The following is a 42,844-nucleotide window of genomic DNA, read 5'->3' on the forward strand; positions in this document are numbered from 1 at the left end:
TGGCAAAGCCTGATGGTTTCATCTTCCCAATAGATGAATTCATCTTCCTTGTTGATTACTGTGTGTGTTCCCATTGTAAAGCAGGTCATGTGCCTTCCGGTACGTCCAACATTATCAACATCGTTGAGTCTGATTGAAGGCTGAGCCATTTCAATAGGATTTGCCGGAGGTTTGACAAGACCTGAAGTAATCCAAGGCTGGAAACAAAATATGGATGCTCCAACTAAGAACACATCATCTCTCCATCTTTTAGCGAGAACAGGATATCTGTGGACATGTGTATGCCCTTCACTTTCTAAAAATTCTCTAAAAACTTGTTGGATCTCATATAAATTGTATGGCTTATCAGTTGCAGGATTTGCAATAAACTCATACTCATCACATGGAGCATCTCCGCAAGTGTCCCTATCAACTTGGGAGTAAAACTCCTGCCCGCAAGTTTTACAAGTTTGTTTTTTATAACCGAGTTTATCAAAAATTTCTACCATATGAATCAGTCTTAATTATTCATTAGTATAAAATATGTTTTTTGTATAATAAATAACTTTCAAAAAATCTTGATAAAAATGAGTGTTTAGTAAAAATAGTTTTTAAAAATAGCGATTGTAATTAAAAAAAGTAAAATAAAAAAAAAGAAAGGTGATAGATTTAAAAAATCTATCCGAAGAGAGCTCCTAAACCAGCTGCTGCTTCTTCTTCAGCTGCTTCTTCTTCTTCCTCTTCTTCTTCCTCTTCTTCTTCAGCTTCAGCTGCTACAGGAGCTGCAGCTACAGGAGCTGCTGCTGCGACAGCTGCGGTTTCGATAGCTTCTTCGATGTCAACATCTTCTAAAGCTGCGATTAAAGCTTTTACTCTAGCTTCATCAGCGTCGATACCTGCTGCTTCAATAATACTTTTAACATTTTCTTCGTTAATATCTTTTTCTGCACTGTGCAAAATCATTGCCGCATATATATATTCCATGTTATCACCATTAGTTTTTTAACGTGTTAGTTTTATTAATAATAAAAATTTTAATTAATTAATTTAACCGAAGAGCGCTCCTAACCCAGCTGCTGCTTCTTCTTCACTGTTTTCTTCTTCTTCCTCTTCTTCCTCTTCTTCAACAACTTCTTCCTTTACTACTGGAGCTGCTGCTACAGCAACATTGGAAAGTTTTTCTGCTAATTCTTCGTCAATTGCGCCTTCAGTATCAGCAATTGCAGAAGCAATAGCTAACATTCTAGCATTTACAAGACCGAGAATTGGTTCTGAAGTTTTGGAAGTCAATATAGCTCCTTCTACACCAACGCTGACAGCTCTGGTATGTGCGAGAGATAATATTGCGGAAATAGTTTTATCAGTAGGTATAGCTGCATTAACAGATAAATTGAAAGCACCTGAGAATGCTTTTTGTAAATCAGCTATTGTTTTTTCTTCATCGATTGCAAGTACGTCTGAAGTGTAAACAGATCCTTCTTCGTATACTGCTTTTAAATCAATTCCTACTTCCATTGGATTAATATCCATTCTTGATAAGGTTGCTGCAACTTGTTTAGATACTTCTTCGCCTGCTGCAACTACAACAGTTTCTTTTTGAACGCAAATTTTACCTTTATCAATTTTTGCAGGAATTCCAACTTGTTGCAATTCACCTAAAAACGGACCTGGTGGGAATCCAGTGTCCCCTTCAGGAACAACAATATCTTCAGGAGCGATAGCACCAGCTTTTGCAGGAGCTGAAGTTTTGCTGTCTTCTAAGATTTTGTATAATCTGAAAGGGTTCATTTCAGTTGCAATAAGTGCAATCTGACCATCCATATGTTCAGATAAATCCACAATGTTGGTTTTTTCAGCATTACAATCTTCAAGAGCTAAATCAATAAGATTTTTCTTAGACATTCTGATAACAGCTTTGCCTTTGAGAGATTTTCTCATTTCTTGAAGCTGTTTTGCAGGAATGTTTAATAAGTCAACGACCCCGATTACATCGAATTCGTTAATAATCCCTGAAAGCTCTTTAACTTCTTCCTTTTTCCATTCAGCAACATGAGCCATTAGATCACCCTCACTACTGGTCCCATAGTTGTTTTTATAAACATGGACTTAATTTGACTTCTTCCTTTTTCTAAATTGCGGTCTAAGACTGTAAGAACAGTTTCTACATTTTCAGCAATGTCTTCGTCTGACATGTCTTGGCTTCCAACAACAATTTGAATACTTGCTTGTTGTTTTACACCAACTTTAACAGTACTTTGTAATCTGTCTAAAAGAGGGTCAAGTTTGATACTTGCAGGCACTGGTTTTGGCATTTTTCCACGAGGACCAAGAACTGGACCTAGGAATCTACCAACGAGTGGCATCATATCAGCTTGAGCTACAAAGAAATCAACAGAATTTGCCATTTTTTTAGCAGCTTTTCTGTCTTTTCCTAACTCTTCTAAATCAGGTTTGTTAATGACAACGTCAAGACCAGCATTTTTAGCTTGAACAATGAGTTCCCCATCAGCTATGACTCCGATTTTTACTTCTTTGCCACGGCCGTTAGGAAGAGTAACTTCCTCATTAAACCTATTTTCTGGCTTTCTGACATCTAAGTCGCGGATATTAATAATAATATCGACAGACTCAGTGAAGTTTCTCGGCTTAGATTGTTCTTTAGCCTCCTTCACCGCGTTTACTACATCTTGTGTCATATTCATCCCCCATGAACATTTGTTGTTCATTGGATTTTTTTGGTTTCATGAGTATCGATTACAAGAAAAAAATTCTTAAACGATTGCATGAATTAAAAACAGTATATCAATTATAACCGTAATTATAACATCATATACACTGTTGTTATTAACTTAAATTTGAATTGAATGATGATATCTATTCTTCAAAGAGATCATCATATACTCCAGCATCTACATCTTTTTGTGCTTCTCTTGGGTCTTTACCATCTACAGATAATCCCATACTTACACAGGTTCCCATAACTTCTTTAGTAGCTGCTTTATAATCGTTAGAAAGTAATGAATCAAATTTCATTCTAGCAATTTTTAAAGCGGTTTCAATAGGTAAGTCATTGATAATGTCTAAACCTGGTTCGTGAGAAGCTTTTTCGATGCCTAGTTCTTCCATAATAAGTGAAGTAGTTGGCGGAGTACCAATTTCGATTTCGAATTCTTTGGTATCTCTATCAATGGTAACTATAACAGGCACTTTCATTCCTGCAAAGTCAGCACTTTTTTTATTGATTTCGTCTACTACTTGCATCATATTAATACCGAAAGGTCCTAAAGCAGGGCCTAATGGTGGTCCAGGAGTAGCACTGCCACCTTCGATAAGAACTTCGACTGTATCTTTAGCCATCAGTCAGCCTCCTTTTGAATTATTCTAATTTGATCAGCTTTAACAGTAACTGGAATAGGTACTGCTGCCTCTATTAACTCTAGAACGACTTCTTCACGTGATTCATCTATACGAACCACTTTCGCTCTTTCACCTTTAAATGGTCCTGAAATAAGCTCAACAATACTTCCTTTTTGGATAGAGGAAATAATAGGTTCTGGTTTTAAGAATCTTTTTACTTCATCAAAAGTAATGCCAACGCTACCTTCAACAACCCCTCTTAAATGTTGTACTTTTAAGTCAGGGTTTCTAAGATCTATTTTTGTTGAAGATTCAACTAAAATATAACCTTTTAAAGATTCCGGAACAAGAATTGCAGAAATGCCTATGCCATCAATGGTTCTAGCCTTACGTGCTAAAAGTCTGGCAACATTTCTTTCCTGACCTGCAGAGGTTTTAAGAGCATATATGGAACTATTAGTATCTTCCATGAAAAATTCACCTATTTTCTATATTTACTGGTTAAAATCATACATTAAGTTAAAAGTTATTTGAAGCGGCGCAATTATTTAAATTGCGATTCTTAGGTAATTCACATGCGTGAAAATTGACTAAGCTATCCCCCAATCTTCCCTAGGTTCTAATAATATCATATTGTTGATTAAACGTTCTAAACTTTTAAAAAGTACAGAAATCTTAATCAAAAAGATACAAAATTATTACAAAATTTTATCATAATTGATGGGATTATAAATGTTAATAGTTTTATAAACCGATTAATGAACCAAGTAAAAAGATCACAAAACCGATAACACCAATTATGACAACACCAATTGATGTAACTTTGGCAAGTTCTAAATATTCTTCCTTGCCCGGTTTTCTAGCTACTTTTAATACTCTTTTACTGTCTTTAATAAATTTATCAACACGTTCTTGTACATTCATATTAAATACCCAAAATTAAAAAAACTATACGTCGCATAGTTTAATGAATTATAATAAAATAATAGTAATAAAATAATTTATATTTTAAACATTAATAAATGTTTGCATTATAAGAAAAAAATAAGAAGATAGAATTAGAAAATTCCATCAATAAAATCGTCTAATTGGTCACCAGTTGAATCGGATTCTGAATTACCTTCATCAAATTCAACATCTGGTTCAGTACTAGCTTCACCATCGTTTTTGATGCCTGAAACGACAACAGTGGTCCTAACAGTATTTTGAAGACTTTCATCAATTTGAGTACCCCAAATAATGTTGGCTTCAGGATCTAATTTGTCAGCAACAACTTGAACGATTTTTTCAGCTTCATGTAAAGTTAAGTCAGAACTACCTGCAATGTTAACTAATGCACCGGTAGCGTTTGAAATATCAATATCTAACAATGGGCTGCTTAAAGCTTCGTGAACAGATTCTAAAGCTCTGTCTCCAGAATCGGATTCTCCCATACCAATCATAGCCATACCGGAACCGCTCATGATACTTCTGATATCAGCGAAGTCTAAACTTACAAGACCTCTTTTAGTAATCAGTTCTGTGATTCCTTTAACAGCTCTTCCCAATATTTCATCTGAAACCATGAAAGCTTTGTTTAAAGGTAAGTTTGGTGCAACTTCTAATAATTTATCGTTAGGAATAATAATAACAGTATCAGCAGATTCTTGAAGTTTTTCTAAACCTTGTTCTGCGTTTTCTCTTCTCCTAATACCTTCAGCAGAAAATGGTAATGTTGCTACTGCAACAGTTAATGCGCCTAATTTTTTAGCTAATTTAGAGATGATTGGAGCTGAACCAGTACCTGTTCCTCCACCAAGACCGCAGGTGACGAATACCATGTCTGCACCCACTAATTCTTCTCTGATTTCATCTTCACTTTCTTCAGCACATTCTTCACCGACAGATGGTTCTCCACCTGCACCCAATCCTTTTGAAGTTTGCCTACCTAATAATATTTTTTTACTAGATTGACTGTAAAATAAATCTTGAGCATCAGTATTTACTGCAATTGTTGTTGCTCCTTCGATACCCATTTCGTTTAATCTTGAAATAGTGTTGTTTCCTGCTCCTCCGGCACCAACAACGAAAATTTTAGTTTTAACACCATCCATTATTGAAATAAGTTCTTCATCTATATCTGAAGATATTTTATCTGGTGTTTTTTCTTCCATTCTTTGTTCGGATTCTTTGATTGCATCATCTATAAATTTCACAAGTTAACCCCACATATCTGCTATTAATATAATTGTTAAATATTTCTATTTTATCTAATATTTAAATGCAACTACTTTTTAAAAAATATGAAATAAATATTATATATTTAATTATATATTAACTTAATCCCTTGGCATTGCAATGATTTCGTGAAATTTCATGTCAAACAAGTTTTTTGAGTTGACCGGAGTTAAAATAACGGCAGTATCAACGCCATGGCCTCTTCCTCCGATAGCTATGATTTCCTCTCCAACCGGAATCAAACCTGCATCGGCAGCCATTATTGAAATTTCACCAGCCACTTTTACACCATGAGAGAACATACGGAATGTGTCAGCAACAACATCCAAAGGAGAATAACCGCCGTACTTATTTGTAACGCCTCGTGCAGCACCGCTGAAGGCATGGAGTCCAAAGTATGTGACTATTCCTTCTTTTTCCAATGTTTCGATCATTTCTTCACTAATATCAGATTCGTTAGGTCCGCTGAACCCGTAATGGTGAGTGACATTGATTATAGTGACCTTATCGCCAACAGCCTGAGCGAGCTTTAATGCTGATGCTCCTGTTGATGAGGCGATTACTATATGCTTAATGTCTTCACACAAATCTAATTTATCTTTAACAGCCAAAATCAATTCATCAGTATAATCATTTCCTTCTTTGTCAAAATATGTTATGAATTTTCTTGCCATAATCACACCACCAAAGTATTAAATAATTAATATAATATTATATATTATACAACTACTTTTAAAAAGATTTTTATGATAGATGATGAATTGAAAAATGTAAAGCATGTCATTAATGGCGATTATATAGTAATTCCAATTGAAACGGGTTATATCAAACCAAATGAAAATTTGGATTCCATTATTAATCCTGCAAAGGAATTGATGAAAGATGGAGACTATCTGGTGATAGCAGAAACTCCAATATCCGTATCACAAAACAGATTGGTTGACGAATCACAATACACCCCTTCAATAACCGCCAAATTCTTAACAACAGTATGGAGCAAATACCTCTGGGGATATGTTTTAGGACCCCTTTTAGGAATTAAGGAGAGGACAATCAAGAACCTCAGAAGATTGCCTGAAGAAACAAAGGCACATAAGGAAGTAGTTCTCCAGTTATACGGCTTGAAACATGCATTGAAGCCCGCATCAGAGGCAGGTATAGATTTAAGCAATGCCCCTGGAACATGCGTTTCATTACTTCCGGAAAATCCTGAAAAGGTTGCAAAAGAAATCAAAGAGGAAATCGGAAAAGATGTGTGCGTGATGATTATCGACACCGACGCAACCTACATGAAAAACGGCAAATACTTTACAGGCCTTCCAATAGCCATTGAAGGAATTGAAGCGGATAAGGGATTTTTTGGATATCTTAAAGGACAACTGTCCGAAAATATGGGACCAACACCTCTCGGATGCAGTGAAAAAATCACTGTTGAAAAGGGATTGGAAATGGCAAACATTGCAGAAGATTATCAAAAATCACTTTCAACAGAAATGAAAACGATACACAGCGTGAAATCTGTTTTAGGCACAGAAATTGATGAAGTTACAATAGAAGCCCTTGATTCCATCACACATACGCCTGCAGTAATCATCCGCAGGAAATAAGTGGAAAAATAACATTTTTATAATCTTTTGATTGAATTTGAGAATAATTTACGAGTTTAAGAACTAAATAAACATTTTAAAACCAGTTTTTTTCATTAAAGAAAATTTTATATTTATGGTATTACAAAAATTTATTTACAAAAAAATTAGTTATAAGTTAGAATTTATAATAAATTTTGAATAATAAAAAACAGAAGGATTGGTCTTGATGAACATTGATTCGTTCGGTAAATACAGGAATATCATATTACCCATAATAGATTGTATTTCAGTCATTTTAGGGTATTATTTGGCATCTGTGTTAATTACAGATTCATTTTTAATGAATCCGACAAGCGCAGTGACCCAAAAGGAACTAATAATAAGTATAATATTGACAATTATTGTCTTGCAGATAGTATTTAGAATTAGTAACAGATATACCACCATTATCCGATATGAAAATAATCAGGACTACATAATTTACATTATTCTTTCAATTGTTTCAGCGCTTATCGTATCCTTAATAGAAGAGCTTATATTGAATATGAAAAATCCTTCAATCAAACTTAATCTGGCAATAGGCTTCCTGATAGGTATGATAATTGTCGCTTCACGTTTAATCATGAGATACATGCTACTGTCCGATATTGTCAATAAAGGAATAAACTACACTCCCGAAGACCAAAAGAAATTGTTGATTATTGGTGGAGGGTATTCAGCCAATGACATCATCAAAACATTGAATACAACCTTAAAGGGAACCTACGAGATTATTGGAATCATTGACGACAATAAAAAACGTATGGGATATTCCGTGGCAGGAGTAAAAATTATCGGAAACAGATATGACATAGAAAAAATTTGCGAGAAATATGATGTCGACTCCATCTTCTTTTCCATAGTGAACATCGACAACAAAAATAAAAAGGAAATACTTGAGATTTGTAATAAAACCCAAGCTGAAGTTAAAGTTTTGCCGGATTTAAGGGAATTGATTACAGAAGAAAACTTATACCACAGCTTAAGAAATGTCGAAATTGAAGATTTGCTTGGAAGGGAACCTGTTGAACTTGACAACAACAATATCAAAAGCCTAATTAATGATAAAATCGTTTTAGTGACAGGTGGAGGAGGATCTATCGGAGAAGAACTCTGCAGACAGATAATGCTCCACAATCCAAAGCAATTGTTAATGTTAGACATATATGAAAATAACCTGTACAGTATCGAATTGGAATTGAAATCAAAATATCCAAACAATGACATTAAAGCCATCATTGCAAACATAAGGGATGAAGAGAGAATGTTCGACATCTTTGAAGAATACTCTCCTGAAATCGTTTTCCATGCCGCAGCACACAAGCATGTGCCTTTAATGGAGAACAATCCAACTGAAGCGATTAAAAATAATGTATTCGGTACCTACAATCTGGTAAATGCATGTGACAAATATAAAACAAAACGTTTCATTTTAATTTCAACCGACAAAGCAGTCAACCCAACAAATATCATGGGCGCTACAAAAAGAATGTGCGAAATGCTTATTCAGGCAAAAGATAAAGAAAGCGAAACAGAATATGTTGCTGTTCGTTTCGGTAACGTTTTAGGAAGTAACGGTTCTGTCGTGCCTCTATTTAAAAAACAAATTGAGGAAGGAGGACCAATTACCGTAACACACAAAGAAATTACAAGATTCTTCATGACAATCCCTGAAGCAGTGGCTTTGGTCTTGCAATCCATCACATATGCAAAAGGTGGAGAAATCTTTGTATTGAATATGGGAGACCCTGTTAAAATTTATGATCTAGCTACAAGCCTCATCGAATTGTCCGGACTGGAATTAGGAAAAGACATCGATATTGAAATTACCGGCTTAAGGCCTGGAGAAAAATTATACGAAGAGCTGTTGATGGATGAAGAAAACCTTGAAAAGACAGAACATGAAAAAATATTCATTACAGAGCCAATGGACTTCACTATGAACGACATCGAAGAAAAGCTTGATGAATTCAGATACATACTGGATAATGACATTAACGATAAAGAAGTAATAAAAGAAACTATGAAAAAATGTGTTCCAACTTATAGAAATCCTCAAGAAGTTAACGGAGATGAATCATGAACATACCATTTTCCCCACCAGACATTAGCGAAAGAGAAATTGAAGAAGTGATTGCAGCATTGAAATCCGGATGGATTACCACCGGACCTAAAACAAAAGAATTGGAAAGTAAAATCAGTTCTTATTGCGGAACAGAAAAAACCGTTTGTTTAAGTGCTGCCACCACCGCCCTAGAAATGACTTTAAGGTTATTGGGCATTGGAAAGGGGGACGAAGTAATCGTGCCTGCCTACACTTATACAGCAACTTGCAGCGTAATTTGCCATGTTGGGGCAACACCGGTAATGGTGGACAGTCAAAAAGACAAAGAGGAAATGGATTACACATTAATGAGCGAAGCCATTAGTGATAAAACCAAAGTAATCATCCCAGTAGACATTGCGGGAATATTATGTGATTATGACAGGATATTTGAAATCATTGAAAGCAAAAAAGACCTGTTTAAAGCAAACAGCGAACTTCAGGAAGCATTCGGCAGAATTATTGTTCTTGCAGATTGTGCTCATGGTTTTGGAGCCGTTCAAAATGGCAAAACCGCCGGAAGTTTGGCTGACTTTACTTGTTTTTCATTCCATGCTGTTAAAAACTTAACAACAGCAGAGGGAGGTGCAGTTACCTGGAAAAACCATGAAGGATTGGACAATGAAAAAATATACAAGCAATATCAAATCCTTTCACTGCACGGACAAACAAAAGATGCTCTTGAAAAAACCCAAAAGGGATCATGGGAATATGACATCTTATTCCCTGCATACAAATGCAACATGACTGACATCCAGGCTGGAATCGGCCTTGGACAGATTGAAAGATATGACTCCATGCTAAAAAGAAGACATGAGATTATCGAAAGATATGAGAATGGTCTGAAAGGTTCCAAAGTAATCACACCAGTCCATAAAACTGACAGTTCAATGTCTTCAGGACATCTTTATCTTGCCAGAATCAAAGACATCAGCTTGGAAGACAGAAATGAAATTATAACTAAAATGGATGAAAAAGGAGTCAGTACCAATGTCCATTACAAACCGCTTCCGTTGCTGACAGCCTATAAAAATTTAGGATTCAAAATTGAAGACTATCCTAATGCATATAATCTATTTGAAAACGAAATAAGCTTGCCGATATACTCCACTTTAACTGATGAAGAAGTTGACTATGTCGTTGAAAGCCTATTGGACGTTTTAAAGGATTATTAAATTTCAAGAAAATCTGATTTTAATTAGTTATATTTTTATAATAAAAAGAATATAACTAAACATTAATTTTAATAAGTTATCATAATTTTTAATTTATTTTTTAAATTTTCAGTGCATGAAATATGATAATTAGATTTAGGGGAAATTACATGATAGATGATCCATTAGTAAAGACTTTATTAACCAATGTTGTTGAAGATGAAAGCAATTTACCTATTATCCAAGCATTAATCGATGGAATTGAAACCGATGAAGAAATAGCTAATGAAACTGGAATTAAATTAAATATCGTTAGGAAAATACTTTATAAACTTTATGATATGGGATTAGCCAGCTATAAAAGAAGTAAAGACCCTGAAACCCAATGGTTTACATATTCCTGGAAATTTGAAACCGATGAAGTAATCGCACGCATTGAAAAAGATTCCGAAAGATACTTGAAAATGCTTAATGATGAATTGGAACGTGAAGAGAACAACATGTTCTTCATTTGTCCATTAGGCCATGTGAGACTTGATTTTGATGAAGCTTCCGATTATGAATTCTTATGTCCTGCATGTGGTGAAGACTTAGTATTCCAAGACAATGCCGACACCATAAAACAGATTAAAGAAGACATAAAAATGGTTGAAAGCAATTTTAACTCATTTAATAAAAAAGTAAACAAATAGATGCGAATGGAAATTGAATTACTTAGAAAGGAGAATACTCCTGAAAATGTTATTGAACATTCCAAAGCAGTTTGCAGAAAAGCTATGAAAATAGCTGCTAATTTTGACGATGCAGATAAGGAACTTATTAAAAAGGGCGCATTACTGCATGATATCGGAAGATCCAGAACACACGGCATTACCCATGCTATTGAAGGGGTAAAAATTGCCGAAGGATATGGTTACAGCGAAGATGTTCTGAATATTATCGAAAGACATATAGGTGCTGGAATTACCGAAAGTGAAGCTGTAAAACTGGAACTTCCAAAAAAATCATATTTGCCTGTAACTTTAGAGGAAAAGATTGTTGCTCATGCAGACAATTTAATCAGCGGCAGTGAAGAAGTGGATGTCGATTACGTCATAAGAAAATGGAAGCGAAGAATTGAAGAGCCTGAAGACAATATTGAAAGATTAATCGAACTAGACAATGAATTAATAAAAGCTTTTGAGGAATAATATGAAGGTAATATGTTCAAGTGAAGAGTCCCTATACCGTCCGGAAGCCGTCAGATGGAGACAGAGAATGGAAATGATGAAACCTCTTGGAGATACTGTCGTTTTGTTGCCGTGCAGTATGAAAAAACCGTATTCCAATTCAAAATCACACCAAAAGTTTAGAAAGATTACCCGGTCATATCAGGAACTTATCGTTACATCCCCTTTCGGAATATGTCCTAGGGAACTTGAAAACACTTTTCCAATACAGTCATATGATGTCAGTACCACAGGCTCCTGGTCACAGGATGAAATTTACGAAACAGGAAGACTGATTGAAAAATACTGTGAAGGCAAAAATATAGTGGCTAACCTTAGCGGAGGTTATTTGGAAAGCTGTGAAGCATTTGTAGACGATTTCATTAATGTATGCAAAGATGAAAGACCAACTTCTCCGGATTCACTTTATAATTTGAGGATGGAACTTAAAAATCATCAAAGAGTCAATAGAAGAGAAAAAACATTGCATGAATTAAGGTCAATTGGAATGTACCAATTCGGTGAAAAGGCATATGAATTCATCCCAGATAATGTCAAAACAAAAGGGATGTACCATAAAAGGATTCTTTCAGATGGAAAACAATTGGCATTACTTAATAAAGATCATGGATTATTCAGATTAAATTTGCCTGGTGGAGAAATATTAAATGAATTGGATATCAATGTGGTCCACATAGATTTCAATTTAGAAACCAATACCGTATTTGCACCAGGAATAATCAAGGCTGACCACAACATCATCCCGAATGATGAGGTGGTTGTTGTTCGTGATGGCGAAGTTGTAGGTGTTGGAAAGGCCATTTTAACCGGCCGTGAAATGGAAGAATGCAACAACGGCATTGGTGTAAAAATCAAGCACAGAGTTAAATAATCATTTATTTCATTTCAAGAAATACAAACAAAACATATATATAAAGAGAGTGAATAATAGATAATAATACAAAATTATAGGAGACTAAATTATGTCAGAAGATTTAGCAAATGATATTAGAGATGCTGTTTCTGTAATCAATGACCCTCATATGGGAATTAGTATTGTGGAAATGGGTATTGTACAAGGTATTACCGTAGACGGAGATCAAGCTGAAATTATACTTAAACCTACCAACCCTGGATGTATGAGTATTACTCGTATTGCGGCTGATGCTAAAATTAGAGCTGAAAGCGTTGAAGGTATTGAAAAAGCAAAAATCATCGTTGAAGGACACGTTATGGCTGACTCCATTAACGAAATGATTAACAGATAAATTTTTTTTAAGCTTATTGAATTTCTATATATAATCTAGGTATGACCGAAAAGATTATATATAGTTATTAATATAAGTATAAGTGTTGACAGTTACCTGTTTAACTATTTTTTATAGGCTAGTGGCACAGCTTGGTTAGCGCGCTCGGCTGATAACCGGGAGGTCATGGGTTCGAATCCCATCTAGCCTACTTCAAACTATTTTTAAAGATATTTTAGATTTTACATGACAATTTTATCGTTGAATTTCTACTTTTTTTATTAATAATTAAATTTATATAACCTATTTTACATAAATTAACATGAATGTACAAATTAGTGGAGTAATGATAAAAATGTGGGAAAAAATAAACGAAAAGTTCAAAAAGTATCCTGCAAGAGTGAGAGTTGCAGAAAAAATGATTGAATTGGGATTATCCTTAAATGAAGAAGGTAAGATTTATTGTGGAAATTTAAAAATAAGCGACAAAGCATTGGCTACTGCCGCTGACGTCGACAGAAGAGTAATCAAATCAACAATAGAAATAATAAAAGAGGATGAAGAATTATACAACCTTTTCAGTAATATTGTCCCAGCCGGAACTCTCCTGAAAAACATTGCCAAAAACCTGAAACTTGGAGTTGTGGAAATAGAAGTAGGATCTGAAAGTGAAGGAATCCTTGCTGCAACAGCAAATCTAATATCAAAAAAAGGAATCGGAATAAGGCAGGCTTATGCCGAAGATACAGAGCTTCAAAAAACTCCATCTTTAATCATAATTACAGAAAAACCGATTAGCGGTGATTTAATAAACGAATTTTTAAAAATAAAAGGAGTGACAAGGGTTTCAATCTATTGATTGAAATGTTCCCTTCTTGCTTTTTCCATTTCCATATCCTCTTCTTCGAGAATATCTAAAAGTTCTTCCCAAGCTTCTAAAGATTCTTTAGCAGCTTCTTCAGTTAATTTTTCAATAGCATAACCAGCATGGATAAGAACATAATCGCCAATTTCTACATCAGGCAAAAGGTCCATTTTAGCTGATTGTCTTGCTCCACCAAAGTCAGCAAATAATACATTTTCTTCTTTATTGATTTCAACAACATGAGCAGGTGCTGCAATACACATAATTCTCTATCTCCAAAATTTAAATATATACATTATTTAATACATAATATTATATAAAATTATCTAAATGGGTGTTTAAATGAAGAATATTGTTATCGGATCCGGACCTGCCGGAAGATTAGGTTCTCTGGAACTTGGAAAACTTGGACAAAACGTTACTTTGATTGAAAAGAACCATATAGCTGGAACTTGCTTAAATGAAGGGTGCATGGTAATTTGTGCACTTACAGACATTACCAAATTCATCTCAACCAACAAAAAATTCAATAGCCACGGATTTCTAAAAAGCCAGCTTGAAATTTCCTATGAAAAAATAGTTGAAAAAATCGTTGAAACACAAGAAATGCTTAGAAAATTAAACCAAATGGAAAATGAAAGCTTTGGAAACAACATAATCTACGGTGAAGCAAGCATTGAAGAGAATGAAATTAAAGTAAACGGTGAAAGTTTTGAATATGATAACCTTATGATAGCTACAGGGGCACGCCCATTCATTCCAGACATTAAAGGCAGGGAATACGGCCTGACAAATAAGGACATTTTAAAAATCGATGAAATTCCCGAAAAGCTAAACATTATCGGTGGAGGAATAATTGCCTGTGAAATAGCTAATATCTATTCATGCCTCGGCAGTGAAGTCAATGTCCTTGCCAGAAGCACATTCCTAAAAGAGCTTGGAGAGAATGCCAAAAAATACGTTTTGGAAAAAATCATCCCCAATGTCAATATCTGTGAAAACACCTCCGTGATGGAAGCCTTTAAAGATAAGGTAGTATGTGAAAATGGGGAAGAGTTAGATGGAATTCCATTTTTCGCAACAGGCAGAACACCCAACAGTGAAATTGCCGAAGGTTTTGTTGAATTGAATCCTGACAGAACCATCAAAGTTAATGAAATGATGGAAACAAGTGTCAGTAATGTATACGCTGCAGGCGATGTTACTGGAGGATATCTATTAACACCAGTAGCTAGAATGGAAGGCATCACAGCTGCAAGGAATATGGCAAACTATCCAAATAAAGTAAGCTACGAATGCATTCCTCAATCCTTGAGTTTGAACATGGAAGTTAGTTTTGTAGAAAATGAAAAAATCAACTGCAGCGATGATGAAACCGCCACAATCGGAATACCTGGAATTGCAGGACCCGGCTCATTCTGGAATATATTGGATGGCGAGACAGGATACACTGAAGTGGAATTTGATAAAAATGAAAATAAAATCAAAAGAATAAATTCGATATCACCATCATCAGTAAGTGATGTCGCGTATTTATCATATCTGATGAGAGAAGGATACGATCTGGATGATTATGCAGACTTTTTAGAAATACACCCATCATCAGACTCAAATTATAAAATAATAAAAAATATGTGGTTATAATACCACTATTCTAATTTTTTTAAAATCCTATCAGCCAAATAGTCACCGGCTTCAGCACATAGCTTACCATAATACAATGCCCTTTCCTTTAGGGAATCATAGTTTTCAAATGCTTCTTCAATGCTTTGACAAACATCCTCAACTTCAGATTCGATAATGGTGCCTTTGAATACGCCAGCCATGTTCTGATATCTTCCCCATTTTACCTTGGTTAATGCAACGATAGGGGTTTCGGATGTCAATGCCTCTTCAAGGGATACGCCATCATCAGTCAGGATAGCCAAATCAGCTAATTTAAACAAATCGTTAATCCAATTGATGTAACCTGCGTATATGATTTTTTCGGCGCGGAGTTCCTCCAAATACTCCTCATGTAGAGGTAATCCGACTAGAACCAAATTATAGTCATCACAATTTTCAGAAGCCAAATTGATTGCATCGACCATACCCTTGAAAATTGAGGAACCTGAAGAGAATACGATGGTTTTCTTGTTTTCATCAAAATTGGAATATTTCTTCAGATTTGAAAGGGCAATTTCAACATCCCCATTTCCAACGTTTTCAGACAACGGATAAAAAGACTTGTCCATATTCTCAGGGAGGTTTTCCAACCTGAATTTATCCAATTCGGGCAAAATATAGCATTGATTAAATTTAGGACAGACCTTTGAGTCCAATGGTGTGGATATTAATGAAAAGGCTTTTTTGCCTGCAGCCTTAGCACCTAAAGATCCAACAATAGCTCCTCCGCCTAAAACGCCAATGACAAAATCAACATCCAATTTTTTAATAAGACTTCTTGCTTTTCTTGTTGCATTCGCTAATTTAATAGCTCCTTTTGCAGCTGATGCTTTGGTGGCGGAATGTCCTCCTGCTTGAGGAATTGAAATCTTATGCCAGGAATAACCATTTTTTTCGAATAAAGTACCATGAGCAGATTCGTCCAATGCTATTTCACATGTGACTCCTCTCTTTTCCAGTACTTTTATTAAATTGAGAGCAATAGCGGCATCCCCACCTAATCCTCTACCTGTAACTACAAACAACGCTTTCATTTTTTCCCCAACCTCGCAACGCTTTTATGTTCATTAGGATAAGGAATATTGAAATGAGTTGCATGAGGATTATAAAGCAATCTTCTAAAACCTAATGAAATTAACAAAGGATTTCTGACTTCGTACTGTTTATCCTTTAAAGTATATCTCCTAACTAAATCGCCCAATCCACCTCCAGTCAAAACATCCATGAAATAGTCTCCAAATGTTGGATTGAACAGACCTAGTTTTTGTCTGAAGAATATTCTAAGATTATTACGTCTTACAAATGCAATCAAAACTACTGTAATGATTAACAATAAAATCAACCACCAAAATCCACCGACGATGTAGAATGCAACTCCTAGTGCTACACCGAAAGTGTGGTTTCCAACTTCACCCATCATGATTTTTCCTGTAAAGTCAAGTGGGGAGTAACCGAGACATACTGCCAATATCAATAAAGGTGTGTAAATGGCCAATAGTTCGGAAGTCGGTGGAGAATTAATTAACAGCATGACTATAATTGTAACAATGGACATTATTATTGTCACTATACATGTTGATCCCGGCTGCATATCTGAAATATTGAGCGGCTGAACCATAAATGCAATTAAAAATGATGACAATCCCAAGCCTTCCAGGAGACCTATAACAATTACAAGAAGTATTCCTATCCCTCTTGAAAGCTGACCCCATTCAATGCCTAATTGAACACATTTCTTTCTTCCCACAACGTCATCAATAAATGCTGCTATTCCTATAATTAAAATAAGATTATTGAACTTTGGCAACATGAAAAATGACAAAATAATAAAAGGAATGATGCCTATGCCTCTAGGGATTCCTCCGCGGACATTAGGGAATAGATTTCCCAAATAACCCCTTTCACCAAAAAATCTGAAAATTATATTTAATACTGCAGTTCCTAATGCAGATAAAATAAAAACTTGGAGTAATGCAATGATTACCGAAGAATACATCATAAATATCACTATTTTTTTATTAAAAAATTATCTATTATTTAATGTATACTATTTTATCCTATATAAATGTTATATTAATTTTTAGTCAAAATTAAGCAATTTCGTACCTTAAAATTGCAGCCATACCGCCTAAGCTCTCCAATTGCTTGCCGCCTTCATGTTCACTGCTGATGACCATCACTTCACCCTTCATGTTTTCAACCATATCCATGGAATCGCCCATGTCATCACTGGCCACTTTGGTGTCCAAAACCAGCAATTGTTCAACTGCACCCAAATTAATAGCTTCAACAGTTTGTTTAGGTCCGTAAACAACCTTTGATGAATTTTTGCCTATTTCAGCCAACAGATTATCGACCGCACCCATTTCAATCGCGACCCTATTTTCTGCGGTCAACTTTTCAACAGTACCCTTCTTGAGGACTTCACTTATTCCGTTACGCCCGCCAGATCCTGTACCTTCAACGATTGAAATTTTCGCCAAGTCATCATGCTTTTCCTTAAGATAATCATAAAAGTCGTTTTTGACAAAACCCGGTCCTGCAATAATGATGTTTTGAATGGAATCGAACTTGGTTATTGATTCTATGACCTTTTCGTAAAATTGAACTATGTTCTTTTGCCTGTTTTTGTCGATTATTCTCTTTCCTGAGACGTGGCCCTTGATTGGACCATAATATTCTATGCCAAATTGCCTCATGAGACCTAAAGTTGCTGTGTCGTCTTCCAAAACCACGATTATTGCTGACAGCTTTTTGGAAGCATCGATTGCCTGGTTAAGTCGTTTTATTGCCCATTTTGGCCATCTTGCCTTTTTGATGGTTATCGGAGTGTTGAGCTTCACTTCTAAGGTGTGGTGAGATCCTAAAGGAATCAGGTCTTCAGGGCCCCTTGTAATGACTCCAGTCAACCTCAATTTTCCAGTGAACAGATGAAAACTAATATTTTCAATATCCAATCCCAGATAGAATGTTTTTTTAACACCCCTGTCGCTTCTAATCTTATCACCGGTGTTGTCCTGTATCCTACGGGTTGTCTTTGAGGAAGCGTTGTCTCCGACTTCTATGATGTGTGAGAGATGCCACAAGTCATCCAGAGTTTCAGGAACTATCTTAACTATCCCTTCCTTTTGGTCTTCTTCTATGATTTTCATGATTTCACAATTATTTTTTCTAATTAATAATTTATATATACGTTATAGATAAAAATTATAATGATTAAAATGAATGTTGGAATAATTGGTGGTAGTGACGGATTGGGAAAAACCTTAATCTACTACTTCAGAGATGACTTTAATGTATACATAACTGGAAGAGACCATAAAAAAGGCAATGCTGTTGCCAATGAGTTAAATGTCAATTATATTGAATCCAATGCAGGATTAGCAAATATCAGCGACATTGTTGTGATTTCAGTACCTATACAATACACAAATGACGTAATCCGTGAAGTGGCTCCCTTTATGAAGGAAGGGTCCTTGATGGTTGACGTTACATCAGTCAAAGAAGGGCCATCCAGGACCATGGCTGAAGTGCTGCCCGACACAATAGAATACATTCCAACACATCCTATTTTCGGTCCGAGAACAACAAGGCTGGACAATCAGGTAATCGTTCTAACCGCTGACAAAAAGGGAAAATGGTATGACAAAGTCTACAGGTACCTTGCCAGCAAAAACATGAGAATCATTGAAACCACCGCTGAAAAGCATGATTTTATGATGAGTATCGTGCAGGTTTTAACCCACTTCTCCTTTATTTCCACTGCATCCGCGATTGAAAAATTAAAAGTGGACATATCAGAAACTGAAGATTACGAAAGTCCTATTTATAATTTGATGATTGATTTGATTGCCCGTATTGTATCTCAAAATCCGTACCTGACATACAATATCCAATCCATGAATCCGAACGGTCCGAAAATCAGAAATACATTTGCAGAAGCAGTGCATGAGCTTAGAGATGCTATTAATAACCATGACGAAGAGGGATTCATAGAAATAGCCGTTAATGCGACCAAAAACATGGGCGATATTAAGAATGCTTTAGGTAGAAGTGATAAAGCAATCGGAGCACTGAATTATGAATATTCAATATTGTTCGATTCTATTGGAAGTGAAGTTGGCTTGAAGCACATTTATTCCGGGAAAGTTCATGTAGGAATTCTTGAAAGCGTTGATGGGAAAACTGCAGTCCTAAGAAATGGAAACAAAACCCAAAAATTGCGCATTGCAAATATCAGAATATTGCTTCCAGACGAACTCTACCAATGGAAAATTGATAACCTGAATACAAAAACCGAATCAATCAGTTGCGTATTTGCGAAAAATGTTCATGTCGAAACTATAGAAAATACTGTACTGAATATTGAAAATATCATTGACATAAAGCTAATAGACGCATATAATGGCCCGCAAATTGATGAAAATTCAATAAGCCTGACCTTTGAGGTTACAGCAATGACCAAAGAGGATATTGAAAAAGTGAAAAAACTGTTCACAGGCTTTGGTGGAGTCATCAGATAATAGTTTCAAATCATGCGAACAAATATTAAAATACCTAAAAGTAATTAAATTTTATTTTCAAATATTAAAAAACCAACACCATTATTTTTTATCAATCAAAATAAAAATAACATCAAATATAAAAATTAACATAAATTAACTATTTTTAAGTTAAATAAAGAAAAATAAGAAAGATAATTTTTCAATTTTTAACCGAAATCTTTATATAGTAAAACATACTATCTTATATTGTCAATTCATAATAAACTTACAAAAAGTTATAAAAAGATTTGACAAAATTACAATTATTTAATTACAGCCATTAAAGGAGATGATATCATGGCACAAAATGAAATCACATTAAAAGTTGCAGAAGCAATTTCTCAAAAAGATGTCGGCCAAGGTGTCGCAAGACTTGATCCGAATGTAATGGATGACTTAGGAATCCATGAAAGGGACTTGATTGAAATCAACGGAGAAAAAAGAACTGCAGCTATCGCTCTTCCTTCACAAACCGATATTGGTCTTGGAGTCATAAGAATAGATGGGTTAGTACGTAAAAACTCCGGGGCAACTATCGGCGGTGAAGTCACTGTTAAAAAAACCAAAGCGACCGAAGCTAAAAAAGTCGTTTTGGCACCTATTGAAAATAACATCCGCGTACAAGGAGATGTTCGCGGTTTATTTGCCGGAAAGGTAATGGTGCAAGGAGACATCATCGGATCTCAAATAAGGGCACCAAGGCCAAGCATGAATATGGGCTTCGGCAGCTTATTCGATGAACTGATGGACATTACACCTGCAATGAAAGAAATCAAATTTGCAGTAGTCTCAACCAATCCAAAAGATATCGTAATCGTTGGGCCAAACACCGAAGTTCAACTCCATGAATCCCCTGTCGACGTGAGCAAAATCGAAGGTGTCGGAAACCTTGTAGACGTAAGCTACGAAGACATTGGTGGTCTCAAAGAAGAGGTTAAAAAAGTAAGGGAAATGATTGAGATTCCTCTTAAAAGGCCGGAACTCTTTGAAAAATTAGGAATTGCGCCACCAAAAGGGGTATTGATGCACGGACCTCCTGGAACCGGTAAAACATTACTTGCAAAAGCCGTTGCAAGTGAAAGTGACGCTCACTTCATTGCAATCAACGGACCTGAAATCATGAGCAAATACGTTGGTGGATCTGAAGAAAACCTTAGGGAATACTTCGAAGAAGCTGAAGAGAACTCACCTTCAATCATATTCATAGATGAACTCGATGCAATCGCTCCAAAAAGGGAAGAAACCAACGGAGAAGTTGAAAGAAGAACCGTTGCTCAACTTTTAACTTTGATGGATGGTCTTAAATCACGTGGACAAGTGGTAGTTATCGGTGCAACCAACAGACCTGACTCCCTTGACCCTGCACTCAGAAGACCTGGAAGATTCGACCGTGAAATCGAAATCGGAGTTCCTGACTCAGATGAAAGAAAAGAGGTTCTTGAAATTCACACAAGGAACATGCCTCTTGCAGATGATGTTGATTTAGACAAAATTGCAAACACAACACACGGATTTGTGGGGGCTGATCTCGAATCACTATGTAAAGAAGCTGCAATGAGAGTAGTCAGAAGAATCCTGCCTGAAATAAAAAGCGATGACGAAGAGATTCCAAAAGAAGTTATGGAAAAGATTGTTGTAACCGGAGACGATTTCAAATCCGCACAAAAAGAAATCCAACCTTCAGCCTTAAGGGAAGTCCTTGTCCAAATCCCAGACATCAAATGGGATGACGTCGGAGGCCTTGAAGATGTAAAACAAGAGCTAAAAGAAGCAGTCGAATGGCCTTTAAAACATCCTGAAACCTTCCAACGCTTAGGAATAAGACCGCCTAAAGGAACATTGCTCTACGGAATTCCAGGAACAGGTAAAACCTTGCTTGCTAAAGCCGTTGCTAGTGAAAGTGAAGCCAACTTCATTTCTGTCAAAGGCCCTGAGCTTTTATCAAAATGGGTTGGCGAATCCGAAAAAGGAGTGAGGGAAGTGTTCAGAAAAGCAAAACAAGCTGCACCTACCGTGATCTTTTTCGATGAAATAGATGCTATAGCCAGCACACGTAGCGGAAACGACGGCGACAGCGGCGTTACCAAAAGGGTTGTCAATCAATTGTTAACCGAAATGGATGGTTTGGAAGAGCTTGAAGATGTTGCAATCATCGCTGCCACCAACAGACCGGACATCCTTGATGCAGGATTGATGAGACCTGGAAGGTTTGACAGACACATACAAGTCAAAGAACCTGACGAAGAAGCAAGACTTTCCATCTTTGAAGTGCATACCAAAGACATGCCTCTTGCAAATGATGTTGATCTCAAAAAACTGGCCAAAAACACAGACGGCTATGTTGGGGCTGACATTGAGGCTGTATGTCGTGAAGCAGCAATGCTCACCTTAAGAGATGACCTCGAATCAACTGAAATCCCATACAAATACTTCAAAGAAGCGATTGAAAAAGTCAAACCTGGAAACAAAGACCAGGACGAACAGCTAGTCCAATATATGTAAGGAAGAAGATAACTCTGCCATAATTTTCTTCCTTTTTCCTCCCTATTACTGAAAAACTTTCTAACCATATAGTGGGAAGAACAGACCCTTCCCACACAACCTCCAAATCAAACACTTTTTTTGAATTCAAACAATTAACTAAGAATGGAAATGAACATATAAATACTCTTTTTAACAATAGTTATAACCATGAGCGAACATATTATTGAAGCATTGGGGCTAAGTAAGATTACCATCAAGGATGGAAAAGTTGTTGACGTTACAGAACCTGAAGTGGAATATTGTCCTCTTTTTGATCACCACAGAGGAATTAAAAAACTCACAAAAGAAGTAATAGCTGAAAACATTCAATTCAGAATTGATGATTTTGGAATGTGCACTGCAAACAGGCAATTAAGAATGAAAGACTTCCTAAACTTTGGAATTTCTGAAATAATGTGCACATTACTTGATGAAAACGTGATAGATTCCGTCGTGATGGTTCTCGAAGGTTGCGGAACCGTCATCGTCACCGAACCTGAACTGGTTCAGGGTATTGGCGGACGCGTTTCAGGTCTTGTGAAAACAAGTCCAATACCAGAATTGATTCCTAAAATTGGTGAAGAAAATATTCTAGACCCTGAAAACGCAGGAATAAATCAGATTGAAGGAATCGAGTTAGCAATTAAAAAAGGATTCAAAAATATTGCAGTCACCATAACTTTAGCAAGTGATGCGGATGGAATCAAAAAGCTAAAAGAAGAAAATCCCGACGTAAACATCTATGTTTTCGTAGTGCATACCTCAAAAAGAAGTGCTGAAGATGCAAGAAAATTATTCGATGTCTGTGATGTTGCGACAGGCTGTGCCTCTAAAAACATGCGTGAAATCGGATATAATGAGAGCTTAAAAACAGTTGGTCAATCCATTCCAATATTTTCTAAAACAGAAGATGGAAAAAGATTTTTGGAAATGCGTCTGGAAAAAATTGGTGGGGAAAAACCTAAAAAAGACAATCCTGACTTGCCTTATCCATTGATTTAAATTCTTGGCAGAATCTTGTCCTGAGGCAATTTTCCACGATTGTGATAAGGCTGGGATTTGTATTTGATAAATGGGAATCTCACACCCCCAACACCATATTTCGGATTGTAACCGAAAACGTTAATATATTCCGATAAATCATCACGTTCCTTTTTCATAGCCATGGCCACATAATAGAGTGCCTTGGTATCGTCAATAGCTCGATGATAATTGACATCATCAATTTCATAAAACCTTGCCGCATCAATAAGTTTATGAGGATAATCCTTTCTGTCTTTTAAAACAGTCATGGTATCCAGCCATTTGACATTTTGAATCATCTCATATGCTTCATCCTGAAACTGCCTATACAACAGATTATAAACAAACTGCAAATCAAACTGGCAGTTGTGGGCAACCATTACTGTTCCCGGAGTGAGTCTCCTTTTCAAATCCCACGCAACAGTTTCCTCATCAATTCCATCCTCCCTTAACATGGAATTGGTGATTCCTGTGATGTCGGTAATTTTAGGAAACAATGGCTCGCCGATATTGACAAATTCGTCATATTTCTCTACGACTTCACCATCGACAACTGTAAACATTGCAAGTTCAATTATTTTACAGCTTCTGCAATCAAGACCTGAAGTTTCAGTGTCAAAAAATATTACCTTCATTTTAATCAATTATTTATATGATATCAAAATATATAAAATAATTCTATATACCTTAAGAACAAATATATTACTGATTAGTCAACATGAGGGATGAAAATTGACTCAAAAAAGTGAAGCTCAAAAAGGCAACATCACCCCTGAAATGGAGTATGTTGCAGAAAAGGAAAATATTGATGTTAATAAATTAGCTAATTTAATAGACAAGGGATTAGTTGTAATTCCAAAAAATATCAACGGCCATTCAACACCATGCGGTATTGGAGAAGGCCTGAAAACCAAAATCAATGCAAATATCGGTTCATCATCAAAAATCGATGATATTGAACTGGAAGTCAATAAAGCGAAATTGGCTCAGGAATATGGTGCCGATGCCTTGATGGATCTTTCAACCGGTTCCGATTTAAAGCTATTCAGGAAAAAGATAATGGATGCGGTTGATTTGTGCATAGGAACAGTGCCAATTTATGAGGCGGGCGTTGTTACCTTAGGCAAAAACAGGGAAATAATTGATATGGATCCTGACGATATCTTTAAAGCTATCGAAAATCAGGCAAAGGAAGGGGTGGACTTCATGACACTCCACTGCGGAATCACCAAAGACTTGGTTCAAAAACTGAAAGATGCAAAAAGAATGATGGGTATCGTGAGTCGTGGAGGAACATTCATGGCATCATGGATTAACCACAACGACATGGAAAACCCATTATATGAAAATTACGACTATCTTCTGGAATTATCCTATGAGTATGACATTACATTATCCTTGGGCGACGGCCTCAGACCAGGATGTCTGGCCGATGCAAGCGATATCCCTCAAATTCAAGAGCTTGTAAATCTCGGAACATTGGTTAAAAGAGCTCAGGACGCCAATGTTCAGGTTATGGTTGAAGGACCTGGACATATGCCATTGAACCAAATTAAAGCCAACATGGAAATTCAAAAGACAATCTGTCACGGAGCACCGTTCTATGTATTGGGTCCGCTGGTAACTGACATTGCACCCGGATATGATCACATCACAGGAGCAATAGGAGGAGCAATTGCGGCAGCATCAGGCGCAAATTTCCTATGCTATGTAACTCCTGCAGAGCACCTGTCCCTGCCAAGCCTTGAAGATGTAAAAGAAGGAGTCATTGCATCAAAAATAGCTGCAGAAGCTGCTGACGTTGCAAAAGGACTTGACTCAGCATGGACCAGAGAACGTGCAATGGCACAGGCCAGAAGGGAATTTGACTGGGAAGCCCAATTCAATTTGGCTCTTGACAAATCAAAACCAAGAAAATACAGGGACAAATGCGAACTTGACGATAATGAAATGTGTGCAATGTGCGGAGAATATTGTGCAGTAAAAATTGCCAAAGGAGATTTCTAATGAAGTATCAGGAATTGGTGGACGTTTACTCCGCTCTTGAGGCAACAACAAAAAGACTGGAAAAGACTGAAATAATAGCGGAATACCTGAAAAAATTGGATTCCGACACCATCGAAAAAGTCGGATTGTTGATTTTAGGCGTTGTATTTCCGGCATGGAGTTCTGAAGAAATCGGAATTGGTGGAAAATTGGTTGAAAGGGCGGTTGCTGAAGCTGTGGGAACTACCCAAGCCAATGTAGAAGATGCTGTTCGTGATGAAGGAGACATTGGCCTTGCATGCGTTAAACTGTATGCCAAAAAGTCCCAAATGACCTTTTTCTCACAACCGTTAACAATCGATTTCGTTTTCAATAGCTTGCGCAAGTTATCCCAAATCAGTGGTTCAAGGTCAACCAACCGTAAAATCGCAGTCATTTTGGAATTGCTTTCACAGGCAAGCGCAACAGAAGCCAAATACCTGACAAGAACAATCACTGAAGAGTTAAGAATTGGCGTCGGCGACGGGGTTGTCAGAGACGCAATAGCTCAAGCATTCAACATTGACAAGAAGATAGTTGAAAGGGCGCAGATGCTTACAAACGACATGTCAGTAGTTGCAAGAACCGCCAAGGAACAAGGCGCGGAAGGCCTGGAAAAACTTAATCTTACACCAGGAACACCAGTCAAGCCAATGCTTGCACAGCTTGCACCTCCTTTGGATGAAATCATCCCTGAAATGGGAAGGGCAATCTGTGAAACAAAATACGATGGAATCCGTCTTCAGGTTCACAGGAACGGGGATGAAATCAAAATATTTACCCGCAGGCTTGAAAACATTACCCATGCACTTCCAGAAATCGTCGATTTGTTTGACGAACATCTTCCTCATGAAAACTATATCGTGGAAGGGGAAGTGATAGCTACAAGGGACGGGAAACCGCTGCCTTTCCAGAACATCCTTCACAGGGTGAGAAGGAAGCATAACGTGGAAGAAGCTATGGAAAACGTTCCATTAAAATTATTTTTATTCGATGTGCTGTTCTATAAGGTTCCGATGATAGATGAACCTTTACAGACAAGAAGAGACACATTGGAAGAGATTGTTGATACAAGCGTTGATGAAATGAACTTGAGTACAATGCTTGTTGGAACACCCGACAACATAGATGAAATCCAAAACCTCTTTGAAACATCAATTGAAGGAGGTCATGAGGGAATCATGATCAAGGACGCTTCAGAACCTTACATTCCTGGACTCAGAGGCAAAAAGATGCTCAAGTACAAGGCGGAACCTGAAACCCTGGACATGGTTATCGTCGGCGGAACCTACGGAATAGGAAAAAGGGGAGACTTTGTCGGATCTTATCTTGTGGCTTTGAGAGATGAAAATGATGACTTCAAAACAGTGGCTTACGCCGCGACAGGCCTTGATGATGCTACCCTCGAATATCTGACCGGAAAAATGAAGGAACTTGAAATTTCAACAAAAGGCCGTGAGATTACCGTAGAGCCAAAAATAGTTTTGGAGATTGCATTTTCCGAAATCGTCGAATCCCCAGAATATGAAACCGGCTACTCACTGAGATTCCCTGTCGTCAAAAACATAAGAAAAGATAAAAGTCCAATGGATGCGGACACCGTTGAAAGGTTAATTTCCATGTATAACACTGGAAATTAAATCTCAGGCAACGCTTTGACACGTGCGATGACTGTCCTTGTTAGCGGATAAACGATTATTTCATATACAGTCTTGAATAAAGCCTGCATAACAATCATCAAAATCAAAGCTTCGATAGGCATTGTTCCCAAAAATCCTATTGTAATGAATATCAGGGCATCCATACCCTCACCAAAAAGTGTTGAAACTATGCATCTGAAAAATAGCTTATCCTCATCCCATTTTTTTAAATAGACCATCAGTTTTGCATTTACGATTGAACCTACCAGATAAGCTGCAAAACTAGCCACCAAAAGCCTGAAAGTGGAACCCAAAACAACAGAAAACGCCTCAGAATTTTCAAAAAACACCGGTGCCGGAAGCCAAATTGTAATTGTATAACAGATTACAGCAACAAGATTCATGAAAAAACCAAGCAAGATTACTTTTCTGGTTTTCTCATAGCCGTAAACCTCTGCCAGCACATCGTTGACTATGTAAATTATTGGAAAAATTATTACACCACATGGCAGGACAAATGAGAAAAAATCGAATGTCTTTCCCGCAATGATATTGGATACAATCAAACATGCAGTGAAAATACCCGTCAATGTTGCATACAACTCGGTCCTTGTCAAATTTTCAAACATAATCCTATTATATTTTTAATTTCTTATAAATTTTACAAAATGAAATCCTATCAGCTATTTTTACCATTAAAATTAATAAAAACTCATGGAAATCACTGATGAAAAATTACTGAAAATAGCTTTAGTCACTTCCCTAATCGGAATTATCGGCCTTATAATATTCACTCCCACAATTGAAGTCAAGGAAATTGACATTAAAGACATAAATAGGGGAATGATTGATGAGGAAGTCAAAATAGACGGAGTAATACATGACATCAGCCAATCAAAATCCAAAAGCAGCTATTTCTTAACCATCAATGACGGCACTGGCCAGATGCAATTGATAATTTTCAAAACTCAAGCTGCCGAACTTCAGGAAAATCATTTGGACATCACCGATTTTAAAAACAGGAAAGTCGAAGTTGTTGGCAAAATCACCGAATACAAATCACAATTAGAACTCATATTATCCTCAAAGGATAGTCTAAAAATCATTTCCTAACAAATACTTATTTATTGATTAAACTTCAAAAATATTATAGAATAAATTAATAGGATTTAATAACATGTCTGATAAAAAAAGATTATTCGGAACTTTTGGAGTTAGAAGAACAGCAAACGATGTTTTGACTCCCGAGTTTGCATCAAGGCTTGCCGCCTGTTATGGAACTCTAATTCAAGGCACTGTAGCTGTTGGCGGAGACACCAGAACATCCTCCCCTATGCTGAAGGAAGCTGTAAAAGCAGGACTTTTGTCTTCAGGATGTGATGTTGTGGATTTGGGAATCCTACCCACACCCGGAGTCCAATATGCCGTTCGCAAATATTACGACGGTGGAGTGATGATTACAGCATCCCACAACCCTCCAAAATATAACGGACTTAAATTTTTAGATGAATATGGAATTGGAATTCCTGATGAAATGGATTTTGCGATTGAAAAATTATACTTTGATGAAGAGCCAAAAAGAGCACATTGGTCTGAAATCGGAGAATTATATCAAAACGACAAGATTATTGATGAATATATTGAAGAGGCAATATCAAAAGTGGATGTCCAAGCCATTCGCGACGCCAATTTGAAAGTCGTTGTGGATTGCGGTTCAGGAGCAGGATCATACACCGCACCATACCTTATCCAAAAATTAGGATGTGATGTGACCACCCTCAACTGTCAAGCTGATGGATTTTTCCCTGGCCGTGACCCTGAACCTATCGAAGAAAATCTGCAGGAACTGATAAATGTCGTAAAAGAGCTTGGAGCCGACATCGGTCTTGCTCACGACGGAGATGCCGACAGAACCATCTGCATCGACGAAAAAGGCAATTTCGTTTTGGGAGATAAAACATTCACCCTTGTTGAAAAGCAGATGCTTAAGGAAAACAACGGAGGAACAATCGTTACAACAGTTGCAACATCACAGGCCATCTATGACATTGCCGAAGAGTACAACGGCGAAGTTATCGCCACTGCAGTTGGAGACCTTCTTGTAGCCAGAAAACTTAAAGATGAAAACGGATTGTTCGGAGGAGAGGAAAACGGAGGTTTGATTTTCCCGGACTTTGTCTACGGAAGAGATGCAGTGATGACCGTGGCCAAGATTTTAGAGATAATAGCTAAAGAGAAAAAATCATTGTCCGAACTTGTCAGCGAGCTTCCTGTTTATTATGCAAGCAAAATGAAAATCGAATGTCCTGATGACCAAAAGGAATTTGTCATGGAAAGCATTGCTGAAGAAGTGAAAAGCACTACTGACTTTAAATTGGACCTTACAGACGGTGTTAAAATCCTTAAAGATGATGGCTGGGTAATCATCAGACCATCCGGAACAGAACCAATTTTCAGATGCTTTGCCGAATCCGACTCCCAGGAAAAGGCAGATGAAATGACAAATTGGGGAATCGATTTAATCAAGAAATACAAAAAATGAAACACGAAAAAACCATCACCAATTCAAATCAATTAAATGAAATATAGAGTTCATTAAAATAAAACAATTTTTATAAAAGTAATTTTAATGAAATGATTTTTTTAAATTAAATAAGTTGATGTAAAAATTTAAAAATAAAATAATGGCAATCTACATCGATTGAGAAAAACACCTAATAGTTTTCCAAACATTCCTCTTTTAAGAAAAATGCATCCTCATTATCTGGATTTCTAAGCAGCACCTGATTGAAACTTTCTACAGCCTCTTCAAACTTGCCCAATTCCATTAAAACCACGCCTTTATTCAATAAAAAGTCGATGTTATTTTTTTCAAGGGAAATGGCCTTATTGAAACATTCAAGAGCATCATCAAATTTTCCCAAATCGATGAATGCATTTCCCATCCTATTGATGGCTGAAGCATCCATTTCAGAATCGTCCAGACAAACTTCCACGGCCTTGTCAAATGATTCGATAGCTTCCTCAAGTCTTCCCATGTCAGACAAAAGGTTGCCTCTTGCATTCCATACTTCAGGATTTTCTCCATCGATGATGATGAGCTTGTCATACACCTTCAAAGCCTGGTCGTATCTGCCCAGCATCTCCAGGATAAATCCTCTCCAGTATAACACTATTGGGCTGCTGGGACGGAAGTTATATGCTATTGTGCTGGCCTTATAGGCTTCGTTGATGTTTCCTGAGTTTAAAAGGGCAATAGCCTTGTTGTTCAAAATGTATACATTGTCAGGTTCTATTTCAAGAGCCTTGTCATAACAATCAATTGCATCAATGAATCTGCCTAACCTGGATAGATTATCTCCCTGCTTGTTAAGCAGATAGACATCGTTCGGGTCGATTTTCAAAGCGGCATCATAGCACATTGTTGACTTGTCAAACTTTCCGCTGTCAAAAAGAATATCTGCCCTTTTCATAATCATGGCCTTTTCATCTATCTTATCGCCTTTCCAATCATCGATGTGCAATTTCTCAAAATGAATTATCTGGAACTGATCAGAACTGTCGATTCTTCCACCATACATCTTCTTGAATTCCCTCAACATGTCCTTTGAGTCTTTGAATCCTTCTTCTATGGCCAGTTCCTCATTTCCTTCAATTTCGCTAAATGGAATGTCTTCAACATCAGTTACGATAGCTTCAAAAATTTTCATTTTTTCCTTGGACACAAGATTCCAATAGCAATAGAGCCTGTCTCCTTTTTTAAGAGGAGTCTTCCAAGTCTTACGTATTGTTCTAGTTTTTTTACCGGTAATTACATCTATATCATTGCTAGAAAACGATAAAATTGGCATAAGACACCTCCATAAAGTTAAATTATTTGCTCTCCGAATTCAGAAGTCTTCACTTTCACCTGACCGTCAAAATACGGTTTGATTTCTTCAGCTAATTTTATCAGGTCGTGAGGATTTGGATTTTCAACCTTTTCCAATGCAGGATCCAATACGTTTTTATTTCTAAATTGCTGAATAGTATAGATATCGGCTTCGATTTCATCGACAATATTGTGGATGTCCTTTTTGGATACTAATGTCGGAACATATGTTGTTCTTGCTTCCAGATGGACATCAGGATATTCATTTATTAATTCCATGGATTTTTTAACATTGAATCCAACATTTGCGCCGGTAATCTTTCTATACTTGGAAAAGACTGTTTTGATATCGAGGGAAATGAAATCCAACAAGTGCAAATCCAAAATCTCTTTGAGCTTGTCGGGATAGATTCCGCTTGTATCAAGTTTTGTCTTGAGTCCGATTTCACGAACATACTTGAGTATTTCGATGACTGCATCGGTTTGAACCAAAGGTTCTCCTCCGGAAATTACGATTGCATCCAAAAAATCGGCAGAGGAATCTATTTCCTCTTTTACCTTTTCAAAAGACCACTCCGTGTTATCTTCCAAAAGTTCAACATTGTGACAATACTTGCAAGCCAGCGGACATTTGGACATGAAAATGACTAAAGACATGTTTCCATGAAATTCCACTGACGATATGACAGTTCCGCCTATGTACATTAGTTTAAGACCTCTTTTATAATTTCAATGAATTTCTTATCCTCTTCAAGGGTGCAGATACTGATTCTAATCCAGTATTCATCCAACCCTTTAAAGGAAGTACAATCTCTTACAATAATTCCGCGTTTCATAAGTTCTAAAGCCAATTCTTTTGCTGTAAATCCGGTATCCTTTATGCGGATTAGCATGAAATTGGACTTGGATGGGAATACCTTAAGTGAATCGATTTTTGATAATTCATCGTATAAATATTGTCTTGACGCTATTCCTTTTTTGATTGATTCTTCAATGTATTCTTTGTCTCTAAATGTATTAAGTGCTGCAACAAAAGATAATCTTGTTAATGAAAATACCGGCTTTATTCTATGCATATGCTCGATAATTTCGGCACATGCCAAACCGTAACCGATTCTCATTCCTGCAAGACCTAAAACTTTAGACATTGTACGGATGATGAAAATGTTATCAAATTCATCTATTAAATCTTTATTTGTAACTTCAGAGTATTCGAAATAAGCTTCATCAATGATGATTAATATTTCAGGGTTTTTGGAAGCAATATCCACCAATATTTCCTTATCGATTAAAGTGCCTGTAGGATTGTTTGGGCTGCACAGGAAAATCATCTTGGTTTTCTCGCTTATTGCCTCATAAATGGAATCAAGATCCAATTCGTTCTTATCCAAATCCCATTTTGCATAAACCGGATGAGCCCCATACTGTTGCAGCAGATATTCATAGTACATGTAAGACGGCAGAGGGACAATGAACTCGTCGCCTTCATCTATGAATGTCTTTGCCAGAACATCGATGATTTCATCGGCACCGTCCCCTCCAATGATAACCTGATTGTCGCGAACACCACTGTATTCGGCAATTTCGCTCACCAGCTCTTTAAGCTGTGATTCAGGATACCTGTTGATTGAATTGATTTCTTTCTTGATTGCTTCAACGGCTTTTGGAGAGGGACCCCATGGATTTTCATTGGATCCTAACTTTATAATATCATCCTTATTTAAATTGAATTCTTCTGCAATTTCATCCTGTGATCTTCCCGGAACATAGGAATCCATTTCATCTACAATTTGCCTTGGTTTCATATTTTAATCTTCCTTATACTGTTTGGAAAGTTTTACATAATTGTCTGCATTATTTTGAATAAGCGCTATTTGTTCTGGTGTAACTTCCTTTACTGCCTTAGCCGGAACGCCTAAAATCAGACTGCCTTCAGGAAATTCCTTGCCTTCGCTTACAACCGCTCCAGCACCGACAATCGAATTTTTAGATATGTGGGCTCCATTCAAGACTGTGGCATTCATTCCAATCAAAACATTGTCATCCAATTTGCATCCGTGAACAACAGCTCCATGACCTACTGAAACATTCTTTCCAATTTCAACTGGAAATCCTCGAGTGCAATGAACGACGCAATTGTCTTGAACATTGGAATTGTCACCAATGGTAATTGAGTCTGTGTCCCCTCTAATGACGGCTCCATGCCATATGGAGACATTTTCTCCTAATTCAACATCACCAAATACCTGTGCGCCTGGGCATATTATAACAGAGTCTTTTTTATTTTCCATAATATCGCCAAATTATTTCTTTGCTTTTTTATCTTGGATAATATGATTTTGTTTTACCAATACGCGAGTATCGGAGGGTACATCATCATACAACAAAACCCCTGAACCGATAGTGGAGTTGTATCCAACTTTAACTCCTGGAGAGAAGCTAGAATTGATTCCAGTTTTAACGGAATCCCCAATAATGGAACCTAGTTTACGTCTTCCACTATCTATCATCTGATCTTTAATCTTGGTTTTAACGGAACGGTTATCGAAACGCAAGTTTGCAATATTAGTTCCGGCAGCTATGTTACAGTTGGATCCTATGACTGAGTCACCAACATAACTCAAGTGGCTAACGTTGGTGTTTTCCATAATGATTGAATTCTTGATTTCAACTGCATTTCCCACATGAACATGGTCTCCGAAATAGGAATTTCCCCGAATATATGAATTAGGACCTATATCACAGTTCTTTCCAATGTAAACGTTTCCTTCTATGTATACTCCTGCCCTGATGATACTGCCTTCATCCAAAAATATTTCTCCGTGGATATGGGCTCCTTCCTCAATCTTTCCTTTGATTTCGGTTTTGAGCTGACCAATAAGCTCTTCATTAACTTCAATTAGTTCCCAAGGGCGACCTACATCAATCCAATCCTTATTGGTTTTATGACCAATAACGGTTTTTCCGTCTTCGATTTGCATAGACAGGGAATCTGTAATCTCATATTCTCCTCTTTCGGAAATCTCCGTCTTTTCAATTTTATCGAAAATATCCTTGTTAAAGATATATATGCCTGCATTTACCAAATTACTTGGAGCTTCTTCCCTTTTAGGTTTTTCAACAATCTTTTTGATGTTCCCATCCTCTATCTCAACAACACCAAAAGCTGAAGGGTCCTCCACTTCAGTCAAAACCATCAATGTGTCAGGCTTCATGTAATTATATTTTTTAATGATTTCCTGAATGATTTCATTGTCCAAAATGATGTCTCCATTTAAAACTATTATGCTGTCTTCGATGAAATCTTTACCGTAGGAAATCGCATTTGCAGTTCCCAGGAAATCCTTTTGAGTTTTATAGGTTATGTTAACTCCGAAATCACTGCCGTCACCAAAATAATCACGAACCATCTCTTCCTTATAACGTACAATCAACAGTATTTCAGTAATCCCATTGTCCCTTAATGATTCTATGTTATATTGGATAATCGGCTTTCCGGCAACCGGCAACATGGTCTTAGGCTTTGTAAGTGTTAACGGCCTCATTCTAGACCCTTCACCAGCGCTTAAAATAATTGCTTTCATTTTATATTATCCCCTTTATAAAAATTTCTTATAATGATATATGTTTAACTATTTACTTATTTATTAATTTTCCTAAAAAAATAACCAAATTTTAAATATTAGTTAAAATAAACTAAAAATTACATTAGCTATGCTGATAATAAAAAAATTAAGGAGATTGTAAAAATGACTATCTATGTATGTATGCACTGCGAATACAGATTTGATACAGAAAAAGGTGACCCTGCATATAACATTCCTGCTGGAAAAACTCCTGCAGACATGCCAGATGACTGGGTTTGCCCAGAATGTGCAGCTCTTGGAGTTGAAGCATTCATTGCAGAAGAAGAATAGAACCTCTTCTTCTACAAAACTTTTTTTAATTTTTGTCAGATGTAAATGAAAACTGAAAACAGAATTTTTTATTACGATTTTTTAAGGGCTTTCGCTATCATTGCAATCATATTATGCCACGTTGACGGCATGATAGGCTACAGCTTTAGAAGCTTGAAGCTTGCGCTGCCGGGACTATTTACAACTGTTGCACTGACCGGCGTTCCCCTGTTTTTTATGCTGAGCGGAGCACTGTTGCTGAATAAAAACTATTCTCTGGAAGAATTCTATAAAAAGAGATTTACAAGAATTATCTATCCGTTTTTCCTTTGGATTGTGATAACAAGCATCGTCGGAGTCGTTTTCCTCAACTGGACAGATACAGAAATATTGAATTTCATTTTTGGAATCAACACCCCTACATGGTATATCTGGTCATTGATTGGAATTTATCTGCTGATGCCCGTGATAAACGCCTATTTGAAAGAATATGACTTGAAAGGTCTGGAGATATTTCTGATTATATGGGTCATAACCCTTCTGTTTAATTCATACGAGCCGTTATTGCTGAAGCCGTTGGAATTGAGATACTTTTCCGGATATGTCGGCTATGTGGCTTTGGGATATTACCTTGACAACAAGCAATTCAAACTGTCCGACAAGAAAATCTTATATTCAAGCATTGCGGTTTTTGCCGTTTCAACACTGATCCATATGGTTAACATGTATTATCAATTGAATCTCTACACTGAATACTACCAAAACATCATAATAGCCACACAGGCCGCAAGCCTGTTTTTGATGATAAAATACTGGGATAAATGCTCATTAAATCCTAAAAGCATTTATAACCGTATCAAATCAAATTTCATTGGAAAGATGATTGTCAGCATAAGCATCTGCAGCTATGGAATGTTTCTTGGACATTACATAATACTCCAATGCATCAAACCGTTGAACATACACTCACTAAAGCTGTTACCGGTGATTCTGGTGATTGTGGTATTCTTATCATGGATAATAACTTATGCATTCAGCAAAATCCCATATCTCAAAAGAATATCTGGAGCGAACTGAAAATATAAGCAAAAAAAAGTTAAAAAAAGAAAATTTAGCTATAAATTTTCCTTAATTATTTTTACGCAGGCATCCCTAATGAATTCTGCTCTTTTCTGATCTCTTGATTCCAAGGTTATCCTGACATAGTCCTCGGTTCCGGATGGTCTTACCAAAACCCAGCTGTCATCTTCAAATGTTAGTCTGACACCATCAATGGAATTGACTTCACGAATGTCATCGAATTCTGAGGTGAGCAACTCTTCCATGTTTTCCATTACTTTAATCTTTGCTTCAGCAGAACAGGTTATCTTTTCACGGATATTCGGATATGAAGGAATAGTTTTTAATAATTCGGACAATTTTCCATCCCTTGAAACGATTTCAACCATTTTTAATCCTGACAGAATACCATCAGGACACATGCAGAAGTACGGATGCAACCATGTTCCGGAAGGTTCCCCTCCAAACGCGGCATCTTTTTCTATTATAACCTCAGCAACGTTCACATCACCGACTTTAGTCCTTAGAACTTCACCTTTCACTGATTCGTCCATGCAGAGTCCCGCATCAACAGTGGTTACAATATCCCCTTCGAATTCCTTTGACATCAAGGCCAAAAGGGAATCGAACGGTGAAACATTACCCATCTCATCAACTGTAATCATCCTGTCGGCGTCGCCGTCATGTGCAATTCCAAGATCTGCGCCGATAGCCACAACTGTCTTCATTAATGTCTGAAGGTTCTCTTCATTAGGTTCAGGGTTTCTTCCTGGGAAAAATCCGTCTGGCTGAGAGTTCAGGGTAGTCACTTCGCATCCTGCTTTTCTGAATACTAAAGGTGATATTTCGCTTCCTGCACCGGATGCGCAATCGACAACTACTTTCAAACCTTTTTTAATGTCAACCAAAGAAACCAAATCATCAATATATTCCCCTTTAATTTCTTCATTGATACTTAAAGTACCCACTTCATCCCAGTTTACGGATTTATAGGATTTTTCAGCATATATCCTTTCGATTTCAGCTTCCTGAGCTGAAGTATATGCCATCCCGTTTTTATTCCATAATTTGATTCCGTTATATTGTGAAGGGTTGTGAGATGCTGTCAGCATAATCCCCGCATCAGCATCCAATTTTTCGGTAGCATATCCAACCAGTGGAGTTGGAACCATACCTATCTTGATTACGTCAACACCGCTTTCAAGCAATCCTGCGCAAATGGCCTGGTCCAGCATTTCATTTGTAGTTCTGGTGTCGTGACCTAAAACGACAGTTCCCTTGTTGCCCAAATACAATGCCAAAGATTTACCTACATTCAACGCGAGCTCACAGGTTACTTCAGATCCGACTTTGCCTCTTATTCCGGATGTTCCAAATAGTTTTTTTGCTACCATTCTATCACCTATGCTCCGAATTTGTGGGCATAATTCATTAAATCCATCATGATATTCATTACATCAGAACCTCTGATTCTGCAAAGCCCTCCTTTTGCACATGCAACTTCAGAGAATTCTTTTACATCATCCACCCTTACTTCAGGACCCCTTATCAATACAGGCACGGGATCTCCGGAGTGGTTCATTACTGAAATTGGGGTTGAATGATCAGCAGTCAAGAAAATGTAAACATCTTCAAGTTTGATTAATTCGCTCATAACAACCCTGTCCACTTTTTCAATGAATTCCTTTTTCTCCATGGTTTGGCCGTCGTGGCCAGCTTCATCTGCACCATCGATATTTATCAGGAAAAAGTCGTGGTTTGAGTTTTTAACTTGGTCTATGATTGTGTCACGGATATTATCCAGATTTGTATCGATTCCACCAGTAACATCTTCCATTTCAATGATGTCCATTCCCGCAAATCTTCCGATACCCATGATGAGACCTGTTTCTGCAATGCATGCGGAGTTGATTTCGTATTTATCATTCAATGAATCGACAACAGGCACTGCACCTGCTCCACGAGGGATAACTATGTTTGCTGGAGGCAAACCTTCTTCGATTCTTTTCAAGTTTACAGGATGGTCTTTGACCATTTCATAAGTTTTTTCGACCAGCTTGTTCAGGATGTCTGCAGTCTTTTCGGCTTCAGGTGTGCCATCCAAAGCCTTTACCTCTTTAGGTTTGTTTCCTTCGACTTTAGGATCTGCATCGCTTACCTTATCGGAGAGTCCTTCTCCCCTTAAAACCAAAACTGCCCTGTGACCGGTTGATTCCTTAAAGATTATTTTAATATCAGGATAATCCTCCAAAACCATTTTGTTCAATTCGTCAACGATTTCTTTGGTTCCCTCTTTGATTCTTCCTGCACGCCTATCTGTTACAACTAAGTTTTCATCAGCGGTTGAAAAGTTGCATCTGAATGCAATGTCTCCCGGAAGAACATCTACACCAACACCATTGGCTTCAAAAGGTCCCCTTCCAGTATAGACCTCATATGGGTCATAACCTAAAATAGAGATATGGGCTGTATCACTGCCCGGAATTATTCCTGGAGCAATTGAGTCCATAATACCAGTAATTCCTTCCGCCGCCATCTTATCCATATTCGGAGTGTTTGCAGCTTCAAGAGGGGTTTTATTACCTAATTCCTTAATAGGACGGTCTCCCATACCATCCATAATTAATATAATTCCCTTCATAAATATCACCTTAAATTATACTATTATAGATTTTATTCTTCAATAGTTAAATAATTTATTTTAATTGAAAAAAAATTAGTGAAAAAATAGTTTAGATAAGAAAAATACCAACAATAGCTCCTACAATGGTAGCTATTAAATTAACATGCTCGTTGGTCAAAAGATCCCTGTTTTCAAGAAGTGCACCAAGAATACTGTCTGCAAAGCAACCTATTGTTCCTGAAATGATTGAAACAACTATTGCGGAAAACGGATTTGCAACAATTCCTAAAAGATATGCTGAAATACCTATTATTGCAGCACCTGCAATACCTGCCGCTGTCCCCAATGTGGATACTGCGCCGTTAGTACCTGGATCGACTTTCTGAAAAGTGGTTATTAAACGAGGCTGGTACAATACTCCAATCTCTGAAGCCAAGGTATCTGCTGTTGCAGTAGCTATTGCACCTATAAAACCTCCGACAAACGGAAGGTAATAACCTCCAAATGCCGCCATGAAACAGGCTACAACCCCATTTGAAATAACGTTTTTGGATGTTCTTCTTCCTTCAAATTCACCCAAGGACATTTTATACTTTTTGGAGTATCTTGTAGCAAGCAAGGATAAAACTAAAAATAGAACAATCAATAACAGCCAATTAGCCCCCGCTGAGAAAATGATTATTACACCCATTATCACCATAACTGCTGATCCGAACAAATCCAAAGATTTTCGCTTGTATGTGATAAATGCCAAAATAAATAAAAGGATTACATATATCCAGTTTATCGTTACAAATTCAACCATATAAACCACTCTCAACTTCAATATTATAATATGTTCAAAATCATATAAAAATATTTTTTCATGCTCCAAACGGAAGATGATTTTGAATCAATATACTTGAATATGGGTGCAAAATAAAGTATATTTAATTGAAAAACTATAATAATACTTACAATTATATTCAAAATAACGAATACTTATTTTCAAATTGAAAAATTATTATTTGGTAATCTATATCAAACAGTTAAAATGAATCAATTTCTAAAAAAATAATGAAAAATAGAAGATTATTTTTTGAATCTTCTAATTTGAGTTGAAGTTAAAACGACCAATATCAACAGCAGTGCAAATATTGGATTTCCTGTCGGATGATCCGCCAAGTTGACGCCGTTAGCTGAATCTTGACTTCCGCCATTTCCAGCGTGATTGCCGTTGTCGTCATCATGGAAAGTAACAATAATGTCTGTTATGGTGTTGTTTGCTTCATATTTCTTATCTCCAGAATATGATGCTTCAACATTATAATCTCCTTTTTTCAATCCTGAGATTTCAAATACTGCTTTTCCATCTTCAACATAATTTGTGTATTTTTTGCCGTTTACACCAATAGTTACTGTACCTGTTGCATCACTAGGAACGCTTACAACAACTTTTACAACATCTCCAACATAAATGAGAGTGTCATTCAATACAGTAATGTTCATTGGAGTGTCGTTTCTGGTTACATAGTAAACAGTTTCAACAGTCTTATTAGCATATTTAGGATCGCTTAAAGTAGCATTGACTGTGTATTTGCCTTCAATGTCTTTTGTGATATTGAATGTGGCAACCCCGTTTACAATAGTGGTATTGATAGCAGTAGTGCCGTTTACCCAGATAGTCACATTTCCTGTAGCGTCTTTAGGAACATTTACTGTGATAGTTGTGTTCTCACCAACTTTAACATCAACAGCAGTCACGTTCATTACATAATCATCCACTTTAGTGACATTAAGGCCTTTTACAAGTTTTGCTGAAGCGTTAGTGTAATTCTTATCGCCACCGTAGTTTGCTGCAATATCATATTCTCCAACAGGTAAAACATCAACAGTTATTCTGGCCACGCCATTCTCATCAATAGTGCCAGTGTAGTTCTTATTGTTTACAGTAATGCTGATGTCACCAGTTGTTCCTTGGGCGATAATTTTGCTAATGTTCCTTATTATCACGAACTCAAGGTTTGAAAAATATACTGAATATTAAAATGTAATTTAGATTAATTTATAAAAAAAAAGAAAAAAAGAGAATTAAAAAATTCTCGAAAATTTATCTTTTGCGATATACTCTGTTTGAAACTAATGTTATTAATGCTAACAACAAGATAGCAATTGGATTACCGGTTGCTCTAGTATCAACAGTTGGTTCAGATACAACTTTGCCTGTTCCGTTTGTTTCATTATTTTCATTCTTCTCAATCTTTATCAAGAAGGTAGTAGTACTATCATTGTAATAATCGTTTCCGTGATAATAAACAACAGCTACAGTGTCATCTGCAGGCAATACAACATCTTTAAATATTGCAACGCCGTCAACAACATCAGCAGTGTAAGATTTACCATCAATTACTAATGTAGCAGTACCATTTTTAACAGGGTTGTTATTTTCGTCTACAATTTTTACAACGATATCCTTTTTCTCTCCTTCTTTGCCTGTGACATCATCAGCGGAAGGTTGAGTGTTAAGTTTATCTACATGTACATTAATTGTAGTGCTAGATGGATTATAATAATCATTACCGTTATAGTCAACGGTTGCTACATAATCCCCTGGATTTGGTAATACAACGTTTTTAAATACTGCTTTTCCATCTTTAACGGTTGCGGTATAAGTTTTACCGTTTAATGTTAAAGTAGCAGTGCCGTTTTTAACAGGTTTGTTGTTTTGGTCTAAAACATCAACAGTAATGTCTTTTTTATCTGCAGGTTTGCCTGAAACGTCATCACCATCAACAGTGGTGTTGAGTTTCAAGATAGTGACAGTAGACTCATTTTGAGCTGGATCTCCGTCATCACCCTCATATGTTGCAACATCAGGATATACTCCCGGTGCTCCAAGTTTGACATTTTCGAATACTGCTTCGCCTTCATGAACATCAGTTGTATAAGTTTCAGCGTTAGCGCCTAAAATAGCGCCCATAGAAACAGCAAGTCCAATTTTACTTCCATATTTACCAATTGAAGCGGCTTGTCCGATTTTGTTATCATAATTGATAACCAAGGTAGCAGTGCCACCATCCACAGGACTGCCTGTTTCATCTGTAACATGGGCAGTAATATTAACAATTTGACCAGTGTAACCAGTGATAGGATCAAGAACAATGTAATATACGTGTCTTATGTGTATTTTAGAAGTATTAGTGAAACTAGTATGGTTATTGTCTACTTCAGTGGTTAATTTAACAGTGTAATCACCAGCAGCTAAACCACTAGCATTAATAGGGCCTTCAGGTCCAACAGTGCCGTTAGCAATGGAAACACCTCTGCTGTCAATGATTTCATAAGTTACGCCTGTAGCGTTAACTGATGAAACAGGAATTAACACTTCATCGCCAAATGTAGCGATAATGTCTGGAGCACTGACTGTTGAAGGAGCCTTCAAGACAGTGACTCCTGTTACATTGTTAGCAGTATTATAGAGTGTTTCGTTAACTGTGTTGTTATATTTAACGGTATAATTGCCTGCGCCTAAACCACTGATAGTAACAGTTAAATCATCAACATTGATAATTGCAGTTGTGACTGTTTGATTAGTATCAACATTTACAATCTCAATGCTTCCAACATCAATACCTGTGGCATTTTGAATACTAAACTCTAAAATAACAGACGCATTGTAAGTAACGGTCTGATTAGGAGCTTGAATAGTGGAATTAGCCTTCAAGACACAAACGCCAGTAACATTATCAGCAGTATTATAAAGTGTCTCATTAACAGTATTGGTGTATTGAACAGTATAATTACCAGGGATTAAACCACTAATAGCAATATTATATCCGTTAACGGTAACAGTAATGCCAGTAACAGGATTGCCATTAGCATCTAAAACAACAATACTTGCAGGATCAACACCAGTAGCATTCTCACCAGTAGCAACTAAAACAACAGTAGCATTATAAACAACAGTCTGATTCTCAGCCATAATAGTGGAATTAGCCTTCAAGACACATACGCCAGTAACATTATCAGCAGTATTATAAAGTGTCTCATTAACAGTATTGGTGTATTGAACAGTATAATTACCAGGGATTAAACCACTAATGATAATGGTATCATTACCCTGAACAGTAACAGTAATGCCAGTAACAGGATTACCATTAGCATCCAAAACAACAACACTATCAGGATCAACACCAGTAGCATTCTCACCAGTAGCAACTAAAACAACAGTAGCATT

At 36.8% G+C, this 42,844-nt stretch carries 43 protein-coding genes and 1 tRNA gene; 19 read left to right on the plus strand and 25 right to left on the minus strand.

Translation table 11 applies throughout. From position 1 onward, the window contains the following. The 9 genes from Q0W25_RS04750 to Q0W25_RS04790 all read right to left on the minus strand — a co-directional run. The coding region (locus Q0W25_RS04750) for an alanine--tRNA ligase-related protein (RefSeq protein WP_298519560.1) at nucleotides 1–488 on the minus strand (488 nt) is incomplete at its 3' end. Nucleotides 489–657: 169 nt separating this feature from the next. Beyond that, nucleotides 658–963 carry a 50S ribosomal protein P1 gene (gene rpl12p / locus Q0W25_RS04755; RefSeq protein ID WP_297827372.1) on the minus strand — a complete coding sequence of 102 codons (306 nt, stop codon included), beginning with the start codon at nucleotides 961–963 and terminating at the stop codon, nucleotides 658–660. A gap of 63 nt (nucleotides 964–1,026) precedes the next feature. Continuing rightward, nucleotides 1,027–2,037, minus strand: coding sequence for a 50S ribosomal protein L10 (locus Q0W25_RS04760; RefSeq protein WP_298519563.1), 1,011 nt, complete (start codon nucleotides 2,035–2,037; stop codon nucleotides 1,027–1,029). Next, nucleotides 2,037–2,675, minus strand: coding sequence for a 50S ribosomal protein L1 (locus Q0W25_RS04765; RefSeq protein WP_297827377.1), 639 nt, complete (start codon nucleotides 2,673–2,675; stop codon nucleotides 2,037–2,039). Before Q0W25_RS04765 ends, Q0W25_RS04760 begins: the two co-directional genes overlap by 1 nt. 178 nt (nucleotides 2,676–2,853) lie before the next feature. Next, a complete protein-coding gene (locus Q0W25_RS04770) occupies nucleotides 2,854–3,336 on the minus strand; it encodes a 50S ribosomal protein L11 (protein WP_297827380.1) in 483 nt (160 codons plus the stop codon). After that, complete coding sequence (locus Q0W25_RS04775; RefSeq protein WP_297827383.1) at nucleotides 3,336–3,806, minus strand: transcription elongation factor Spt5; 471 nt, start codon at nucleotides 3,804–3,806, stop codon at nucleotides 3,336–3,338. The genes Q0W25_RS04770 and Q0W25_RS04775 overlap by 1 nt, the downstream gene beginning before the upstream one ends. Nucleotides 3,807–4,080: 274 nt before the next feature. After that, nucleotides 4,081–4,260, minus strand: a complete 180-nt coding sequence (locus Q0W25_RS04780) for a protein translocase SEC61 complex subunit gamma (protein WP_297827385.1) — start codon at nucleotides 4,258–4,260, stop codon at nucleotides 4,081–4,083. A 134-nt stretch (nucleotides 4,261–4,394) separates the two neighbouring features. Beyond that, nucleotides 4,395–5,531 (minus strand): cell division protein FtsZ, encoded by a 1,137-nt coding sequence (gene ftsZ, locus Q0W25_RS04785; RefSeq protein WP_297827389.1) that lies wholly within the window; start codon nucleotides 5,529–5,531, stop codon nucleotides 4,395–4,397. A 123-nt stretch (nucleotides 5,532–5,654) separates the two neighbouring features. Continuing rightward, nucleotides 5,655–6,227, minus strand: a complete 573-nt coding sequence (locus tag Q0W25_RS04790; RefSeq protein ID WP_298519568.1) for a pyruvate kinase alpha/beta domain-containing protein — start codon at nucleotides 6,225–6,227, stop codon at nucleotides 5,655–5,657. 75 nt (nucleotides 6,228–6,302) lie between these two features. On the opposite strand from Q0W25_RS04790, the gene Q0W25_RS04795 reads away from it, so the two are divergent. From Q0W25_RS04795 to Q0W25_RS04835, 9 genes are all read left to right on the plus strand, one after another. Beyond that, entirely contained in the window at nucleotides 6,303–7,160 is an 858-nt protein-coding gene (locus Q0W25_RS04795) for a coenzyme F420-0:L-glutamate ligase (protein WP_298519646.1), read from the plus strand. 298 nt (nucleotides 7,161–7,458) lie between these two features. Beyond that, nucleotides 7,459–9,264 (plus strand): nucleoside-diphosphate sugar epimerase/dehydratase, encoded by a 1,806-nt coding sequence (locus tag Q0W25_RS04800; RefSeq protein ID WP_298519649.1) that lies wholly within the window; start codon nucleotides 7,459–7,461, stop codon nucleotides 9,262–9,264. After that, nucleotides 9,261–10,460 carry a DegT/DnrJ/EryC1/StrS aminotransferase family protein gene (locus Q0W25_RS04805; protein ID WP_298519570.1) on the plus strand — a complete coding sequence of 400 codons (1,200 nt, stop codon included), beginning with the start codon at nucleotides 9,261–9,263 and terminating at the stop codon, nucleotides 10,458–10,460. Before Q0W25_RS04800 ends, Q0W25_RS04805 begins: the two co-directional genes overlap by 4 nt. Nucleotides 10,461–10,609: 149 nt before the next feature. Continuing rightward, nucleotides 10,610–11,131, plus strand: coding sequence for a transcription factor E (gene tfe, locus Q0W25_RS04810; RefSeq protein WP_298519573.1), 522 nt, complete (start codon nucleotides 10,610–10,612; stop codon nucleotides 11,129–11,131). A gap of 6 nt (nucleotides 11,132–11,137) precedes the next feature. After that, entirely contained in the window at nucleotides 11,138–11,629 is a 492-nt protein-coding gene (locus Q0W25_RS04815; RefSeq protein ID WP_298519576.1) for a TIGR00295 family protein, read from the plus strand. Nucleotide 11,630: 1 nt separating this feature from the next. Next, nucleotides 11,631–12,539 (plus strand): DUF5591 domain-containing protein, encoded by a 909-nt coding sequence (locus tag Q0W25_RS04820; protein WP_298519579.1) that lies wholly within the window; start codon nucleotides 11,631–11,633, stop codon nucleotides 12,537–12,539. Between the two features lie 91 nt (nucleotides 12,540–12,630). Next, nucleotides 12,631–12,915 (plus strand): metal-sulfur cluster assembly factor, encoded by a 285-nt coding sequence (locus Q0W25_RS04825; protein ID WP_297827409.1) that lies wholly within the window; start codon nucleotides 12,631–12,633, stop codon nucleotides 12,913–12,915. A 115-nt stretch (nucleotides 12,916–13,030) separates the two neighbouring features. After that, nucleotides 13,031–13,105, plus strand: a tRNA-Ile gene (locus Q0W25_RS04830). Nucleotides 13,106–13,249: 144 nt separating this feature from the next. After that, nucleotides 13,250–13,753, plus strand: a complete 504-nt coding sequence (locus Q0W25_RS04835) for an amino acid-binding protein (protein WP_297827800.1) — start codon at nucleotides 13,250–13,252, stop codon at nucleotides 13,751–13,753. Here the strand turns inward: Q0W25_RS04835 and Q0W25_RS04840 are convergent. Further along, on the minus strand, nucleotides 13,747–14,022 hold the full coding sequence (locus tag Q0W25_RS04840; RefSeq protein WP_297827793.1) for a HypC/HybG/HupF family hydrogenase formation chaperone: 276 nt from the start codon (nucleotides 14,020–14,022) through the stop codon (nucleotides 13,747–13,749). The two genes, Q0W25_RS04835 and Q0W25_RS04840, sit on opposite strands and share 7 nt — an antisense overlap. 79 nt (nucleotides 14,023–14,101) lie before the next feature. On the opposite strand from Q0W25_RS04840, the gene Q0W25_RS04845 reads away from it, so the two are divergent. Next, nucleotides 14,102–15,403, plus strand: a complete 1,302-nt coding sequence (locus tag Q0W25_RS04845; RefSeq protein WP_298519584.1) for an NAD(P)/FAD-dependent oxidoreductase — start codon at nucleotides 14,102–14,104, stop codon at nucleotides 15,401–15,403. 5 nt (nucleotides 15,404–15,408) lie between these two features. On the opposite strand, the gene Q0W25_RS04850 is transcribed toward Q0W25_RS04845, so the two are convergent. From Q0W25_RS04850 to Q0W25_RS04860, 3 genes are all read right to left on the minus strand, one after another. Beyond that, nucleotides 15,409–16,458 carry a glycosyltransferase gene (locus Q0W25_RS04850; RefSeq protein ID WP_298519588.1) on the minus strand — a complete coding sequence of 350 codons (1,050 nt, stop codon included), beginning with the start codon at nucleotides 16,456–16,458 and terminating at the stop codon, nucleotides 15,409–15,411. Next, nucleotides 16,455–17,423: a cell wall biosynthesis protein gene (locus tag Q0W25_RS04855; protein WP_298519591.1), complete on the minus strand. Its 969-nt coding sequence runs from the start codon at nucleotides 17,421–17,423 to the stop codon at nucleotides 16,455–16,457. The genes Q0W25_RS04850 and Q0W25_RS04855 overlap by 4 nt, the downstream gene beginning before the upstream one ends. Nucleotides 17,424–17,514: 91 nt before the next feature. After that, complete coding sequence (locus Q0W25_RS04860; RefSeq protein WP_297827782.1) at nucleotides 17,515–18,576, minus strand: mRNA surveillance protein pelota; 1,062 nt, start codon at nucleotides 18,574–18,576, stop codon at nucleotides 17,515–17,517. A 60-nt stretch (nucleotides 18,577–18,636) separates the two neighbouring features. Here Q0W25_RS04860 and Q0W25_RS04865 point away from each other — a divergent pair, with 60 nt between their 5' ends. From Q0W25_RS04865 to Q0W25_RS04875, 3 genes are all read left to right on the plus strand, one after another. After that, nucleotides 18,637–19,947: a prephenate dehydrogenase gene (locus Q0W25_RS04865; RefSeq protein ID WP_298519594.1), complete on the plus strand. Its 1,311-nt coding sequence runs from the start codon at nucleotides 18,637–18,639 to the stop codon at nucleotides 19,945–19,947. A gap of 318 nt (nucleotides 19,948–20,265) precedes the next feature. After that, the gene (locus Q0W25_RS04870) at nucleotides 20,266–22,470 is read left to right on the plus strand and encodes a CDC48 family AAA ATPase (protein WP_298519597.1); all 2,205 of its coding nucleotides are present in this window, start codon (nucleotides 20,266–20,268) and stop codon (nucleotides 22,468–22,470) included. A gap of 189 nt (nucleotides 22,471–22,659) precedes the next feature. Continuing rightward, complete coding sequence (locus tag Q0W25_RS04875; RefSeq protein ID WP_298519600.1) at nucleotides 22,660–23,493, plus strand: methanogenesis marker 8 protein; 834 nt, start codon at nucleotides 22,660–22,662, stop codon at nucleotides 23,491–23,493. On the opposite strand, the gene Q0W25_RS04880 is transcribed toward Q0W25_RS04875, so the two are convergent. Continuing rightward, a complete protein-coding gene (locus Q0W25_RS04880; RefSeq protein ID WP_298519603.1) occupies nucleotides 23,490–24,149 on the minus strand; it encodes a PolC-type DNA polymerase III in 660 nt (219 codons plus the stop codon). The genes Q0W25_RS04875 and Q0W25_RS04880 overlap by 4 nt on opposite strands. Before the next feature lie 97 nt (nucleotides 24,150–24,246). Between Q0W25_RS04880 and thiC the strand changes: the two genes are divergently transcribed. Both thiC and Q0W25_RS04890 read left to right on the plus strand, forming a co-directional pair. Then, complete coding sequence (thiC, locus tag Q0W25_RS04885; protein ID WP_298519607.1) at nucleotides 24,247–25,521, plus strand: phosphomethylpyrimidine synthase; 1,275 nt, start codon at nucleotides 24,247–24,249, stop codon at nucleotides 25,519–25,521. Continuing rightward, entirely contained in the window at nucleotides 25,521–27,179 is a 1,659-nt protein-coding gene (locus Q0W25_RS04890; RefSeq protein ID WP_298519610.1) for an ATP-dependent DNA ligase, read from the plus strand. Before thiC ends, Q0W25_RS04890 begins: the two co-directional genes overlap by 1 nt. On the opposite strand, the gene Q0W25_RS04895 is transcribed toward Q0W25_RS04890, so the two are convergent. Next, entirely contained in the window at nucleotides 27,176–27,808 is a 633-nt protein-coding gene (locus Q0W25_RS04895; protein WP_298519613.1) for a queuosine precursor transporter, read from the minus strand. The two genes, Q0W25_RS04890 and Q0W25_RS04895, sit on opposite strands and share 4 nt — an antisense overlap. 85 nt (nucleotides 27,809–27,893) lie before the next feature. Here Q0W25_RS04895 and Q0W25_RS04900 point away from each other — a divergent pair, with 85 nt between their 5' ends. Next, entirely contained in the window at nucleotides 27,894–28,292 is a 399-nt protein-coding gene (locus tag Q0W25_RS04900) for an OB-fold nucleic acid binding domain-containing protein (RefSeq protein ID WP_298519616.1), read from the plus strand. Nucleotides 28,293–28,356: 64 nt separating this feature from the next. Further along, nucleotides 28,357–29,721, plus strand: a complete 1,365-nt coding sequence (gene glmM / locus Q0W25_RS04905; RefSeq protein WP_298519619.1) for a phosphoglucosamine mutase — start codon at nucleotides 28,357–28,359, stop codon at nucleotides 29,719–29,721. 172 nt (nucleotides 29,722–29,893) lie between these two features. Here the strand turns inward: glmM (Q0W25_RS04905) and Q0W25_RS04910 are convergent, their stop codons facing one another. The 5 genes from Q0W25_RS04910 to glmU are packed head-to-tail and all read right to left on the minus strand — an operon-like array spanning nucleotide 29,894 to nucleotide 34,634. Then, nucleotides 29,894–31,030 carry a tetratricopeptide repeat protein gene (locus tag Q0W25_RS04910; protein ID WP_297827285.1) on the minus strand — a complete coding sequence of 379 codons (1,137 nt, stop codon included), beginning with the start codon at nucleotides 31,028–31,030 and terminating at the stop codon, nucleotides 29,894–29,896. A 17-nt stretch (nucleotides 31,031–31,047) separates the two neighbouring features. Next, nucleotides 31,048–31,755 (minus strand): anaerobic ribonucleoside-triphosphate reductase activating protein, encoded by a 708-nt coding sequence (locus tag Q0W25_RS04915; RefSeq protein ID WP_298519623.1) that lies wholly within the window; start codon nucleotides 31,753–31,755, stop codon nucleotides 31,048–31,050. Continuing rightward, on the minus strand, nucleotides 31,755–32,855 hold the full coding sequence (gene hisC, locus Q0W25_RS04920; RefSeq protein ID WP_298519626.1) for a histidinol-phosphate transaminase: 1,101 nt from the start codon (nucleotides 32,853–32,855) through the stop codon (nucleotides 31,755–31,757). Before hisC ends, Q0W25_RS04915 begins: the two co-directional genes overlap by 1 nt. A 3-nt stretch (nucleotides 32,856–32,858) precedes the next feature. Then, nucleotides 32,859–33,341 (minus strand): gamma carbonic anhydrase family protein, encoded by a 483-nt coding sequence (locus Q0W25_RS04925; protein WP_297827277.1) that lies wholly within the window; start codon nucleotides 33,339–33,341, stop codon nucleotides 32,859–32,861. A gap of 12 nt (nucleotides 33,342–33,353) precedes the next feature. Further along, nucleotides 33,354–34,634, minus strand: a complete 1,281-nt coding sequence (gene glmU / locus Q0W25_RS04930) for a bifunctional sugar-1-phosphate nucleotidylyltransferase/acetyltransferase (RefSeq protein WP_297827274.1) — start codon at nucleotides 34,632–34,634, stop codon at nucleotides 33,354–33,356. A 165-nt stretch (nucleotides 34,635–34,799) separates the two neighbouring features. On the opposite strand from glmU, the gene Q0W25_RS04935 reads away from it, so the two are divergent. Together Q0W25_RS04935 and Q0W25_RS04940 are read left to right on the plus strand one after the other, a co-directional pair. Continuing rightward, nucleotides 34,800–34,967 (plus strand): rubredoxin, encoded by a 168-nt coding sequence (locus Q0W25_RS04935; protein WP_297827271.1) that lies wholly within the window; start codon nucleotides 34,800–34,802, stop codon nucleotides 34,965–34,967. A gap of 45 nt (nucleotides 34,968–35,012) precedes the next feature. Beyond that, the gene (locus tag Q0W25_RS04940; protein WP_298519631.1) at nucleotides 35,013–36,023 is read left to right on the plus strand and encodes an acyltransferase; all 1,011 of its coding nucleotides are present in this window, start codon (nucleotides 35,013–35,015) and stop codon (nucleotides 36,021–36,023) included. 38 nt (nucleotides 36,024–36,061) lie between these two features. Here Q0W25_RS04940 and glmM (Q0W25_RS04945) read toward each other — a convergent pair whose 3' ends face one another. From glmM (Q0W25_RS04945) to Q0W25_RS04965, 5 genes are all read right to left on the minus strand, one after another. Continuing rightward, nucleotides 36,062–37,399: a phosphoglucosamine mutase gene (gene glmM, locus Q0W25_RS04945; RefSeq protein WP_298519634.1), complete on the minus strand. Its 1,338-nt coding sequence runs from the start codon at nucleotides 37,397–37,399 to the stop codon at nucleotides 36,062–36,064. A gap of 8 nt (nucleotides 37,400–37,407) precedes the next feature. Further along, entirely contained in the window at nucleotides 37,408–38,646 is a 1,239-nt protein-coding gene (locus Q0W25_RS04950) for a 2,3-bisphosphoglycerate-independent phosphoglycerate mutase (RefSeq protein WP_298519637.1), read from the minus strand. Between the two features lie 91 nt (nucleotides 38,647–38,737). Continuing rightward, nucleotides 38,738–39,433: a TIGR00297 family protein gene (locus Q0W25_RS04955; RefSeq protein ID WP_297827260.1), complete on the minus strand. Its 696-nt coding sequence runs from the start codon at nucleotides 39,431–39,433 to the stop codon at nucleotides 38,738–38,740. 266 nt (nucleotides 39,434–39,699) lie between these two features. Continuing rightward, entirely contained in the window at nucleotides 39,700–40,620 is a 921-nt protein-coding gene (locus tag Q0W25_RS04960; RefSeq protein WP_298519641.1) for an Ig-like domain-containing protein, read from the minus strand. A 97-nt stretch (nucleotides 40,621–40,717) separates the two neighbouring features. Continuing rightward, nucleotides 40,718–42,844: hypothetical protein (locus Q0W25_RS04965; protein WP_298519643.1), on the minus strand; the 2,127-nt coding region annotated here is incomplete at its 5' end.

The sequence above is a fragment of the uncultured Methanobrevibacter sp. genome (genome assembly GCF_947166415.1).
In the GTDB taxonomy this organism is placed as follows: Archaea; Methanobacteriota; Methanobacteria; order Methanobacteriales; family Methanobacteriaceae; genus Methanocatella.

What these genes read in the sequence shown, in the direction of transcription:
- rpl12p (WP_297827372.1), bottom strand. Translation starts at nt 963, where the DNA reads ATGGAATATATATATGCGGCAATGATTTTGCACAGTGCAGAAAAAGAT.
- Q0W25_RS04760 (WP_298519563.1), bottom strand. Translation starts at nt 2,037, where the DNA reads ATGGCTCATGTTGCTGAATGGAAAAAGGAAGAAGTTAAAGAGCTTTCA.
- Q0W25_RS04765 (WP_297827377.1), bottom strand. Translation starts at nt 2,675, where the DNA reads ATGACACAAGATGTAGTAAACGCGGTGAAGGAGGCTAAAGAACAATCT.
- Q0W25_RS04770 (WP_297827380.1), bottom strand. Translation starts at nt 3,336, where the DNA reads ATGGCTAAAGATACAGTCGAAGTTCTTATCGAAGGTGGCAGTGCTACT.
- Q0W25_RS04775 (WP_297827383.1), bottom strand. Translation starts at nt 3,806, where the DNA reads ATGGAAGATACTAATAGTTCCATATATGCTCTTAAAACCTCTGCAGGT.
- Q0W25_RS04780 (WP_297827385.1), bottom strand. Translation starts at nt 4,260, where the DNA reads ATGAATGTACAAGAACGTGTTGATAAATTTATTAAAGACAGTAAAAGA.
- Q0W25_RS04790 (WP_298519568.1), bottom strand. Translation starts at nt 6,227, where the DNA reads ATGGCAAGAAAATTCATAACATATTTTGACAAAGAAGGAAATGATTAT.
- Q0W25_RS04805 (WP_298519570.1), top strand. Translation starts at nt 9,261, where the DNA reads ATGAACATACCATTTTCCCCACCAGACATTAGCGAAAGAGAAATTGAA.
- tfe (WP_298519573.1), top strand. Translation starts at nt 10,610, where the DNA reads ATGATAGATGATCCATTAGTAAAGACTTTATTAACCAATGTTGTTGAA.
- Q0W25_RS04815 (WP_298519576.1), top strand. Translation starts at nt 11,138, where the DNA reads ATGGAAATTGAATTACTTAGAAAGGAGAATACTCCTGAAAATGTTATT.
- Q0W25_RS04820 (WP_298519579.1), top strand. Translation starts at nt 11,631, where the DNA reads ATGAAGGTAATATGTTCAAGTGAAGAGTCCCTATACCGTCCGGAAGCC.
- Q0W25_RS04825 (WP_297827409.1), top strand. Translation starts at nt 12,631, where the DNA reads ATGTCAGAAGATTTAGCAAATGATATTAGAGATGCTGTTTCTGTAATC.
- Q0W25_RS04835 (WP_297827800.1), top strand. Translation starts at nt 13,250, where the DNA reads ATGTGGGAAAAAATAAACGAAAAGTTCAAAAAGTATCCTGCAAGAGTG.
- Q0W25_RS04840 (WP_297827793.1), bottom strand. Translation starts at nt 14,022, where the DNA reads ATGTGTATTGCAGCACCTGCTCATGTTGTTGAAATCAATAAAGAAGAA.
- Q0W25_RS04845 (WP_298519584.1), top strand. Translation starts at nt 14,102, where the DNA reads ATGAAGAATATTGTTATCGGATCCGGACCTGCCGGAAGATTAGGTTCT.
- Q0W25_RS04850 (WP_298519588.1), bottom strand. Translation starts at nt 16,458, where the DNA reads ATGAAAGCGTTGTTTGTAGTTACAGGTAGAGGATTAGGTGGGGATGCC.
- Q0W25_RS04855 (WP_298519591.1), bottom strand. Translation starts at nt 17,423, where the DNA reads ATGATGTATTCTTCGGTAATCATTGCATTACTCCAAGTTTTTATTTTA.
- Q0W25_RS04860 (WP_297827782.1), bottom strand. Translation starts at nt 18,576, where the DNA reads ATGAAAATCATAGAAGAAGACCAAAAGGAAGGGATAGTTAAGATAGTT.
- Q0W25_RS04865 (WP_298519594.1), top strand. Translation starts at nt 18,637, where the DNA reads ATGATTAAAATGAATGTTGGAATAATTGGTGGTAGTGACGGATTGGGA.
- Q0W25_RS04870 (WP_298519597.1), top strand. Translation starts at nt 20,266, where the DNA reads ATGGCACAAAATGAAATCACATTAAAAGTTGCAGAAGCAATTTCTCAA.
- Q0W25_RS04875 (WP_298519600.1), top strand. Translation starts at nt 22,660, where the DNA reads ATGAGCGAACATATTATTGAAGCATTGGGGCTAAGTAAGATTACCATC.
- Q0W25_RS04880 (WP_298519603.1), bottom strand. Translation starts at nt 24,149, where the DNA reads ATGAAGGTAATATTTTTTGACACTGAAACTTCAGGTCTTGATTGCAGA.
- Q0W25_RS04890 (WP_298519610.1), top strand. Translation starts at nt 25,521, where the DNA reads ATGAAGTATCAGGAATTGGTGGACGTTTACTCCGCTCTTGAGGCAACA.
- Q0W25_RS04895 (WP_298519613.1), bottom strand. Translation starts at nt 27,808, where the DNA reads ATGTTTGAAAATTTGACAAGGACCGAGTTGTATGCAACATTGACGGGT.
- Q0W25_RS04900 (WP_298519616.1), top strand. Translation starts at nt 27,894, where the DNA reads ATGGAAATCACTGATGAAAAATTACTGAAAATAGCTTTAGTCACTTCC.
- glmM (WP_298519619.1), top strand. Translation starts at nt 28,357, where the DNA reads ATGTCTGATAAAAAAAGATTATTCGGAACTTTTGGAGTTAGAAGAACA.
- Q0W25_RS04910 (WP_297827285.1), bottom strand. Translation starts at nt 31,030, where the DNA reads ATGCCAATTTTATCGTTTTCTAGCAATGATATAGATGTAATTACCGGT.
- Q0W25_RS04915 (WP_298519623.1), bottom strand. Translation starts at nt 31,755, where the DNA reads ATGTACATAGGCGGAACTGTCATATCGTCAGTGGAATTTCATGGAAAC.
- hisC (WP_298519626.1), bottom strand. Translation starts at nt 32,855, where the DNA reads ATGAAACCAAGGCAAATTGTAGATGAAATGGATTCCTATGTTCCGGGA.
- Q0W25_RS04925 (WP_297827277.1), bottom strand. Translation starts at nt 33,341, where the DNA reads ATGGAAAATAAAAAAGACTCTGTTATAATATGCCCAGGCGCACAGGTA.
- glmU (WP_297827274.1), bottom strand. Translation starts at nt 34,634, where the DNA reads ATGAAAGCAATTATTTTAAGCGCTGGTGAAGGGTCTAGAATGAGGCCG.
- Q0W25_RS04935 (WP_297827271.1), top strand. Translation starts at nt 34,800, where the DNA reads ATGACTATCTATGTATGTATGCACTGCGAATACAGATTTGATACAGAA.
- Q0W25_RS04940 (WP_298519631.1), top strand. Translation starts at nt 35,013, where the DNA reads ATGAAAACTGAAAACAGAATTTTTTATTACGATTTTTTAAGGGCTTTC.
- glmM (WP_298519634.1), bottom strand. Translation starts at nt 37,399, where the DNA reads ATGGTAGCAAAAAAACTATTTGGAACATCCGGAATAAGAGGCAAAGTC.
- Q0W25_RS04950 (WP_298519637.1), bottom strand. Translation starts at nt 38,646, where the DNA reads ATGAAGGGAATTATATTAATTATGGATGGTATGGGAGACCGTCCTATT.
- Q0W25_RS04955 (WP_297827260.1), bottom strand. Translation starts at nt 39,433, where the DNA reads ATGGTTGAATTTGTAACGATAAACTGGATATATGTAATCCTTTTATTT.